At 59.0% G+C, this 56526-nt stretch carries 51 protein-coding genes, 1 tRNA gene and 2 pseudogenes (2 of these 54 cut by a window edge); 30 read left to right on the forward strand and 24 right to left on the reverse strand.

Annotated features, from left to right (window positions below):
- The 8 genes from ACPPVP_RS18850 to ACPPVP_RS18885 all read left to right on the forward strand — a co-directional run.
- Positions 1–115: the end of an amidohydrolase family protein gene (locus tag ACPPVP_RS18850; RefSeq protein ID WP_426536911.1), read on the forward strand. Its footprint begins 755 nt before the window's first position; the window shows 115 of its 870 coding nt (coding positions 756–870); the start codon falls outside the window, past its left edge; its stop codon occupies positions 113–115.
- A gap of 13 nt (positions 116–128) precedes the next feature.
- Positions 129–1127, forward strand: a complete 999-nt coding sequence (locus tag ACPPVP_RS18855) for a Bug family tripartite tricarboxylate transporter substrate binding protein (protein WP_426536913.1) — start codon at positions 129–131, stop codon at positions 1125–1127.
- Between the two features lie 55 nt (positions 1128–1182).
- Positions 1183–1908 (forward strand): PIG-L deacetylase family protein, encoded by a 726-nt coding sequence (locus ACPPVP_RS18860; protein ID WP_214487132.1) that lies wholly within the window; start codon positions 1183–1185, stop codon positions 1906–1908.
- Complete coding sequence (locus tag ACPPVP_RS18865; protein WP_426536916.1) at positions 1905–2597, forward strand: 4-carboxy-4-hydroxy-2-oxoadipate aldolase/oxaloacetate decarboxylase; 693 nt, start codon at positions 1905–1907, stop codon at positions 2595–2597. The genes ACPPVP_RS18860 and ACPPVP_RS18865 overlap by 4 nt, the downstream gene beginning before the upstream one ends.
- Positions 2598–2604: 7 nt before the next feature.
- A complete protein-coding gene (locus ACPPVP_RS18870) occupies positions 2605–3450 on the forward strand; it encodes a hypothetical protein (RefSeq protein WP_426536918.1) in 846 nt (281 codons plus the stop codon).
- 147 nt (positions 3451–3597) lie between these two features.
- Positions 3598–4548: a catechol 2,3-dioxygenase gene (locus tag ACPPVP_RS18875; protein WP_426536920.1), complete on the forward strand. Its 951-nt coding sequence runs from the start codon at positions 3598–3600 to the stop codon at positions 4546–4548.
- A 236-nt stretch (positions 4549–4784) separates the two neighbouring features.
- A complete protein-coding gene (locus tag ACPPVP_RS18880; protein WP_426536922.1) occupies positions 4785–6119 on the forward strand; it encodes a serine hydrolase domain-containing protein in 1335 nt (444 codons plus the stop codon).
- Positions 6120–6449: 330 nt separating this feature from the next.
- Positions 6450–7658, forward strand: coding sequence for a cytochrome P450 (locus ACPPVP_RS18885; RefSeq protein ID WP_426536924.1), 1209 nt, complete (start codon positions 6450–6452; stop codon positions 7656–7658).
- 35 nt (positions 7659–7693) lie between these two features.
- On the opposite strand, the gene ACPPVP_RS18890 is transcribed toward ACPPVP_RS18885, so the two are convergent.
- The 3 genes from ACPPVP_RS18890 to ACPPVP_RS18900 form a co-directional block, all read right to left on the reverse strand.
- Positions 7694–7767 (reverse strand) — tRNA-Gln (locus ACPPVP_RS18890).
- A gap of 131 nt (positions 7768–7898) precedes the next feature.
- Positions 7899–9080 (reverse strand): hypothetical protein, encoded by a 1182-nt coding sequence (locus tag ACPPVP_RS18895; protein WP_426536926.1) that lies wholly within the window; start codon positions 9078–9080, stop codon positions 7899–7901.
- Positions 9067–9351 (reverse strand): hypothetical protein, encoded by a 285-nt coding sequence (locus tag ACPPVP_RS18900; protein WP_426536928.1) that lies wholly within the window; start codon positions 9349–9351, stop codon positions 9067–9069. Before ACPPVP_RS18900 ends, ACPPVP_RS18895 begins: the two co-directional genes overlap by 14 nt.
- A gap of 1077 nt (positions 9352–10428) precedes the next feature.
- Between ACPPVP_RS18900 and ACPPVP_RS18905 the strand changes: the two genes are divergently transcribed.
- The 5 genes from ACPPVP_RS18905 (at position 10429) to ACPPVP_RS18925 (ending at position 15277) form a co-directional block, all read left to right on the forward strand.
- Positions 10429–10683 (forward strand): hypothetical protein, encoded by a 255-nt coding sequence (locus ACPPVP_RS18905; protein ID WP_426536930.1) that lies wholly within the window; start codon positions 10429–10431, stop codon positions 10681–10683.
- Positions 10684–10799: 116 nt separating this feature from the next.
- On the forward strand, positions 10800–11114 hold the full coding sequence (locus tag ACPPVP_RS18910; protein ID WP_426537933.1) for a DUF3363 domain-containing protein: 315 nt from the start codon (positions 10800–10802) through the stop codon (positions 11112–11114).
- The gene (locus ACPPVP_RS18915; RefSeq protein ID WP_426537935.1) at positions 11005–11331 is read left to right on the forward strand and encodes a DUF3363 domain-containing protein; all 327 of its coding nucleotides are present in this window, start codon (positions 11005–11007) and stop codon (positions 11329–11331) included. The genes ACPPVP_RS18910 and ACPPVP_RS18915 overlap by 110 nt, the downstream gene beginning before the upstream one ends.
- A 32-nt stretch (positions 11332–11363) precedes the next feature.
- Complete coding sequence (locus tag ACPPVP_RS18920) at positions 11364–11507, forward strand: DUF3363 domain-containing protein (RefSeq protein ID WP_426536932.1); 144 nt, start codon at positions 11364–11366, stop codon at positions 11505–11507.
- Positions 11508–11929: 422 nt separating this feature from the next.
- A complete protein-coding gene (locus tag ACPPVP_RS18925) occupies positions 11930–15277 on the forward strand; it encodes a peptidoglycan-binding protein (RefSeq protein ID WP_426536934.1) in 3348 nt (1115 codons plus the stop codon).
- Between the two features lie 2561 nt (positions 15278–17838).
- On the opposite strand, the gene ACPPVP_RS18930 is transcribed toward ACPPVP_RS18925, so the two are convergent.
- A complete protein-coding gene (locus tag ACPPVP_RS18930; protein WP_426536936.1) occupies positions 17839–18048 on the reverse strand; it encodes a hypothetical protein in 210 nt (69 codons plus the stop codon).
- A gap of 347 nt (positions 18049–18395) precedes the next feature.
- Between ACPPVP_RS18930 and ACPPVP_RS18935 the strand changes: the two genes are divergently transcribed.
- On the forward strand, positions 18396–19868 hold the full coding sequence (locus ACPPVP_RS18935; RefSeq protein WP_426536938.1) for a hypothetical protein: 1473 nt from the start codon (positions 18396–18398) through the stop codon (positions 19866–19868).
- A 104-nt stretch (positions 19869–19972) separates the two neighbouring features.
- On the opposite strand, the gene ACPPVP_RS18940 is transcribed toward ACPPVP_RS18935, so the two are convergent.
- The 4 genes from ACPPVP_RS18940 to ACPPVP_RS18955 all read right to left on the reverse strand — a co-directional run bounded on the left by ACPPVP_RS18940 (position 19973) and on the right by ACPPVP_RS18955 (position 26165).
- Entirely contained in the window at positions 19973–21076 is a 1104-nt protein-coding gene (locus ACPPVP_RS18940) for a hypothetical protein (RefSeq protein ID WP_426536940.1), read from the reverse strand.
- A gap of 318 nt (positions 21077–21394) precedes the next feature.
- On the reverse strand, positions 21395–22333 hold the full coding sequence (locus ACPPVP_RS18945; protein WP_426536942.1) for an esterase/lipase family protein: 939 nt from the start codon (positions 22331–22333) through the stop codon (positions 21395–21397).
- Positions 22334–22809: 476 nt separating this feature from the next.
- Complete coding sequence (locus ACPPVP_RS18950; protein ID WP_426527868.1) at positions 22810–24156, reverse strand: IS5 family transposase; 1347 nt, start codon at positions 24154–24156, stop codon at positions 22810–22812.
- Between the two features lie 599 nt (positions 24157–24755).
- A complete protein-coding gene (locus ACPPVP_RS18955; protein ID WP_426537937.1) occupies positions 24756–26165 on the reverse strand; it encodes a hypothetical protein in 1410 nt (469 codons plus the stop codon).
- Between the two features lie 313 nt (positions 26166–26478).
- Here ACPPVP_RS18955 and ACPPVP_RS18960 point away from each other — a divergent pair, with 313 nt between their 5' ends.
- The 4 genes from ACPPVP_RS18960 to ACPPVP_RS18975 all read left to right on the forward strand — a co-directional run bounded on the left by ACPPVP_RS18960 (position 26479) and on the right by ACPPVP_RS18975 (position 30018).
- Positions 26479–27315, forward strand: coding sequence for a formate/nitrite transporter family protein (locus ACPPVP_RS18960; protein WP_426537939.1), 837 nt, complete (start codon positions 26479–26481; stop codon positions 27313–27315).
- A 160-nt stretch (positions 27316–27475) separates the two neighbouring features.
- Complete coding sequence (locus ACPPVP_RS18965; protein WP_426536944.1) at positions 27476–27976, forward strand: PDZ domain-containing protein; 501 nt, start codon at positions 27476–27478, stop codon at positions 27974–27976.
- Positions 27977–28006: 30 nt separating this feature from the next.
- Entirely contained in the window at positions 28007–28480 is a 474-nt protein-coding gene (locus ACPPVP_RS18970) for a MarR family winged helix-turn-helix transcriptional regulator (RefSeq protein ID WP_426536946.1), read from the forward strand.
- A gap of 227 nt (positions 28481–28707) precedes the next feature.
- Positions 28708–30018, forward strand: coding sequence for a CmpA/NrtA family ABC transporter substrate-binding protein (locus tag ACPPVP_RS18975; protein ID WP_426536948.1), 1311 nt, complete (start codon positions 28708–28710; stop codon positions 30016–30018).
- A 20-nt stretch (positions 30019–30038) separates the two neighbouring features.
- Here ACPPVP_RS18975 and ACPPVP_RS18980 read toward each other — a convergent pair whose 3' ends face one another.
- From ACPPVP_RS18980 to ACPPVP_RS19005, 6 genes are all read right to left on the reverse strand, one after another.
- The gene (locus ACPPVP_RS18980; protein ID WP_426536950.1) at positions 30039–30356 is read right to left on the reverse strand and encodes a hypothetical protein; all 318 of its coding nucleotides are present in this window, start codon (positions 30354–30356) and stop codon (positions 30039–30041) included.
- A gap of 207 nt (positions 30357–30563) precedes the next feature.
- Positions 30564–30788: a hypothetical protein gene (locus ACPPVP_RS18985; protein ID WP_426536952.1), complete on the reverse strand. Its 225-nt coding sequence runs from the start codon at positions 30786–30788 to the stop codon at positions 30564–30566.
- Complete coding sequence (locus tag ACPPVP_RS18990; RefSeq protein WP_426536954.1) at positions 30785–32110, reverse strand: TRAP transporter large permease; 1326 nt, start codon at positions 32108–32110, stop codon at positions 30785–30787. Before ACPPVP_RS18990 ends, ACPPVP_RS18985 begins: the two co-directional genes overlap by 4 nt.
- Entirely contained in the window at positions 32107–32682 is a 576-nt protein-coding gene (locus ACPPVP_RS18995) for a TRAP transporter small permease (protein ID WP_426536956.1), read from the reverse strand. Before ACPPVP_RS18995 ends, ACPPVP_RS18990 begins: the two co-directional genes overlap by 4 nt.
- 70 nt (positions 32683–32752) lie before the next feature.
- A complete protein-coding gene (dctP, locus tag ACPPVP_RS19000) occupies positions 32753–33748 on the reverse strand; it encodes a TRAP transporter substrate-binding protein DctP (protein ID WP_426536958.1) in 996 nt (331 codons plus the stop codon).
- 1591 nt (positions 33749–35339) lie between these two features.
- The gene (locus ACPPVP_RS19005; protein WP_426536960.1) at positions 35340–36077 is read right to left on the reverse strand and encodes a metallophosphoesterase; all 738 of its coding nucleotides are present in this window, start codon (positions 36075–36077) and stop codon (positions 35340–35342) included.
- Positions 36078–36745: 668 nt separating this feature from the next.
- On the opposite strand from ACPPVP_RS19005, the gene ACPPVP_RS19010 reads away from it, so the two are divergent.
- Positions 36746–36928: a hypothetical protein gene (locus ACPPVP_RS19010; protein ID WP_426536962.1), complete on the forward strand. Its 183-nt coding sequence runs from the start codon at positions 36746–36748 to the stop codon at positions 36926–36928.
- A 338-nt stretch (positions 36929–37266) separates the two neighbouring features.
- Here ACPPVP_RS19010 and ACPPVP_RS19015 read toward each other — a convergent pair whose 3' ends face one another.
- Complete coding sequence (locus tag ACPPVP_RS19015; RefSeq protein ID WP_426536964.1) at positions 37267–37530, reverse strand: hypothetical protein; 264 nt, start codon at positions 37528–37530, stop codon at positions 37267–37269.
- A 439-nt stretch (positions 37531–37969) separates the two neighbouring features.
- Here ACPPVP_RS19015 and rocD point away from each other — a divergent pair, with 439 nt between their 5' ends.
- Positions 37970–39184, forward strand: a complete 1215-nt coding sequence (rocD, locus tag ACPPVP_RS19020) for an ornithine--oxo-acid transaminase (protein WP_426536966.1) — start codon at positions 37970–37972, stop codon at positions 39182–39184.
- A gap of 1112 nt (positions 39185–40296) precedes the next feature.
- Here the strand turns inward: rocD and ACPPVP_RS19025 are convergent.
- Positions 40297–41736, reverse strand: coding sequence for an IS1182 family transposase (locus ACPPVP_RS19025; RefSeq protein WP_426536968.1), 1440 nt, complete (start codon positions 41734–41736; stop codon positions 40297–40299).
- A gap of 268 nt (positions 41737–42004) precedes the next feature.
- Between ACPPVP_RS19025 and ACPPVP_RS19030 the strand changes: the two genes are divergently transcribed.
- Positions 42005–42292: a hypothetical protein gene (locus tag ACPPVP_RS19030; protein ID WP_426536969.1), complete on the forward strand. Its 288-nt coding sequence runs from the start codon at positions 42005–42007 to the stop codon at positions 42290–42292.
- Positions 42293–42476: 184 nt separating this feature from the next.
- Here the strand turns inward: ACPPVP_RS19030 and ACPPVP_RS19035 are convergent, their stop codons facing one another.
- Positions 42477–44249 carry an adenylate/guanylate cyclase domain-containing protein gene (locus tag ACPPVP_RS19035; protein ID WP_426536971.1) on the reverse strand — a complete coding sequence of 591 codons (1773 nt, stop codon included), beginning with the start codon at positions 44247–44249 and terminating at the stop codon, positions 42477–42479.
- A 245-nt stretch (positions 44250–44494) separates the two neighbouring features.
- Between ACPPVP_RS19035 and ACPPVP_RS19040 the strand changes: the two genes are divergently transcribed.
- Complete coding sequence (locus ACPPVP_RS19040) at positions 44495–44929, forward strand: hypothetical protein (protein ID WP_426536973.1); 435 nt, start codon at positions 44495–44497, stop codon at positions 44927–44929.
- 255 nt (positions 44930–45184) lie between these two features.
- Here the strand turns inward: ACPPVP_RS19040 and ACPPVP_RS19045 are convergent.
- Positions 45185–45391 (reverse strand): annotated as a pseudogene (locus ACPPVP_RS19045) (DUF5939 domain-containing protein); the annotation flags it as partial.
- A gap of 302 nt (positions 45392–45693) precedes the next feature.
- Here ACPPVP_RS19045 and ACPPVP_RS19050 point away from each other — a divergent pair.
- Both ACPPVP_RS19050 and ACPPVP_RS19055 read left to right on the forward strand, forming a co-directional pair.
- The gene (locus ACPPVP_RS19050; protein ID WP_426536975.1) at positions 45694–46119 is read left to right on the forward strand and encodes a GNAT family N-acetyltransferase; all 426 of its coding nucleotides are present in this window, start codon (positions 45694–45696) and stop codon (positions 46117–46119) included.
- A gap of 144 nt (positions 46120–46263) precedes the next feature.
- A complete protein-coding gene (locus tag ACPPVP_RS19055) occupies positions 46264–46968 on the forward strand; it encodes a DUF1223 domain-containing protein (RefSeq protein WP_426536977.1) in 705 nt (234 codons plus the stop codon).
- A gap of 143 nt (positions 46969–47111) precedes the next feature.
- On the opposite strand, the gene ACPPVP_RS19060 is transcribed toward ACPPVP_RS19055, so the two are convergent.
- From ACPPVP_RS19060 to ACPPVP_RS19070, 3 genes are read right to left on the reverse strand one after another with little or no spacing between them, the layout of a single operon-like run.
- The gene (locus ACPPVP_RS19060) at positions 47112–47579 is read right to left on the reverse strand and encodes a GNAT family N-acetyltransferase (RefSeq protein ID WP_426536979.1); all 468 of its coding nucleotides are present in this window, start codon (positions 47577–47579) and stop codon (positions 47112–47114) included.
- Positions 47580–47583: 4 nt separating this feature from the next.
- The gene (locus tag ACPPVP_RS19065) at positions 47584–49002 is read right to left on the reverse strand and encodes an ATP-binding protein (RefSeq protein WP_426536981.1); all 1419 of its coding nucleotides are present in this window, start codon (positions 49000–49002) and stop codon (positions 47584–47586) included.
- Complete coding sequence (locus ACPPVP_RS19070) at positions 48999–49664, reverse strand: response regulator (RefSeq protein ID WP_426536983.1); 666 nt, start codon at positions 49662–49664, stop codon at positions 48999–49001. Before ACPPVP_RS19070 ends, ACPPVP_RS19065 begins: the two co-directional genes overlap by 4 nt.
- 104 nt (positions 49665–49768) lie before the next feature.
- Here ACPPVP_RS19070 and dsbD point away from each other — a divergent pair, with 104 nt between their 5' ends.
- The 5 genes from dsbD to ACPPVP_RS19095 all read left to right on the forward strand — a co-directional run bounded on the left by dsbD (position 49769) and on the right by ACPPVP_RS19095 (position 54299).
- A complete protein-coding gene (gene dsbD, locus ACPPVP_RS19075) occupies positions 49769–51583 on the forward strand; it encodes a protein-disulfide reductase DsbD (protein ID WP_426536985.1) in 1815 nt (604 codons plus the stop codon).
- Between the two features lie 24 nt (positions 51584–51607).
- Positions 51608–52243: a DsbA family protein gene (locus tag ACPPVP_RS19080; RefSeq protein WP_426536987.1), complete on the forward strand. Its 636-nt coding sequence runs from the start codon at positions 51608–51610 to the stop codon at positions 52241–52243.
- Between the two features lie 32 nt (positions 52244–52275).
- On the forward strand, positions 52276–52950 hold the full coding sequence (locus tag ACPPVP_RS19085; RefSeq protein WP_426536989.1) for a L,D-transpeptidase: 675 nt from the start codon (positions 52276–52278) through the stop codon (positions 52948–52950).
- A gap of 64 nt (positions 52951–53014) precedes the next feature.
- Complete coding sequence (locus tag ACPPVP_RS19090; protein ID WP_426536991.1) at positions 53015–53536, forward strand: DoxX family protein; 522 nt, start codon at positions 53015–53017, stop codon at positions 53534–53536.
- 127 nt (positions 53537–53663) lie between these two features.
- Positions 53664–54299 carry an NrsF family protein gene (locus ACPPVP_RS19095; protein ID WP_426536993.1) on the forward strand — a complete coding sequence of 212 codons (636 nt, stop codon included), beginning with the start codon at positions 53664–53666 and terminating at the stop codon, positions 54297–54299.
- An 83-nt stretch (positions 54300–54382) separates the two neighbouring features.
- Here ACPPVP_RS19095 and ACPPVP_RS19100 read toward each other — a convergent pair whose 3' ends face one another.
- Together ACPPVP_RS19100 and ACPPVP_RS19105 are read right to left on the reverse strand one after the other, a co-directional pair.
- Positions 54383–54625 carry a pentapeptide MXKDX repeat protein gene (locus ACPPVP_RS19100; protein ID WP_426536995.1) on the reverse strand — a complete coding sequence of 81 codons (243 nt, stop codon included), beginning with the start codon at positions 54623–54625 and terminating at the stop codon, positions 54383–54385.
- Positions 54626–54877: 252 nt separating this feature from the next.
- Positions 54878–55333: pseudogene (locus tag ACPPVP_RS19105) on the reverse strand (transposase); the annotation flags it as partial.
- A gap of 635 nt (positions 55334–55968) precedes the next feature.
- Between ACPPVP_RS19105 and ACPPVP_RS19110 the strand changes: the two are divergent.
- Complete coding sequence (locus tag ACPPVP_RS19110; protein WP_426536997.1) at positions 55969–56229, forward strand: hypothetical protein; 261 nt, start codon at positions 55969–55971, stop codon at positions 56227–56229.
- Between the two features lie 139 nt (positions 56230–56368).
- Here the strand turns inward: ACPPVP_RS19110 and ACPPVP_RS19115 are convergent, their stop codons facing one another.
- Positions 56369–56526 carry the 3' portion of a hypothetical protein gene (locus ACPPVP_RS19115; RefSeq protein ID WP_426536999.1) on the reverse strand. The gene runs 64 nt beyond the window's last position, so only the last 158 of its 222 coding nucleotides appear in the window; its start codon lies off the right edge, out of view; it ends in the stop codon at positions 56369–56371.

A 56526-nucleotide genomic window follows, 5' to 3' on the forward strand; every position in this document is an offset into this window, starting at 1 on the left:
GAAGGTGATGCCCAATGACGGCGATCTGGTCGATTTGATTCCGCTGTTTGCGCCGGAGCCCGAACTGCAGCAGAAGATACTGGTCGACAATCCGGCGCGGCTGTTCGAGTTTTGAAGGAGCGCGTGCGATGGCGGACAAGCGATACACAATGAGTCGGCGCGGCGCGTCGCTCGCCGGGATGGCCGCGCTGGCGGCGGCATTGTTGCGGCCGCAGATCGCCGACGCGCAAAGCTATCCGACCCGGCCGGTGCGGCTGATCCTGCCGTTCGGCGCGGGCGGGGTTGCCGACGTCACGGCACGGCTCGTTACCGAAAAACTCGGCGAAAAGCTCGGCCAGCGCTTCGTCATCGAGAACATGGCCGGCGCCGGCGGCATCAACGCCGCGCGCGCCGTGCTGTCCGCGCCTGCGGACGGCTATACGCTGGCGCTGTTTTCCAACGGCACCGCTATCTCGGTATCGCTATTCAAAAGCCTCGGCTTCAATCCGGTGACCGACTTCGTTCCGGTTTCGAGCATGGGCTATTTCGATTTCATCTTCGTCACCCAGGCCGGCGCGCGATATCCGACGCTGGCTGAATTCATCAAGTCAGCGAAGGAAAAGCCCGGCGCGCTCAATGTCGGCACCATCAATGTCGGGTCGACGCAGAATCTCTCGGCGCAATTGTTCAAATCGACTGCCGGTGTCGACGTCGCCATCGTGCCGTTCCGCAGTTCGCCCGATGTGCTGATCGCGCTGTTGCGCGGCGATATCCAGATGGCGATCGAGAATTACACCGCGGTGCAGTCCCATGTTGCCGACAAGGCAGCTATTGCGGTGGCGTCTTCGGGCACGGTCCGCACCACATTCCTGCCCGAGGTGCCGACGGTGAAGGAAGCCGGCGGTGGCGATTTCGAGGCGCGGTCCTGGAACGCGATATTTGCGCCCAAGGGCACGCCGCCGGAGGCGATCAGGACGCTGAACGCCGCGCTGCGCGAGGTGCTCGACATGCCGGATTTAAAGAAGCGCGCGCTCGATCTCGGCATCGAGGCCAAGGCCAGTTCGCCCGAGGAAATCCTCGACCGGCTGAAGGCTGATATCGATAAATGGGCAGCGGTGATCGAGCGGGCGGGAATTACCAAACAATAGTCACGCGGCCGGTGCGGCCCACCACGTGCAACAAGCCAAGAAGGAAATCCCGATCATGAGCAATGCTGGCAAAACGGGCCTGGTGGTCACCGCGCATCCCGGCGATTTCGTTTGGCGCGCGGGCGGCGCGATCGCGCTGCATGTGAAGAAAGGTTATCGCGTCAAGATCGCCTGCCTGTCCTTTGGCGAGCGCGGGGAAAGCCAGTTTGCCTGGAAGGAAGCGGGCGCGACGATGGAGAAGGTCAAAGCTGGCCGGCGCGACGAGGCGCAGCGGGCCGCGGAAATGCTCGGTGCGGAGATCGAATTCTTCGACGCCGGCGACTATCCGCTGCGGCTGACGGAGGCGCATTTCGACCGCATGGTCGACATCTACCGCGAGCTCAATCCGTCCTTCGTGCTGACGCATGCGCTGGAAGACCCCTATAATTTCGATCATCCGAACGCCGCGCACTTTGCGCAGGAAACCCGCGTCGTCGCACAGGCGATGGGCCACAAGCCCGGCGCCAAATACACCTATTCCGCGCCGCCGGTGTTTCTGTTCGAGCCGCACCAGCCCGAGATGTGCAATTTCAAGCCGCAGGTGATCCTCAACATCGACGAGGTCTGGGAGATCAAGCGTAAGACGTTTGAAATTCTCGCCGCGCAAAAACACCTGTGGGCCTATTATGAGCGGGTGGCGCTGCAGCGCGGCGTGCAGGGCGGCCGCAATACCGGCAAGCCCATGACCTATGGCGAGGCCTATCAGCGACTGTTCCCGATGGCGATGGAGGAACTGGCATGAAGACCGTCGTCGTCCGCAACATCAAGCGCACTGATGCCGACCTGGTGAAACGGCTTGGGACGCTCGGCGTCGCCACCGCGCACGAGGCCTATGGCCGCTTCGGGCTGATGAAGCCCTATCTGCGCCCGGTCTGGAGCGGAGCCGAGACATCAGGCACCGCCCTGACCGTGCTGGCACAGCCCGGCGACAACTGGATGATCCATGTCGCGGTCGAGCAGTGCCAGCCCGGCGACATCCTGGTGGTCGGATGCACGACGGATAATACCGACGGCATGTTCGGCGATCTGCTAGCGACCTCGCTGATGGCGCGTGGCGTCAAGGGGCTGGTCATCGACGCCGGCGTTCGCGACGCCAAAGCGCTGCGTGAAATGGGCTTTCCGGTGTGGTCGAAGGCGATCTCGGCCAAGGGCACGGTGAAGGCGACGCTGGGTGCGGTCAACGTGCCCGTGGTCTGCGCCGGCATCAATGTGGTGCCTGGCGACGCCGTCGTCGCCGACGATGACGGCGTTGTAGTGATCGGGCGCAAGGACGCGGCCGACGTCGTCGCCAAGGGCGAGAAACGCGTCGCCGACGAAGACGGTAAGCGCAAGCAGTTGGCGGCCGGCGTGCTCGGCCTCGACATATACAAGATGCGCGAGCCGCTGGCGAAGGCGGGTCTCGTTTATGTCGACCAGTTGGAGGAAGACTGAGGTGGCGATGCGCCTCAAGACCTTGCTCGGCGACCATCCTGGCACGGCCGCGCTCAAGAATAGGTCCGTTAGGTCGGATCTGGTCGAGTTCGATTTCGTGCCGTATTCGCCGACCAACAAGGGCTTCAAGCCCATGGTACGCGAAGCGGCGTTCGACGTTTCGGAGATGGCGATCGTCACCTATCTGATGGCGAAGTCGTTCGAGAAGCCGATGGTGCTGCTGCCGGATGTCGTGCTGGCGCGGTTCCAGCATGGCCATGCGCTTTACAATGCGAAGGCGGGAAAGCTCGCGCCGCGCGACCTCAACGGCAAGCGCGTCGGCATCCGCTCCTTCACCACCACGACCGGCGCATGGCTGCGCGGCATTCTCGCCAATGATTACGGCGTCGATCTCGACTCGATCGACTGGGTGACGTTCGAGGACGCCCATGTCGCCGAATTCGTCGATACGACCAAGCGGGCAGGCGCGGGCAAGCAAATTGTCCAGATGCTGATCGACGGAGAGCTCGATGCGGTGCTGGGCGAGAAATCGGACCATCCGGATTTGAGGCCGCTGTTTGCCGACGTCGCCGCGGAGGAGAAGGTCTGGTTCGAGAAACACGGGGTGGTGCCGATCAACCACATGGTGGTGGTGAGCCGGACGTTGTCCGATCAGCATCCGGAAGTGGTGCGGGAGGTTCATCGGATGCTCGCCGAATCTGCCGCCACGTCATCCGCTGCACCGCGTTTTGACCGAGGCGAGATGCAGCGTTCGCTGGAGCTGATTACCGATTACTCCGCGCAGCAAAAGCTCATTCCGCGCGCGTTAGCGGTGGATGAACTATTCGACGACGTGACGCGGGCGCTTTGGTAGCCATCCGCACTGCCGTCATCGCCCGCGAAGGCGGGCGATCCAGTATTCCAGAGGCGTTCGTGCTCGACCGAGAAGCCGCGGCGTACTGGATACCCCGCCTTCGCGGGGTATGACGATCCGAGAATTTTAGCGATCAGGAGCAACACTATGACCCCCGAGCCGATCTTCGATCTCGCCCATCTCGGCCATATGGAAATGCTGACCCCAAAGCCAGACGAGAGCCTGAAATTCTTCGTCGACGTCATGGGCATGACGGTCAGCGGCCAGGAGGGCGAGTCGGTCTATCTGCGCGGCTGGGACGATTACGAGCGTTATTCGCTCAAGCTGACGGCCTCGAAAACCTCGGGCATGGAGCACATGGCGCTACGGGCGCGCAGCCCGCAGGCGCTGGAGCGCCGCGTCGCCGCGCTGAAGGGCTCGGGCTTCGACATCGGCTGGGTTGACGGCGACATGGGGCAGGGGCCGGCGTTCCGCTGCCGCGACCCCGATGGCCATATCGTCGAACTCTATTACGAGACCGAATGGTATCAACCGCCGCCCGAACTCAAGCCGGCGCTGAAGAACCAGGCGCAGCGGTTTCCGGCGCGCGGCGTCAATGTCCGCCGGCTCGACCACCTCAATTGTCTTGCGGTGGACATCAAGGCCAACCGTCTCTTCTTCGAGAATTATCTCGGCCTGCGCACCACCGAGCAGATCGTGCTCAACGACGGCACGGAAGCGGCGATGTGGATGACGATGTCAAACAAGAGCTACGATTTTGCCTATACCCGCGATCATTACGGCAAGGCCGGCCGCTTCCATCACGTCACCTACGCGCTCGACAGCCGCGAGGAGATTCTTCGCGCTGCCGACATCTTCCTTGAAAACGGCGTCCACATCGAAACCGGCCCGCACAAGCACGCGATCCAGCAGACATTCTTCCTTTATGTCTGGGAGCCTGGCGGCAACCGCGTCGAAGTCGCCAACGCCGGCGCCCGCCTGATCCTCGCGCCCGACTGGAAGCCGATCGTCTGGACCGAGGAGGAGCGCAAGAAGGGCCAGGCCTGGGGGTTGAAGACGATCGAGTCGTTTCATACCCACGGGACGCCGCCGGTGTGAGCGGCGGGGCCTGATCGGGCTGGAGCGCGCAATCCCTGCACCATCGCGATGCTCAGCTGCGTAGGGCGGGTTCTCTTTAACCCGCCGCTCCATGCGAGATGGCGGCTTAAGGAGAACCCGCCCTACGCGGGCTTGTCCGACATCCGGAAGCATATCCCAAAGCGACGATGTCCGATAAGGTCGCTGCCGGATCGAGCAAACTCGGTCCTCGCAAAAAACGGTCAGGGAGGAACGTCATGTCTAGGTGGAAAATATTAGCCGCGACGATGGCATTGGCTACGACGGTGGTCGTCACGACAGTGTCGCTACCGGTCTTTGCACGCGAACTTCAGCCTCTCGCCACGGCAGCCCCTGAACAGGTGGGCATGTCAGCCGAGCGCCTTGGGCGCATTGCCACGGTGCTGAAGAAGGAGATCGCCGACGGCAAGTTGCCAGGAGCAGTCGTCATGGTCGCCCGCAAGGGGAAGATCGTCTATTCGGACGCCATCGGCTTCCAGGACAAGGGCGCGAATACGCCGATGAAGCCTGACTCGATCTTCCGCATTTACTCCATGACCAAGCCGCTTGTCTCGGTGGCGGCCATGATGCTGGTCGAGGACGGCGTCATCCAGCTCACCGATCCCATCTCCAAATTCCTGCCGGCTTTCAAAGACATGCAAGTCAGCGTGGCGGCCCCCGGGCCCGACGGCAAGGCCACCTACACCAACGTACCGGCGGCAAAGCCGATCACCGTGCAGGACCTCTTGCGGCATAGCGCGGGTCTCGCCTATGCGGAGATCACCAAGAACGAGCCGGTGAAGGCGGCCTATGTCGAGGCCAAGTTCTCCCAGCCGGGCGTGCACGAATACGACTCCCGCGGCATGACGCCGGCCGAGCAGGTCGAGCGCATCGCCAAGGCACCGTTGATTCACCAGCCCGGCACGATGTGGGAATACAGCATGGCTGTCGATATTCTCGGCCGTGTCGTCGAGGCTGCGTCGGGCAAGCGGCTTGCCGTCTTTCTGGATGAGCGGATGTTCACGCCGCTCAAGATGGTGGACACGGGTTTTTGGCTTCCTGCGTCAAAGATGCCGCGCCTCGCGCAACCATTCCCGGTCGACCCGGCGTCGGGCCAGAAGGTAAGCGTACTCGATGTCTCTGCGGAGCCGGGGAACGATTCCGGCGGCGCCGGAGGCCTTTCAACCGCCAATGATTATTTGCGGTTCGGACAGATGTTGTTGAATGGCGGCGAACTCGACGGAGCCCGGGTGATGAGCCGCTCCACCATCAAGTTGATGACCTCAGACCATCTCGGCACGCGCGTCGCGGCACCCTTGCAGCCGGGTGAGCTTCTGTTGGGTACGCCGGGCTATACATTCGGCCTTGGCTTTGCAGTACGCCAGAGTGATGGGATTGCCGGCGTGCCCGGCTCCGCGGGCGAGTTCATGTGGGCTGGTTACGCCGGCACTTACTTCTGGATAGATCCCAAGGAAGAGATCGTCGGTGTCTACATGACACAGGCGCCGAGCCCGATACGCGCGTATTACCGCAAGATGTTCAAGTCGCTCGTCTATCAGGCACTCGTGGACTGAAGTCGTCACACCCTGCCTGCCGTCGCAAAAAGCGAGGTAGCGGCTTCGCTGCCTCGCTTCTCAATCAGTCAATGAGACCGGGGACTACTGGTCGCCAAAAGGCGCTCTGTTTCTCGCGATACAAAAATGTCGCTAGCGGCACAAACAAGCGAAGACGATCGCGTCGTTTTACACCCATGGCAGGGCGCCGGTGTGAGGAAGACGTCGGCGGTTGTCATTCTGCCTGCACGGCTGCGACAGAAGGAACTGCGACCGGTGATAGCAACCTTGCACCGCTGGCGCCGCGCACCATCTTGATGCGACGGCGTGAACGGCGTTGCGAGGTGGTCGATGGTGCAGCATGTGGATTTCACCAGCGAGGCGTTTTTTCGTGATCCGCAGGCCGGCGTCGCGCAACTGCGCGCGATCGGCCCTGCCGTCGCGACGAAATTCCCGATCGTCGGCCGCGTCTGGGTCACCACGACCTACGAGGCGGCGGCGCGGGTGTTGAAGGACGGCACGCTGTTCACGCTGCGCAAGGAAGGTGGCGCGCTGGTCGGGCTGCCCTGGTGGATGCCGAAAGTGATCGGAACGGTCGCCAACAACATGTTGACGATGGACGAGCCGGACCACACACGCCTGCGCAACATCGTCGATGAGGCGTTCCGACGCCGCGCCGTGCTCGACATGGAGCCGCACATCCGTGCCATCGCCGATCGCCTTGCCGATGAATTGTTCGGCGATGGCAGCCCGGCCGATCTGGTGCAGCGGTATGCGCGGATACTGCCGCTATCTGTCATTTGCGAATTGCTCGGCCTGCCACCGGCCGACCGGCCGAAATTCATCGCATGGGCTAATTCCCTGACGCACCTCACCAATGCATTCAGCTTTCTGCGGCTGATCGGCGGGCTGTTCAGGATGCGCCGCTATCTGCAGGGGCGTCTGCAGGTGGCCCGCGAACAAGGTGGCGAAGGATTGATCGCCGAACTGGTGCGGGTCGAGAAGGAAGGCGGCCGCATCACGCCAGACGAGATGGTCTCGATGGTGTTTCTGCTGCTTGGCGCCGGTTCCGAGACCACGACGCATCTGATCAGCGGATCGGTGTTTGAATTGCTGAAGGATACGGCCCGCCGCGACTGGCTCGCAGCGGACTGGAGCCGCGCCGGGCTGGCGGTCGAGGAATTTTTGCGCTTCGTCTCGCCGGTGCAATTCTCCAAGCCACGTTATGTGCGCCATGACGTCGATCTTGACGGCGTAAAATTGAAGAAGGGCGACCGGGTGATGGCGATGATCGTCGCCGCCAATCTGGATGCGCAGGCGAACGAATGTCCTGAACGCCTCGATCTGGAGCGGCGGCCGAACCGGCATCTCGCGTTCGGGACGGGCATCCATTTCTGCCTCGGCCACCAGCTCGCGCGCATCGAGGCGATCTGCGCGCTGCAGGCGCTGTTCACGCGCTGGCCCAGGCTTCAACTCGCGGTCGCGCCTTCGCAGGTTCGATGGCGGAGGCGGCCGGGTATTCGCATGATCGCGGAGCTGCCCGTGGTGGCGGGTATTTGACAGGGGCGGCGGGTGAGGGAAGGCGGCGAGAAAGCTGGCTGGGGAACTAGGATTCGAACCTAGACAAACAGAGTCAGAGTCTGTTGTGCTACCGTTACACCATTCCCCACCTAAGACGCTGATTTCGCACAACTTTCTTGGGAAGTTTTGCAATCAGGGCCAGGAGTTTTGCAAACCCGGCGATTTGCAGGGCCCATATAGCCGGGCCTGCGTTCGCGGTCTAGTCTTCCTTTGTTGGGCTCAGTCCTCCTTGTTCACAAGACGAAGCCGCTTTTGGCCGTCGGCGCCAACCTTCATCTGATCGCGGAACCGCATGTAATGCTCGACGTTCTGGCGGGACATGCCGATATCGTTGGCGATCTGGTCGACCTCATAGCCTTCCTCGGAGCGGGCGAGGATTCCGGTCCCGCGCAGCCCATGGATGGTCGGATGGTCGGCGTCATCAGGATCGATGTCCCAATCGTATTTCTTGACCTGGGCGCCAACCCATTCTTTCCAGCGGCGGCAGATGACGCGGCCTTCGGGGGTATCGGAGAGCCATCGCCCCCAGCGCGCGCGAAGACCGTCGGCCGTGTATTGCGCGCCCTTGGGAGAGTAGAGATACAGGTCCTCGCGGAAACGATCGATCGGCTTCAGCCAGCGGGAGTTCGTGAACGTCACCGGCGTTTCCGCCCAGCGGTCGAGTTCGAGCGCGTCGGCAGTGGCAAGCGGAATGTGGAAGGCGCGCCGGCGCTTGCGGGTTTTCTTTGGCCGGCACCATAGGCCGTTGCGATCGCGATGCTCCGGACCCATGCGGATCAGATCGCTTCCGCGCTGGCAGGTCATAACCCCGAGCCGCGTCATGCGGACCAGGTCTGGCCACGCGTGCGCGCGAACGAGATCGATCACCCAGGACGGCCACGGCACATGCCCGCGATCGGGGATGTCGAAGTCCTTCACCTTGTCGAAGGGATTGATTTTAGCGAGGTCGAGGGGGATGGCCCAATCCCAGATCGTGCGCCCGACCGACAGCATCTGGTTTGCCATCACCGGCGTTTCCTTCATGGCATCGCGCGCAGTTTGAGCTGCGAGCGGCGTCAGGTCTTTGACGCCCACCATGCCCCAGGTATCATGCGACTCGAAGCGACGCATGGTCACTTCGTAATTCGATCGGGTGCCTTCCGATAGTCGCGTGAACTCGTCGCTGCGGCGGTAGCGCGCAATGAGATCGCCGATGGAGCCCGGCGGATATGTTGTCGGTTCCGATGTTTTACGACGCTCGACTTCGGCCCAAAATGCCACCGGCTGAGTGTCGGCGTTCGGTAGTTTGATGCGCTCTCCCTCGCGATCGGTGCCGCGTCCGGGATTCCAATAATAGTACGTGTAGACCTTGCCGTTCGGCTTGCGAACGCTGGTCTTCTCAACGCCCTCAGGCAGCGTCACGCCGGATTCCCTTTTTCTTGCCAAAGTTCGCTGCCCCCAATACGGCCGCATCGGTGTCCGCCGCCTTCTTACTGGACAGCTTACGGTCTACGTCTTCCCAGCGCCAGCGGGGGGTGCCCGAAGGGAACGTGTCGCACGGTGAGGGCAGGCGACCCTCCTTCACCCATTGATCCCAAGTGTCCGTCGAAATTAGCAATTCGGCCGCTCCGGTTTCCCGGTCGACATAGGCCGGCGTCCTATCGCCCCGAAGCAAGTTGTCCTTCTTGCGCATTGTCATTCGAGCTTACCGGAGGGTTGGCCACCTTTCGGCGGCCTTGGCATGATTGTCATCTTGTCGCGCACCAGCACCGCGCAGGGCTGGCCTTTGCGGCCCATCCTGTCCAGCGATAGATGTAAGGGAAAACTGCGGAGTCGTAGGTGTCTCTCGCATCCTTGTAGACGCAAATTTGGCGAGGAGTTGTCCCTAGCGATCGCGCTCAGGTCACCTGCGACCGGACGAGGTACATGCACTTGCGTTTTCGCTAATCGAGAAGATGTCGGACGTGTTGATCATCCCGAGCATCATGCTCAGGTGACGCCTAGAGTGGAACGGCGGCTATAAACTCATCGTACGATTGGGTGCCACGGCGAACAAAAAGGAGAGAAGCTGCCCGCGGTTTTTGATTGTCGGATTTTTTCGGCGTAAGGGGCGATGCACGCAGCCCGCTCTAACAATGAAGGCGCTTTCCCGATACTTGGGGCAAGAGCCCACCGCGACCGCAACAGGGCTCTGGACGGCTGTCGATTTCGTTGTTGGTTCGGAAAAAAGCACTCGAACCTGCAACCAGACCGCTATGCGGTTCTGCGCGCTCTGTGTGTCTCGATGGTGCAAGGGGGATCGCTATCGACGGCGTCCAGCAAACCCGTCAGGCTCATAACCTGAAGGTCATAGGTTCAAATCCTATCCCCGCAACCAAGTTTTAAGCCCTTGAGAACGCGTCGTTTTCGAGGGCTTTTTGCTGCGCTGAACACGGTTGGAAATTTCGCTCGTGGAAGCGTCGTGGAAGCGGCAGGAGGAAAGTCGCGGCGTAAAATCGACGAGGGTGGCCGGGGCGCGATGACTCAATTGTGATCGCAGATCGATGGCGAACGCCACAAGTAGAGGCAGATCACGGCCCGCGTAGCCGTCGACGAACTTTGCTGCGCCGGCTGCGCTGTCTCACCGGGAAGCTGCGAAAGCGATCCGCGCAGCGCGCCGTTGGCAAAATGATATCTAACGTATGCTCACTTCAGTGGAACGTCGCCAAGTCAACACGGCGCTCGATTTCCGTCAGACTAGAGCGAGCGCAGGAAGAAACGGGGTTCACACATGGCGGGATGGATGGTGACGGTCTCGATCACCAAGGATGACGATGAAATCGGCCACGAAATGTATGCCGTTGCAATCAGCGATCCGGAGCAGGCCATCCAGTCGGCCTTGAAGGCGGCCGAAGGCGAGGCGGCGGTCGTGAATTGCGCGATTGACGAAAAGTCGATCAAAACGCTCGGACTGAACTGGGGCGAGGTACTGAAGATATTGAACGACAAATCCGATCCGCTCACCAGCAGCGCACGGCGTCACTAGGGCGCGAACTCATTCATGGAGTTCAAAGACCCGACCCGGATCGAGGAGGTCGGGCGAGACATGATCGTCGAAGCGGCCCCAGTATCGTCTCCGGTCCAAGACCTGCCGATCGCAATATCGCCAGCAATGTTGAGGAGCGCACCGGCACCTACCGGCCGAGCCGGCACCTGGAGCGTATCCGCGACAGCTTTGAGCGGCAGGGCAAGGACCCCGAAGCTTTCGTGCGCTCACACGTCCGCCGCCTGGAAGCACTGCGGCGGGCGGGCTTTGTCGAGCGAATTGACGCCGATCATTGGAAGGTCCCAAAAGATATCGTCGAGCTTGGGCAGGCCTACGACCTCAGCCAGAGTCGGCGACGGGCTGAGAATACGGCCGCTCTCGGCCATCGGTCTCGACCGGCAGATTGTCAGCGATGGTGCGACTTGGCTTGACCGGCAGATTATTGCCGAGGACCGCTCGGAAATCAGGGACAGCGGCTTTGGCAGAGAGGTCAACAAAGCCATCAGCCGTCGGGCTCGGCGACTTGTCGAGATGGGCATTGCGACCGCTAAGGATGGCAACGTTCGCGTCCCCGTGGACACGGTGGCGACTCTTGAGCGACGGGAGGTTGAGCGCGTGGCCATCAGATGGCGAGAGAGCGCGGCCTAACCTACGCCAGCCTCGTCAGCGGGCGGTTTGCAATGATCGACAACGGGCTCGGCGTTCAGCTCGTGCCCTGGCTACCGCTCCTTGAGAAGCGCATCGGCCAGCATATCGGCGGACTTATGCGCGACGACGGTGGCATCGAGTGGACCTTTGGAAGAAACCGGGGGCTGAGCCTGTAATGCAGCCCTGATGAAGGCGCGCCTGCTACCCTCGTTTGGGCCGGACCGCCGCCGCCCTGTCAAGGCGGGCGCGTGTCGCGCTCCCGCTTCGCGGCTGGCGGCCTTGACAGGCCGGCGGCGGCCCCGGCGCTGGGCTCGTCGTGCAGGCAAGGAGGGAGCATCGCGCTTCACATCCCGCACGATCCCGGCATTGGGTCAGACCCGGTCGGATCAGGCAGGCGCTTGAAGCAGCCGGCGCGGCCCGGGTAAGGGCTGAAACAAACCCTGCTATTCGTGGCGATCAACAGAGGATGCGGCAGGCTGGGCGAGCCTTTAGAATCAGCGCGATCAATTGGCCAAGAATATAGGGAAGCTAGACGTCTGGCGTTAGCGCTTAAGTTGCGATACTCTGTGGCCGCTCGTCACAGGTCTACGGATTGCCGATGCCGTTTACTTTCCAGTCTTTGGAGGATGGTTACAACCGCAACTGGGCTAATCTGCAAATCCGACCACGCATTGTTGCTCAGGCGAAAAAGACAGCTGCGCGATTGCTGAACGGCAAGGATACCTATCAGCAGATCGAGGCAAAGACAGGCGTACCCTGGTATTTCATCGGGCTCTGCCACTTCCGGGAATCGGACTTCGACTTCAACACCTATCTGGGCAACGGTCAGCCGCTTGATCGGGTCACGACCGAGGTCCCCAGGGGCCGGGGTCCCTTCCCCAGTTTTGTCAACGGCGCCGTCGATGCGCTCAGGATTCAAGGTCTTGTCGGCGCCAGCGACTGGAGCATCGCCCGGATACTATTCCGGTTGGAGGGCCTCAACGGATTCGGCTATCAAAGCCACGGAGTTAATTCGCCCTACCTCTACGGGGGATCGACACTCTATGGTCCGCCCGAGGCCAAGGGCGGAAGATACAATGGCGTGTTCGATCCGGGCGTGGTCGATACTCAACTCGGCACGGCCGTCATCCTCAAAGCGCTGACGGGTCTCGATTCGTCGATCAAGTTTGACGCACCTCCGGCCCTTGGCTTCAGCGAGCCGGATGATGAGCGGGCAAAAGACGTCCTCGTCGTCCAGCGGGCGCTCAACGCGCTTGGCGCCAGCCCTGCGTTGGCTGAAGACGGCGTCATGGGTCCCAAGACCATGACGGCAGTTGCGCTATTCCAACAGCAAAACAACTTGACGCCGGCGAACGGCCTCCTCGGCGCCGCGACGATCGCGGCCATCCTCAAGATGGCTGCGCCGGCGCCGCTGCAACAACAGCCACAGCCGCCGCAACAGCAGCAACCACAACTCCCGGTGCCAGCGGATGTGGCCGGCGTTCTTCAGCGAATCGAAAACGTGCTGACCCAGATCCAGTCGGGCAACTCAAATCTACGATCGACCGATCCGGCCATGCTGCTGCAGAGATTACTAGCGCTTAACGTTGGCCAAACGCCTGCTCAGCTGCCTGCCCCGGCCAACGACCAGTTGAGCCAGGTGATGAAGGTGCTCAATGTCCTTCTCAGCCGGGACCGCACGCCTGCGCTCGGGCAGGTCAATGGCGCGCTTGGCGACACCATCGGCAATCTCCTCAACGGGAAGAAGTCGGCGCTCGGGATCGGCGGCAGCCTTCTGACCGCCTTGCTCATGAACGTGCCGACCGATGCAGGCGCCGTCGCGCAAGGCGGCGCATTGATCAAGATGCTGGCGCCGATCGTCGGTGCGGTGCCCGGACTGGGCCAGGTCGCGCTGCCGCTTTTCCTTGCTATGGGCGCTTGGGGCGTTCTGGGCAAACTCGAGAAATGGGCGCAGCCATGGTTGCAGTTCGCGCCACAGCCGCAAGTGCCAGCCGAGGTAATCCGGGCTCTCCTTCGGATCGAAGACCTGCGTACGCAGATTCAGTCGGGCGCTCCGCCCAACGTCGGCCAAAATCCGGGATCTGCCCCACCCACGTCAAACGATCAGTTGGGGCAGGTCATCAAGCTGCTCAGTGTCATTCTCGGCCAGACCGCCACGCCAGCGCCATCTGCTTTGGCAAGGATTGGCGATTGGGCGGTTCGCAGCGTCGCTGCCGCTGGAAGAGTGCTGAGTCGATGGCGTGGATACAGCAAGACTGAAGACCGCCGTGTCGATCTGGCCCTGCTTAAGATGGACGGGAGCTCGGCGGCAGTAACCGAAGAGGAAGCGCTGCTGGCACAAGCCCACTACTGCGTTCGCGTTCACATCGGCGAGCGCCTACCCGAGAGCCTTCTGCCCGAACCGCCGCCGCCGATTGCACCATTGCTTACCGAATCCCAATCCGGCCATGAGCTTGAGGTCGCCATCTTCGGCAAGGACTTTGCCGTCGTTGGCCCCACCACCAGGCCGCTTTTTCTGCCCAGCGAAGGGGCGTCGAAGCAAATCTACTTCGAAATCGCCGCCCCCGAGCAACCAGGGCCGGCGCAATTTCGCGTCGGAATCTATCATCAAAATCACCTGGTCCAGTCGTTTGTGTTCGGTGGCGTCGTCGCCGGCTCAAGCGAGCAGGCAGACCGCCCGCGAGCCCGCTTCCTGCTTGAGTTCAGCCGAACAGCAAACTTCAAGAACCTGACTGCGCTCGCTCCGCGCGGCTTGTCGATCGGTCTCAACGCCAACGGCAGCGCAACTCACGGCCTGTTCGTCAAAGCGATCGGCGGTACCGCCGAGTTCTCCTTGCCGCAACAGCTGCTCCAGGACCAGGTGACCAAGTTTCGGGACCTGCTGCAGCAGGCCACCTTCATCAGCCCAGGCCAGGCCAGATTTTCGACCTACCCAGACCCTAGTGATGGGATCTCGCCAGATTTCCACAAATATGCTGCGCAATTCGCCGACTATGGACACGAGCTGCACCGCGCGTTGCTGGGGCGCCCGGATCTTCTTCTATCGCTCCGCAAACTCGCAGATTCGGAAGGAGAAACGATTCAGGTCGTCCGCTTCGATCCCAATTTCGTTCTGCCATGGGCGGCAATCTACGACTTCACACTTCCCACTCCCATCGAAGGCGCGCCCGTTCCCGAAGTCTGCCGGGGAGTAAAGGTAGATGCGGATGGTAAAGAGGTCGCTTGCGGCCACAGGCGCGGAGATAAAGTCTACTGCATCAACGGCTTTTGGGGCGTGCGTCACGTCGTCGAGGAGTTGATCGGGTCCGGCAGCGGCGTCGATGCCGTGGCCGAAATCGTGCGGACAAGCAGCGACGGCGCTGTGCGCGTGGCCGTGGACGCGCCCGAGCCCCATACAGACGAGATGGGACAGATATTCGAAAAGGAAATGGGCAAGAGCTATGCTCCTGTGACGTCCGGCGATGTGCTGCTCGACCTTCTTTGGAAGGACGCAGAGCGTCCGGCGTTGCTTGTGGTGCTCGGACATCTCGAAACCAAGCCGATCCGTGACCAGCCCATTGGTCCGCGGATTGTGCTGCCCAAGGGCGGCTGGCTGCTTCCCGGCGAAATCACCGATCGCGTGCTTGAGAAGACTTGGGACCAGCCCCGGACACTGGTCCTGCTGATGGGATGTCAGACGGCACTCGTGGATCTCGGCAGCCTCGTCGGATTCGGGACGGCGTTCAACAGTGCGCGTGCCGCCGGCATCGCCGGCACCGAGGTTGTTGCCTTCTCCCGACTGCTGACACGCTTTGCCCAGGACATCACCCTCTCGCTTTGGAAGAAGGAAAAGCTCGGGGCCGCCATCAGCGCTTTCCGGCGAAGGCTGCTGGTGGCGGGCAACCCGCTCGCATTCGTGTTTCAGGCTCTCGGCGGGGCCGATATTCATCTCAAAATTGGGAAATGAAGATGCGATCGCTGCTGTTTGTCTTGCTGCTCCTGGCCAGCCCCGCCTTTGCGGAAGGCACAGTACAGGATTCCGACGGGCTCCCGGTGGCCGGCGCGACCATCAACCTGAAGCCGACCCATACGGGCTACGAGGCGGAGATCGTGCTTCCGGCCGAAAAATATACCGACGCGACGCTGAGTTCGTCTGATCCCATCATCAAGCCCGTGCTCTCCAAGCGCTTTGAAATGCAGGAGGCGACGCCGCCGGTCCCGGCGTCGCAGGTCGACGCCGACAAGCCGTCGACGCCTGCTGGTCAGGCCCAGCCCAAAGCACCGACATCCTTTGCAAAACTCGTCACCGTTGTACTGACTAACGGTGCGATTCCGCAGGGCCAATACCGGTTCACCCTGAAACTGGCGGGCGCTGCTCCGGTCAGTCGCGATCTCGTGCTCGCGGTGCCGGCCTCGCGCCTTGACCCGCTCGACACCCTCGTCGTCGTCAGCGAGTGGGCCAAGCCAAGCGCGTTCGGCGAAGCACTGACCGCCAATCAGCCGCAGATTTGGGAGACGAGCCAAAAAGGTTGGCTCACCCATCTGAAGCTGGACCAGAAAGGTCAGACCGATGCCGGCGCCGATCCCGCCGGACGGATCAAGCCGAAGAGCGCCAATCTCGCCGATGTCGGCCTCGGCCAAAACGGGCTCATTTTGCTCGGGCGCGACTACGCGCTGGATGGCTCGTTTCCGCTCGGCACCGCCAAGGGCAAGCTCGTCCTCAGCGCCGACCAGCTCGCCGACCCCGTCACCTTCAATTTTGAAGTCCGCTCCCGCATCTGGGTCGTATGGCTCTTTGTGCCGATGCTCATAGGCCTTGCGCTGGGCTATGGCGCGCGGACCGGCCTTGCCAATTTTCTCGCGGTTAGCCAGGAGAAAGACAGGTGCTACGATCTGCTGGCTTTGATCGACCAAACACTGGCCCAGGACAAGGATCCCACCTTCCAGACGGCCGCAAAAGCCGCGCGAGCTGACGCGCTGGCGGCAGTGCGCAAAAAGAAGGTGGATGAGATCAAGCAAGCAACCGATACCGCGCAAACCAAGTTCCAGGATGCGCGGAACGCACTAGCGAAGAGTCGATCCGACCTCAGGCAGACCATCGCCGGATTTAGCGCGGTCGTGCGAGCGAGCTACCATCTGCCACAGGCGATCAAGAACTCGCTGGAAAACGCACGCAGCAACATCGACGCCAAACTGAATAGCGACGCTGCGTTCAACAACGTCACGGCCGCGCAAGCGGACTTCGACTCGGTGCGGTCGGCTGTCAAACAGACGACCGTTGACGAAGGGGGTAAATGGGTCAAAGCGGCAGGCGACTTGAGCGGCGTCATCGATCTCATCGGACCTGCCTTCGGGCTTGCGGGGACAGATGAACTGCGCGCAAAGCTCAAGGCGATCGTCGATCCTGTTCGCGATGCTCTCAAGAAGCTTAACGACGATACCACCTCAGACACCAAGCCCCTGAAGGATGCGTTCGACGCGCTCCACAGCAATATCTACGCATTACAGCAATTCCGGGACTCCGTTTCGAGCGCCGTCACGCAGCAGATAGTCCATCTCGAGCAAATTCTGAGCGGCAAGCCACTGCCGAAACGGCCGGACTGGGATAATTGGATCGTATCCGCGAAGGCGTTTGCTGCGGCCCTGCAAGGTCTCGCTGCGGAAGGTCCGGACGTTGCGGCGCTCTCGGCTGCGGGGGTGCCGCTTGCGGAAGGGCTGCGTGCGGCGTTGCAGGCGCAAGTGTCCGATGATGCCGCACGGACGCAGATCGAGACGTTGCTTAAGGAAAACAAGGTCATCGACGCCGTGACCAAGGTTGCGGAGCTCGTTCGCCCGCGCGGCGCGGTCGGTGAAGGCGAGGTAAAGGGTCCGGTGCCCCAGATGGACTCGGGACAAGTCGTCGCGGAAGCGACGACACCGACGATCCAGGCGCCCAACGCAGTCCCCGCTGCGCCCATGGTGTCTGTCGCCTATCCCGCCGCCGTCGAGCCGGATGCTTCTGCGATCCAGCTCATTCGGGCGAGAAACCGGGGTATCACTGAAACGGCGGGTTTCCTGCAAACAGCTTTGTTCGGCGTCGTGATCGTGGGCGCGGGATATTTTCTGTTCGCCGACAAATGGATCGGCACGCCTGCGGATTTCGCAGCCGTATTGTTTTGGGCTTTCGGAACCGACATTGGGGCGGACGCAGCAGCGACGGCGGCCAAGGCCTACAAGAAACCAGCCTAACGGGCGGCATGTTGGCTGCAGCGCTGTCTACGCCAGCTACGCAGGAGTGGGAACCCATGGCCGAAGCGGGGCGCGTTGCGCTCCGTGGCCTGAAATATCCTAGGACAGATCCGTCGGTAATGCGGCCATTCTCTCATGCGGCGCACGCAAAATGGACCGCCAACGCGTCCGAGTTTGCCTCGCTCCATCCGTGTCAGGTCATTTTGAGGGAATGTGAGTGTTAGGCGCCTGCGTGAAACTCAAGTGGTTGCTGGTCGCCCTAAAGCCTGGTTGCCAGCGTTAACCGGCTTTGTCGGCCGGCTAATCGACCCCGCGATCCGCTAGGATAACTGGTTTGTTTCTAGCCAGTTCGGCGTGCCATTCGTGTTCTTCGGCGCGGGCGTGGTCGAGGGTCCAGCGCGGGTTGAACGTATCGGCGTGAGATCGCACATAGTCGGCCATGTGGCGCGCCCGATCGCCTTCATTGTTGTAGGTGACGCCGGAGTAGTTGATCGCTGCCCACTCGAGCATGCGTGTCAATCGGCGTTCAAATATTGCAAGCCGAATGACACGTTGGCGCGCTTCCTCCGGACGCATCAAGACAAAATGGCCGCCCTCTGCTCGTCCACTGTGGCTAAAGTCTGCGAGAGGTGGTTAAGCGCCTACCCAGCAATGCATGCGGGTTCCCCATTCCCTCTCCGGGCGCAGTTCGCCGAACTAGCCTTGGCCATTGCTCGTGCCGCTCGTCTGCCCGCATGATGGTCAGCACCCGCGTTGTCACCAATGGATTGGCAGGATCTCCAATCCCAAGCATGGCTCAAATACTCGGGGAAGGTGTAAAGTATCTAGCTGCGACCACGGCCTTTAGGAGCGCGCGCTTGACGATTTTGCTCTACATCATGCTTGCGCTGATCGCACAGGCTTCATTCATTTTATTGGCGATTCTCGGCTTGCATTTACTGCATTGGGCGCGACTCAGAAAACGCGGTCCGATTGAAGATGGAGCCGTCGGCTCTTCGGGTGCTGAAGTAGTAGTCACATTTGTACACGGAACTTTCACGCCGGGCGGTGGCGCACTGTCAACCAACTCAGCGCTTGCACATGCGCTCCGCCAGAAGCTCGCCGGGAAGCGAATGGAAATTAGGACAATACAATGGACAGGGTGGAACACACTCACCTCGCGACGGCACGGAGCTTCCATCCTGATCAAACATATTCGCAGGATCAGACGAGGGCAGCCTTACGCGAAGCACTTTATTGTGGCTCATAGCCACGGGGGTAACGTTGCTCTGGATGCGGTTCAGTCTGGCATGACTAGCCGTGCTATTTCTGGGATGGTCAGCATATCAACCCCCTATCTAGTATTTTTGCCTGTCATGTCCTTCAAACAGCTGAGTTATGCGATTGAATTAGCAATGAAGATACTTCTCTTCATAGCCTGGCTTATGCTCTTCGGTTTTATACACGGCAACCTACCCGGCGATACTGAGGCGGGCTTGAGCTGGCGGGACGGTCTCGATTTCTTCCTTGCATTTTTTACATTGGTTATCGTGTCTTTTCCAATTGCTCTTGCCGGAGATCGACTACAGCGCACGGCGCGGCGGTTGAATAGATTTCTTGCAAATGACGCAACTACGACAAGTGCATTGATTGTTCGGACCCCGAGCGATGAGGCAACGCTGCTGCTGACGACGCTGATGGCCATCGCGCGAATTCAGATGTCAATTTTCCTTCTTGCAGTCCGTTTCTCTCGGGTGGCAAGGGTGTCTGTGAAAACTCGCTTGCTTCGTTTGCCGGCGTGGGTTCGTGAAGGCGTCGTCACTCATGCTTTGACCGGCCCATTAGGTGCGTGGCTGCTTCGCACTTGGACGACGGTGTTGGTAATTTCAATGTTAGCAACTCATTTCATTGTGTGGTCTGCCGTATTCGACGTTGTTCAATATTATCCACGCTGGTTCGTGTGGTCGTTCTTGCCAATTGCGATCGTCATGGCGATAACCGGAACGTTATTGATTCTCGATTTTTCTCCAGTATTTTTCTTGCTCTTTATCGGATTGTGTTTGCTGCCTGTGGTGTTTTTTTTCGCTGCAATGCTTGCGCCATTGGCGATACTCGTAAGCATTATTTGCGCAGCCGCGATAGGACCTGGCCTGACGCTCGGATCTTTTTTGAGTCTTCCGTCCATTGAGGGTACGCCTTTGGGAAACGTTGAAGTCGTGAATATAATTCCTGGGCATCGTGCGGTTAGCGGCAGCACATCGCCCAGTGTCCTTCGGTTACTTCATTCGTCGGCGCTTGAAGACAGAAATGCAATCAAGGCAATTTGCGATTGGATAGCCGTTCGCGTTTGAGTTGGCGTGATCTGGTAGTGGTATGAACGAGGTAGACCTGCGACCGGCCGAGGTGGCGGAGCCGCGGGTGCCGGCGCATATGCGACGCCGCGAGTGACTAGGCGCTAGTGTTCCTCCGTCGCCCTTTGGGATACGCTACTCCCGTGTCGCCGAGCTACTGTCGGGTCCCCGGGCACGGCGGCGATGTCACTTTGTGCCGCTTCGCGCGCTTGTGCCAGCAGGGCATGAGCGCTTCTCGTGTCGCGATGCTCTGCACTAAACATCTCAGCGAAGTCATGTCTTACGAGAAATACGGCAGCAGCATCGATGTCACCGAGTTCCGCCAATTTAGTGCAATAATGAACTAGTCGCGATGTAAGGACTTCTCTTAGGCCTGCTTCCTGAACTGTGGGGACTGGTGCCTCACCATAGGCCTCAGGCGGCTCCGGCTCCGGCTCCGCCATCCCGGATTCCCTAAGTACCCTGTCGACCTTGGTGATTTCTGCTCGCAGAACCTGCTTTGCGGCACCGTTGCGTCCTTCAGAAATGAGCTGATCTGCTTCTGCGGAGATCTCTTCCTCACGCCGTAGCGAGGGCTGCGGCTCAAAGCCAACTAATACTTGCACACTGCGGTCTGTGGCGAGATCGAGCCGCTGTAGTTCGGGCTGCGATGGTCGCAAGGCCAACCACTCCTCCTCGGTTCCATCGGCGAGCCGTCCTGGTTCGCTGGCTGGTTCAACCCACTCACCCATCCTGCTGGTCCACATTGCAATTCTTTCACGCACCCGCAAAAGGTGGTGCGACCAGCTTGCGTGACGAACAATCTTATCGGAAATGTTCGAATTGTGCCGGACGCGGTCCAGTATCTCCGTGATCCAGCGAAAATAATCCAGTGCAATGAGTCCATTCCTGACGCCCGCTGCAGGTATCCCGGCAACTGTACCGTTGCCCAAAGCCTGACTAAAATGCCGCGGCGAAAGAAGAAATGAGAGATCTACGTTAGGCCACTGCGGGTCAATGCTGCTGGTTTCCCAAACAAAGTCATGGAACGACGGATCCATCTGAACAGCGCTCGTAAGATGCAGATAGGATGCGAATGCACAGAACACCGTCTTGTCCAAATCAGGTATTCGGAGTTGTCCTAGTTTAAGGCGAGATATCAAGTCCCGCATCAGAGTAAGATCAGGGGTCCCTTCGGCAGATGCTAGTGACGCTTCAAATTGTTCCAAGGCTTTTCTAAACGGGGCCAGATGTGGCCAATAGTTGAGATCGACATACCCGCTGGCAGTCGCAAGTTCTATGAGGCCTGCAAATATATAGAACCGAATATGCTCAAGTTGATCACGTGCGCGTGGGCAATGAAATCCTGAACGTCCAAATCCGAATACTCGCCGACCGGATCGCTCCGCAGATATCGATCGACAATGCTTGATGTAGTCCTGTCGGCACTGGGAAGATCACCGGCTACGCATTCTGCAATGCGTTCAAGTGCGACAGCTGTGAACCAGCCATCAGCGGTGGTCGCTTGCCGCGACCTGCGACGAGAATTATTGGGCGAGGAGGGCATGCAATGCCTCGATCGGCTCGCAATAGCTTTCGTTCGGCTTGCAGATACTTCGATGGTTTTTATTCATAATTGGCTTAAAGGGCGGGTCTTGATCGAAGCCGTTCTGGCTAACTACGCGATCGTTTTGGGCGTGATAGACTAGCGCTCGAAGGTGATTGATCGGTGCGTGGCGCTTTGTGCGCGCCTCTCGCAGCTCTCGGCAATCGTTTGCGAGTTTTACAAGGAATGGACTCCCGACTTCAAGATCACGGAGCGACTGAAAACAAACTGAGGCCAACGATCCGATCAGTTCTGCACAAGGAAAGTTAAGGTTGAATCCGGAAGCAATTAGACGAGGTATGGATGATCCAGCATGTGCGGGGGCAAAGAATAGAAGTGTGAATTTTCGCATTTCAACATCAGTGAACCCATCTGATGCTTGGCCAAGATCCATAATTGCTCGCCGGGAAATCACGGCACCCATCGAATGGGCGACGATGAAGATCCTCCTGTAACGCATTTCTTTCGCACGCTTTGGCGCGCTGTTAGGAAGAGATGGGTTAATGATACGGCTAACTGGATCGTGCGTGACATCAATCAGAAAACTGAGAAGCTGCGCCGCGCAAAAGGGAACTTGAGGCGTTAGGCTCGGGTAATGCAGGAAAAAAAGGTCTGCTCGGGAGGCACCGGACGACATCGCAGCTACTTGGGGGAAATTCTCCCAAGTTCTGCCAGCGTCACCGCCAAAACCGTGTATGAATAGGATCGCGTCATGAGGTTGTTTTTGACGAGACAACACTACTTGGCTTCTTGGCATCCATTGTTCGTCTGTCACCCATCTCAATGTGGTCTGAGGATAATGCTGAATGACGTGATGCAGTGAAGAGGGCGCCACTTGGGGCACCGAAGTGGATCGTCTTCTCGATGTCTGATGAGCCATTGCTGCCTCCCGTCCGCAAGAAGAAGCGCAGAACAGTAGCAACTTTGGCGTTAAGAATTGAAACAATCAACCCCCTCCGGCCGCGGTTTGGAGCGTGCGCCTCCCGTGGAGCCGGTGGAGGCCGCCTTACGCTGATAGAGGTGGGCGCGAAGAAATAGTGAAATGATGGAGTAGTTACCCCGCGGTGCTTGCCGGTCTCACCAGACGACCACCATAGAGATTACGAAGGAGGACATGGATGCCTTCCTGGCGGGTATAGTGATCAAGGATACTGCAGCGAACGATCCGATTTTCAGGAAGGTGCCACTATTATTCCTGGAGGGGACGTCCGTTATCGTTTGCCCACTTCTGTGCAAACGAAAAAGACGGTTTTTGCCCCAGGACGGGATGCCTATCAAAAACGCAGATTTCTTCGAATTTTAGCACAAACGCTAGCACAAAATATTTAGGTGGTGATTTGTATAAATAGTCGTCCGTTAAGAAGCTGATTTAAGCGCGGGCTGGAGGCTGACGACCGCGATTAGGGCTGTGAAGATGAGGCACCAAAGGGTCTTCAGCCAGGCGAGGATACGTCGGAAATTGTGGCCCACGGCTGAGAGGATGACGTTTGCGGCATCGCCGGCGCGGCCTTTGAGGTAGCAGCGGCCGAGGTGACCTTCGGCCTTCAGGTGTCCGATGATGGGCTCGATGGCGGAGCGGCGGCGCAACTCGCGCTTGATGACACCAAAGACGCCGCGCTTCTGGCCGGAGATGAAGACGCGACGGGGATTTTGCGCGTTGTGGCCGCGGTATCCCTTGTCAACATAGGCGCGCTCGATCGGACAGCCGGTGAGTGTTTCGGTGCGATCAATGATGTCCCGCAAGGTGTGACCGTCGTAGGGGTTATCGGGCAGTGCCCTGGCGTGCAGCACGAACAGGCCACCGGGAGCCCGGCGGTTGTTGGTGACGATGGAGGCCTTCACTCCGAACTCGTAAGGCGCCGCGGCCTTGCCTTTGCCGATGCACTCCACCTCAGGGGCATGGAAGGAATAAAGCTTCCAGCCGCGCTGGCGCTGCTGCTGCGAGCGGATCTGCGTGGCCCGGCCAAGCGGGAGGGCGAACGTCTCCTCCAGTGCTGGCTGGCCCTCGATCTTGCGGCGGATGTCGCGGATGATCCGGCCCAGCCTGGAGCGCAGGATACGCAACTGCCGCTGATGCCGCCTGAACTGTTTGGCATGGGCGTAGCGGCCCGCCATCATCGCTGCGGCCTTGGCGACGCGACAATAGGTTTGCCGCAGCCGCACCCCGTGCCTGGTCGCGAGGCGGTTGAGCCCCTTGATGGCCGCATGCAGCAGCTTGGCATCGGTCGGAAAGGTGATGGCCTTCGGCTGCACCGTGGTATCGACCGTGACCCGCTTGAGGTCTTTGCCGCGTAACGCGCCGGTCTCGTGCGCCACCCGAAGGCTCTCGGCCAACAACAGCTCCAGTCTGTCGCCAAGCCGCTTGCGCCAATGGCTCAGGTCCGAGCGCTCGTGCGGGAATGCGTGCTGGAAGAACTCTTCGCCGGTGAAGAACTGGAAATACGGGTCGTGGACCCAGCGCTCACACACCCCCTCATCGGACAGCCCGTAGATGTGCTTGAGCAACAACAGCCCGATCATGAAGCGGGTCTCAATCCCCGGCCGGCCGTTCTCGCTGTAGAGCGGCGCGATCTCGCCGTCGATCCAGTCCCAATCGATGTTGCCGGCAAGCAGAACCAGCTCGTGCTTCAGATTAATGATCTGGTCCAACCGCGCCCGGAACAGATCGTTGGATCCCGTCGACTTGTGCTTCTTCGGCCGCATCGGTCCCTCCGATACGACAGGGAATCATGCTTCGCTCTTCGAGGGAATCCAAAATCGAATTTGCAAGGTTCCGGTGCCCAAAGCACCAAAACCTTGCAATCTCAAATCAACCTTCAAACCAGATCATGATTCCAGATCAGCCGCTTAGCCGTTGTTCACGGACGACTAAATAAAATCAACTACTTGCGACATGTTCCATCGGTCTCATAACCTGAAGGTCATAGGTTCTAATCCTATCCCCGCAACCAAGATTTCTAAATGAGATCAACGAATTAGCCGCCTCTTGCAGGCTTTTTCATTTCTTACCAGTCCTTTCCAAGCGGTTTCTTCCAACGTCGCCCAGATCGGTACAAAGTCAAAGGTAAAGAGCCGTCCGGCGATATCTGGCTATCGCGGCGAGCGACCTCGCCGACCAGCTAGAATTGCCAGCATGTTGACGACGGATAACGTGCCTTCCGAACAAAGTGCCGCTCAAGTTATAAAGTGAAAATAAGTTCCCAACCTGCACCCCCAGTCGACGTGCGCTTATGAAGTACAGGATCGGGCGCTGATCCAACTTTCCGCTTCCGTAGTTCAACGGCATCAGGGTTGAGTTCTTGTCACGGCATAAGCAAATCATCTGTATCGTCTGGTGCGACAAACTGCCTTGCGGCAAAAATTAGTACGACGAAAGTCGCGACCCACGCCAAGCGGGCTCCGTAGCGGTCATGCGGGCCGGAGATGACGCCGCAGATGAAAGCGTTGCCGAGCAAGGCGAAGGTGATGGCCCCTGCGAGCAGAGTGAGATCATCGAGCGGGCGCCGCCAAAGACCCCGTCCGAACAGCAACACGACCAGCAGCATCGATGCCAGTGCTACCGGAATGTGTACGTAGTTTACCGCCGTGAAGTCGAGCCGCCAGCGCTGCTGGTTTGCGGCGCGCATCGGTCCGACCTGTGTCGGGATGTAGCGTTCGATGATCCCGTAGGTGTGGCCAATCCACTCATTGATGCCTTCGCCGGTACCGACATGGACTAGTTGTTGCGCGGTAGCGGCCAGTGCAGCGTCAGCCTGCTTTGCCGGGTATTCGATGAGCGAATGCAGCACGATGAAGCTCATCTCGTCGTTCAGACCCTTGAAGCGGCCGAGTGTGTTGAACATGCTATTGCCCCACAGAAACTGGTCCGCTGTCGCCGGTAACTGATCGAGATAAGGACAGAGGTTCAGCTTCTGCCGCGGACAATGTTCGCGCAGATAATGCGCGACGATGCCGTCTTGCAGCATTCGCCCAAACGCAACGCCATAACCGCCAGGTGTCCACGCTACCTGTCCCGACAACGCGAAATTTGCCAATAGCAACATCGCCGCACCGGCGGTGATGGTAAGACTGCCTTGCGTTAGTCCCAGGGCAGTAATACGTCCGCGCAGAAATGGACGCGCGATCCATCCGACACAGCACAGTCCAAACAACACTCCCAGTGTGGCGCTGTGCGTAGCTGCCGCAAAGGCCGTAAGAGTGAACAGGAGACACTTTTCAATTGTCGAAGTCCTATTGCCTTGCACGACCAGGATGAAGAGCGACAGCACGGACAGGCCCGTGAAAATGTCGGTCAAAAGCATACTGGCAAGCCATGGCAGCGCGGTGGTTATGATCAGGACTAGGCTTATCACCAAAAGCCGCAGCGGTTGCGCTAAACCCATCGCGCCAAGCGTCAGTTGCAGGATCCAGAGCGTTGCCAGCGCTTGAATTCCGAGATTGATCCAGAAACTTGAATCCTCGCCGAAATGTAGGTAGATGCCGAACGCCGTGGACCGGCTGGGCACGAGATAGCCTTCATACCACCGTGCCAAATAGCCGCCGGTATCCCACTGGAGCAGCGGATAGCCGTTCCAAAGGGCGGGCGCGAGCAGCATCAAAGGGATAGCGATGGCGGCGATCCAAACCGACCTTGAGTCGGTGATGCGCCCCCGTAAGACTTGCGTGTTTATGACGTTCCCCCGTCCCGTTTGCCAGACCATGCCCCGAAACATCTGTGGAATCAAGGATGTGGCCTGCATGCCCGCGCTTAATCACCCAAAAGTCCCTTCGTTGGGGAGTAGCGTAGATAGGAAAAAATACATCGTAGTACGATAGAAGATACATCGCAGTGCGATACATCTATGCAGAACTGCTCAGATAGTAGGCGTTGCGCGCTCAAGTTCGGAAGAAATGGCTGAAATTGGCTTGTTCTGAAGCGGGTTGTCCGTGCCTACGTTGGCATATCGGTTGCATCCGTATTCACCCCAGAGCCGATGAGAAGTCTTGCGCGGCCGTAGATCGGCTGGGAAACCAACAGGAGGAAGAATGGCATATCTCGTGCCTTCAGAATTCGTCACCAAGATGGTGGATGCGGGCGAATCCAAAATCTTCATGTCTACGCGTGATACGGTAATCCGCGCTTACATGGCGGGTGCCATTCTCGCGTTGGCGGCCTGGTTTGCCGTCACGATCAACGTGAACACGGGCCAGCCGCTGGTTGGAGCGCTCCTTTTTCCCGTCGGATTTTCCATGCTGTATCTGCTTGGATTTGATCTGCTGACGGGCGTATTCGTCCTTGCGCCGCTCGCGTTGATCGACAGGCGGCCTGGGGTAACATTGGCCGGCGTATTAAGAAATTGGGGACTTGTCTTTGTGGGCAATTTCGCCGGCGCGCTGACGGTGGCCTTCATGATGGCGTTTGTGACGACATTCGGCTTCACGCAGGATCCCGACAAGGTCGGCACGGCGATCGGAAACGTCGGTGAGGCCCGAACGTTGGGCTACGCGGCACACGGGGCGGCCGGCATGGCAACATTGTTTTTCCGGGGCATGCTGTGCAACTGGATGGTCTCGACCGGGGTCGTCGGCGCCATGATCTCGACTTCTGTCCCAGGCAAGGTCATTGCGATGTGGATGCCGATCCTGGTGTTCTTCTATATGGTGTTCGAGCATTCCGTGGTGAACATGTTCCTGTTTCCATCGGGTTTGATGCTCCACGCGAAGTTTTCAATCATGGACTATTTTATCTGGAACGAGATTCCGACGGTTCTTGGCAACCTGGTCGGTGGCCTCGCGTTCACAGGGCTTACCCTGTACGCCACGCACGTCAGGACCGCGCCGAAGCGCGAAGTGGAGATGGTAACGCGACGTGCGGTTGCCTGATGATGTATCGGGAGGCCTCGCGGTGCAGCATTGTTCTCCAGGAATATGGATAATGCTCGAATCGCTCCTGGCGCGGTTCCGGTGGGTTGCGGATACAAAGATTAACTGGTGGATGCCGGTCACGTGAATCGGCGAAGCAATGCACAGCGGATCAGGTCGCATGAAGCGAACCAGGCAAGTGGTGCTGTTGTTGTTCGTAACCATTGTTGCGCTGTCGTGGCAAACGTCATTGCGTGCCCAAGCAGTTGCCCGAGTGGGAGTTGTCGTATCAGATTTGACCGAAGCTGAAGGCCAAGCTCTCGGCCTTCCAGATCGCGGAGTGTTCGTCGCCGAAGTCAGGAATGACACTTCGGCGGCCAGGGCAGGCATTCTTGCGAGGGATGTGATTTTCGAACTCGATGGAGGTCCAATCCACGGGCTCGATGATTTCATATGCCGAGTGTCGCGGAAGCAGCCTGGTGACTTCATTAGGTTCCAAATACTTCGAAGCCTAAAGCCCTTGGCGATCACTGTCAGCCTGGGGACTTGGCCTAAGGAGTCTTTGTCATCTCGGCGTTTGCCGGCGGGATGTGGTGTCGTGGATGAGCAGCTAGGCACGATATCGTTCAAGACGGTCGATCGCGCCAGGCTCTTGACTTTGATGACTCTGAAGTCAAGCTAGGCTTAGTGATTTCAAGGTTTGGCGAGCCATATGCTTCGATCGAAGCAAGACAGAAAACCCAAAAATTCTCCTGGCTCGCACAAAAGGAGAGTGGGTCGAAAGAGCGGAAGTGCAGTTAATTACGAGGCTCTAGCCGAATTTCGATTTCAACTCCGGCGGTTCCTTGCGTTCAGTAAAATCAATGCCCGAAAGAACAACTTAACGTCACAACAGTACCAAGCGCTGCTTACGATAAAGGGGTTGTCCGGGCCTCATCACTATATGTCGGTGGGTGAACTTGCAGATTTCCTGCTGGTTAAGCACCACACTGCGGTAGGTCTGATAGATCGGATGGCCAAGAGCGGGCTTCTGAAGCGCTTCCGGGATAGCAGCGACGGTAGACGGATTCAAGTGATGCTCACGCGCAAAGGCGAGCAGCAGTTGTCCAACGTCGCGGAGCTCAATTGGGCAGAGCTCCGCTCCCGCAAGCTTTCCCTGCCAAGAATACTCAAGTCGTTTTCCTAAGCATCGCCGTATCTGCGATCGCGCCAAGTATGGCAGCCAATGTCTCGTTGGCCGACGTGTTGGCCTGAATCTTGAATGGCTGTCCGCGACGCCATCGCCGCCGTCACCTTTAAATTCTGGGTCGAGACCTCGTCGCGCTCATCGTTTGCGCGGCGCCTGACTCTCATTCGAAAACCCGATCGCCAAAACGAGAATTAGGATCGCCATTCAAAGGAGCACTCTTAGCTATGACGAGATCAAGGGGAATTGCTGACCAGAGGATTACGCGGCGCCGGGCCCTGCGGACCGGGGCCGCCGCTGCTCTGTTCGCGGCCGTGAAATCGGGCTTTCCCGCAGGAGCTTTCGCAGAAGGTGTTGGACCCGAAACAAAGGCGGCCAAATTGGGCTTCATTGCCTTGACCGATGCTGCGCCGCTTTTTGTCGCCAAGGAAAAGGGGTTCTTCGCAAAGTATGGCATGCCCGACGTTGCCGTCGAAAAGCAGGCCTCGTGGGGTACGACGCGGGATAATCTCGTTCTCGGATCACAGGGCAACGGTATCGACGGCGCTCATATTCTGACGCCGATGCCGTATTTGATGACCGCTGGACTGGTGACCCAGAACAACGTACCCACACCCGTTCAAATTCTCGCCAGGCTTGATCTGAACTGCCAAGGCATCTCGGTGGCGAATGAATATGCCGACCTGAAAATCGGGCTCGACGCCGGGCCACTAAAGGCTGCCCTGAACAAGAAAAAAGCAGCCGGAAAATCAGTCAAGGCGGCAATGACGTTCCCTGGAGGAACGCACGACCTCTGGATCCGATATTGGATGGCGGCCGCCGGCATCGACCCCGACAAAGACATCGAGACCATTGTGGTGCCGCCGCCGCAAATGGTCGCCAACATGAAGGTGGGTACCATGGATTGCCTTTGTGTAGGCGAGCCATGGAATGAGCAATTGATCCATCAGCAAGCCGGCTACTCAGCGCTGACGACCGGCGAAATTTGGAAGGATCATCCCGAAAAGGTCCTCGGTATGCGCGCGGAGTGGGTCGAAAAGAATCCTCGGGCAGCCAAAGCCCTCCTGATGGCAGTCCTGGAAGCGCTGCAATGGTGTGACAAAAATGAGAACAAGGATGAACTGGCGGCTATCAGCGCCAAGCGCCAGTGGATGAACGTACCTGTTGCGGATATCGACGAGCGCATCAAGGGCAATTTTAATTATGGAAACGGACGCGTCGAAAAGAACAGTCCGCTGTTGATGAAGTTTTGGCGAGACTATGCTTCATACCCGTTCCAGAGTCATGATTTATGGTTTCTCACGGAAAATATCCGCTGGGGGAAGATCCCTCAAAACACGGACACGAAGGCGCTTATCGCAAAAGTCAACCGCGAGGATTTGTGGAGGGAGGCTGCAAGGGAATTGAATGTGCCCGCTTCCGACATGCCCGCGTCAACATCGCGCGGCAAGGAAACCTTCTTCGACGGCAAGATTTTCGATCCGGAGAATCCACATCTCTATTTGAAGTCTCTGTCGATCAAACGGATTGATGCCTGATATGCCCCTGTTGTACCGTATTAGCACGGACGTTCATCGTACTTGCGGGTGAGCTGAAGTTGATCGTTCCAGCTCAGCGTTGTTCCGTTGTGCGCGGCGATGCTTGAGATGGGATTTGAATTGAGCTGGCGCCTGGCGCAATTGCGACGCCTCGCCGTTGCCCCTGTCGATACCCGCGCCAGCCAGAAGCCATCGCGGCCGACCTCATAGGCGACCGCGATCCGCTTGATCGTGTGTTCAGCCTGCTCGGCTTCCTTCCACCAACGATGCAGAAGCTGCAACAGTCCATCCTGGTCGGCCGTGAGCTTCTTCAGAGGCTGGCGTTCGATTCCCGGCACGATCCGGCAACCAGCCAGCTCGACTGGCCAATCTCGATCGCCGCAATCAATGTGGAGTCTTGTTCGAGAGTAACTAGTGATCTGCTAAAGGCGTTTCGCTTTGGCATGGAGTGCTCCACCGGTTGGTTGCAGCGACGATGGTGCCATTGCTTCGCCGCGCCCATGGGAAGTCACAATTTCTTACACGCACAAACGTGCCAAAACCGCTCAACAGGCGAACGAGATCGACGAACCGGCCGGAGGCAAATGATTGAAGTCGAGCTCTATACTCTCGCGCTTAGCAAGTGGGCGGTTATGGGAAAGGCTAACTCGGTATTGCCCTTCGGCACCAATAACTCCGCACATTTCGCGCCGATCACGGCCGCGGTCGAGCAGTGCGCGACCGCGTTCGGCGATGGTCTGCAGCAACTCGCCGAAGAACGAAGTGTTCATTTAGGCCCTACAGCAACACCCATAAGGTGATCAGGCAGCCATGTGGCGATACTTGGGAAGATAGACATAATGATGATACCGACGATCATCATCATGACGTAGGGCACGGACCCCCACAGCACCGTCTTGGTGGGCACGTCCGGCGCTATGGCGTTGACCACGAACAGGTTCAGCCCGACCGGCGGGGTTATAAGCCCGATTTCCATATTGATGGTCACTATGACGCCGAACCAGACCGGGTCGAAACCGGCGGCCGTAATTATCGGCAGCAGGATCGGTGCGGTCATCAGGATGATGCCGGCGGGCGGAATGAAGCAGCCGCATACCAGCAGGAAGACGTTGATGAGTCCCATCAGCACCCAGCGATTGAGGTGCGCGTCGGCAATGGCCTGCGCCAGCGTCTGGGTGATGTAGAGCGAGGTCAGCATATAGCCGAATAACACGGCGGTCGCGATAATCATCAGGATCATCACTGACTCGCGCGTAGTCGAGCGCAGTATCTGCCACCAGGCCATCGGGCTCCACATCCGGTAGACTACGATTGCCAGGATGACGCACAGCGCGGCGCCGACGCCGGCCGCTTCCGACGGCGTCGCAATGCCGCCGTACAGCACGTACATCACCCCGATCACGATGAACAGAAAGGGCGCAACTTTCGGAATCGATTCAAACTTCTCGCGCCAGGTGAACCGGAATCCCGCCTCGTAGGCACGGAAGCCTTTGTACCAGATGTAGACCAGCGTCCACAGCATGAAGAGGCCAGTCAGCAACAAGCCCGGCAGCACCCCAGCCAAGAACAGACGACCGATGGAGGTCTCGGTCGCGATGCCGTAGAGGATGAAGGTGATCGACGGGGGGATCAGGATGCCGAGCGTGCCACCGGCGCAGATCGACCCGGTTGCCACTTCGTCCGGGTAACCACGCGCGCGCATCTCCGGTATGCCCATCTTGCCAATGGCGGCGCAGGTCGCCGGCGAGGAGCCGGTCAGCGCCGCGAACAGCGCGCAAGCTCCGATATTGGAAATCACCAGCCCGCCGGGTACCCGGTAAAGCCAGCGATCGAGCGCGATATAGAGATCCTTGCCGGCCGGCGACGAGCCGATCGCCGCCCCCATCATGATGAACATCGGAATGGAGACGAGCGTGAAATCATTCAAGCCCGAATAGAGCGTCTCCGCCGCAACCCGCAACGAATCGGTGCCCTGGAACAGCACCAGGAACGCAACGCCGACGGCGCCGAGCCCGAAAGCGACCGGCGCGCCGGTCAGTAGCACCAGCACCGTGGTGACGAGCACGAGAACGCCTTGGGCAGCCGGGCTCATATGCCGACTCCCGGAATGTTCACATCAGTCCCGCTCTCAGGCAAGCTTGCGTCGACCGAGCGCTCCTTGAGCTCGATGCCGAACGGCGGCTCGCGGCCGGTGAGCAGATTGAGCAGATCGACGACATACTGCAGCGTGAGAATCCCCAAGCCAACCGGCATGGCACCGTAGGGAACCCACAGCCGCGCTCGCCACATGGTGTCAGACACCCAGCGGCCCTCGTAGGCCTCATGCCAGAATTGAAAGGTGAGCACGGTCATTAACAGGCAAAAGCTCAGCGAGACCGTGATGGCGCAAATGGCGAGCCAGTAGCGCGCACGTTCGCCGACATAGATCGGCAATACATCCACGTTCACATGGCCCTTGGTCAGCAGCACGTAGGGCGCACCGATGAAGGTGGCCGCAATCAGGCTGTAGGTGACGAAATCGGTCTGCCAGATCGTGTTCTGGTTGAGAACATAGCGGATGAACACCATCTGACAGACAATGATTACCGCGACCGCCGTCAATGCCGCCGCGAAAATCCCGCAGGCCTGCGATATCAGCGTTACAAATCGATTGAGAATGTTCATCCGTTCCCCGCTCCTGTGAGCGCAACGAGATTGGCCGGCGAACTGCCGGCCGATCTTTATCGAAGGAGCGCTACTTGACCGCCAACGCCTCGTCGATCAGCTTCTTGCCGTCGGGCACTTCCTTGGCGAACTCGGCGTAAGAGCTTTTTTGTGCCACGTCGAGCCAAGCCTGGTACTCAGCCGCCGACAGGGTAATGACTTCGATCTTGTTATCCTGGAAGGTCTTGACCATCTTTTCGTCGAGACCCTTGCTCTCCTTCGCGAAATATTCTTCCGACTTCTTGCCGGCCTTGAGCAGCACGTCCTGTTGCTGCTTGTTGAGCTTGCCGAATGCCTTCTTCGACATCAGCACAGGCTCGTACATGAACCACAGCGCATTTTCGCCCGGAGCCGTGATGCACTTGACCTGCTCGTAGATGCGGAACGAGACGAAACTGCCGGTCGAGGTATCGGTAGCCTCCGCGACGCCCGTCTGCAGCGCATTATAGACTTCGTTCGACGGAATCGAAACGATCGAAGCGCCTGCGGCCTGCCACATCGCCGCGAACGTGGGGCCCGCGGAACGGATCTTCACGCCCTTGATGTCTTCCGGCTTGCGGATGCAGCCTTTCTTGGAGGCCACAGCGCCGGCGAGCCAGGCATCGGCGAGCACGATGACGCCGGCCTTCTCGATCTTGGCCTTGATGTCCTTCATGAACGGCGAGTTCGCCATTCGCGCGGCGCGGTCATGGCTGCGGACGAGGCCCGGCATCAGAGTGGCACCGAAGTCACGCACCTTGCCGCTGGCGTAATCAAGCGGGAATGACGAGATGTCGAGTTGGCCGTTGACCATGGCGTTCCACTGGTCGTTCGGCTTGAATAGCGAGGCGCCCGGATAGACTTGGATCTCGAGGCCGATATTGGCGGCCTTGGCTTCCTTGGCGATGATCTGCACCATCTCGTCACGCGGATCACCTTTGCCGCCCGGAAACTGGTGAGAGGCTTTTAGCGTCACTTGCGCTTGAGCCGGCGCCGACAGCAGGATGGCCGCCGCCGCGGCGAACAATACTATAGATACATTCCTCATCTTATGTTTCCTCCTCCAATACCGCTGCGTTTGGTCGACCGAAAAATAACGAGATCGCTCGCACCGTTTTGGGCCCCACGCTCCTATAACCGCATGCAACCGTTACGGGGCATGGGCAGCGTCGACCGATGATCGTATGACGGCCTGACCGTGGGATCAAACAGCGCTTCTCTAAAGGTCTTGAGATCAGCGTGCCTTCCTTGCGAAGAGCGTGCCGCGCAACTTGCCTTAATTGCCGATCACCTCGCACCGCACCATAAGATCGAGATTGAAGGTCAGGAAATAGTGGCAACGGCTCCCACGAGTGTGCAAGCATGCTGATTCACCGCAAAAAAGATGGCATGCAAGCGCCGCACAAGATTACGTCCAAGAGACGGGAAGGCTTCTTGGAGGTGTCTTTCCCTTGAGGGAGGACCATAAGGGTCAACAAAGCTCGACCCAACCGAAAAATTGCACAACAGGGCACTCTGGTGTCTTTGCATCCGGCGCGGGAGCTCCGCAATTTGCAAGACTACTGAACGAACTTGCAGACCGTGCCAGCGCACGCTCGCGGGATCAGGCAAGGTCATGTTGGGGAAGCGCTCGAACGCATGGGCAGCAGGATGACGCCAACGGTTCGCCGCGACAGGTGCGCGCCCGCGCAATGATGCGGGCTGTTGCCAAAGGCCTGTTGGGATAGGGCTCGCGCAGCCCGTGGTAGTTCTCGCCATATACAAGCACGAGCGGTACACCGAAGAGGTTCAGGCGACTCACCGTTGGTTGCGAGAGGCGCCTTCACGGTATTAGGTAAGGCAACCTGAGACGTGTACTTTCAGCAGCTCGATAGGTCGCAGACTTCCAATACCCTCAATGAGTTTTCTAAAACACAGTTAGAAAACTCAGTACTGCCAACGCAGTTATCGATCGCTTTGTTAGTTTGATCTGTCACACAGCCTGAGTAATTGTGGCCCTTGTCTTCCCCGAATTTCTGCCGAAATTTAGCAAGGCAGGATTTGCTCGCCCTTCCAGTCTGCGCGATCCACTTGTCACGATCGATAGGCTCCGCCTGAGCAAGAAGCGTCGACCTAAGCAACATCGCGATGACCAAAGCATATCGCACGTTCTTATCTCCGCCGGTAAAATCGGACACTACATGAAAACGCTGCACGGCACTCTCTGTATAGGCGCTCCCTAGACTGCTCCGGACTGCAGAGCGCCCATACGCGTAGCTTCTCGCGCTGGTGGCCAGAGTCCGTTGTGGGGTCATTCGCGTCGGCTGGCCGCGTACCGATGACTTCCGGTCTACCTACAAACAGACATCGTTACGTGCGTCGGGATGTCTCAAATGTGCCATTTTCGGACCCGGGCGCGCGCAATCAGGATGTCCGCTTTGCGCCTCCGTAAGCTGATATCGCCACATCGCTCGCCATTTTTGAAAAACCCAACCCCGATGGCTCGCTTGTTACAGCACTTCGATGGCGCCTTCGCTCACCACCTAGTCGATCGGTGCGGGCTACGCCTTATGGTAAACTATGTGTGCGCCCCAGACTAATACCGCGGCCAGCCTTCACGGTACCAATCGAAGGCACCGTGAGACTCGTTACGCCTGATTTTATGCCGCGGACTTGCTCGTGAGCCAGAGCTGCTGCCCATCGCGCAAGGTATGCAGAGTTATCTCTGGCGGGCAGTTTAAGCGCACGGGCAGAAGGCTCGTGCCAGCGCCCACCGAGGTATATCCGACCATGGCGCCATGTCGCCATGATCCGGCGCCCATGAATCTAGGTACTGCTGCCTCCAGCTTGATCGGAATTCCACCGGGTAGGCAAAGCTGACCTCCGTGGGTGTGTCCGCATAACATGAGATCGAATTTGGCGCTCATCGCTCGATCGTAAACTTCCGGCGTGTGCGCCAACAACATCGAAAAGGCATCTGAAGGAATTTTCGACGCGGCCTTCTCAATGTAGTCTGCCCGATAGAAATGCGGATCGTCAACGCCCGCCAGAAAAATGCGTTGCCCATCACGAACAATCGGTTCGCACTCGTTGAACAGCATGCAGAGTCCCATGGCTTCCATTGAAGGTACCATACGGATGCTGTCGTGGTTACCAAGCACCCCATAAACTGGCCCCTTCAATTGGGCCTGCAGTTCATCGATGATTTCTAGACTTTTCTCGAATGGACCATATGTCTTGCCGCGATAGTCGCCGGTTAAGACGCAAATGTCGTAGTGAAGGCCGCCGACCACGCTAACCAGATGCCGCATCGCGCCTACACTTATGTCGGCATGCAGATCGCTGATGTGAAGGATAGTGAAATTGTCAAATGCCCGGGGAAGATTGGCGAAAGCCACGCTATGTTTTTTGACAACGACGTGGTCAGCGTTTCGACGCGCACGGCCATAAAGTCCAGTCAGCTTCAGCGCAGTTCTGACAATCCACGGCGCTGCACCAGTTTTCAAGATTAAAGAAGATCAGTCCCTGTCCAAACAGCTGGGCCTCATGCTCGACTTCGATTTTCAGTCGCCGCTCAACGTGTTCTGAGCCAATTTGCTCGATCAGATCTTGCAGAGGTGTTCCGGTCGCAACGTTCGAAGTAGGATCCAAATTCTCGTCTCTCTAGTTGGAGGGCGTTCCAAACAAAAGCAGGAATAACATGATAGGTCCATTGTAGTCGGCCCCGGCCGGCGCGCCATTTCAGGCCACGGCTTGGATTGAGGCAGGCTTGTTGGAAGTGGTCGGTTAGCCGGCAAACTTTGCCGATGTCCGCTTTACCGACGATATTGTTGCAAAAGCTGGTGTTCCCGTAGCCCGACCCTCCCGGCCCGCTGTAGGGCCGTCCTGCGGCTTCGACGCTGCCGCCTTCCGTCGCCCGTCCTCGTCGCCTATCCCCGTCACGCTGACGCGCTCAATGCGCGCTCGTGGCCGTCGTCTGCGCGGACCTGCCGCCATTTGCGACCATTGGCCAGCTTGTCCTACCGAAGCTTTATGACTGCACTGGGGTTCTGATAGAGGAACTTCCATGAACATGGTGACCGGAATAGCGGCGCTACTGATCGGCCGTCTTCTGATCTGGAAAGGCCGTCCCGATCGAAGCGGCGTCCACCCGCGTTTTCTGCAATTTGAGGCCGCGCTTGGTCTCTTCCCGCCGGTCGTTTTAATTTTCCTTGCCTTTGGCACGGTACTATCGTTTCAGAGCTGTTAGGGAAGTAACCTCGTTCGTGCGAGTAGCGAAATGGCCGGACACTATTGGACTGCACCCCTATCGTGTTCGTCGCGATGACGCTGACACGGTCGCAGCGAAAAGCCCGGCACTGTGCCGGGCGATCGAAAGTATGGTCGCGTGATGAAAGTGGGAGGATCAAGGATCAGGTGCGGACCAGCGTCGGTTCGCTTTGTAACGCTGAAACCTGTTGTCCACAGGGGTGATGACGTGATGCCGCCCGCTATCGGTCGCCTGTCCGCGCCGGGACGATAAAAAAGCCGCCACCGGTACGAACCGGTTACGGCTTCGTTCTCGCTCGTGACCCTCGAAACAAGCCTTTACTGCCGCACCCCAACGCGATCGATGCCGCCATTTAAATTGCCACCGGCGTTATGACGGACCGCAGCGCGCGCCACCGGACGAGGCCTGAGCACGACGCCGGCCCTCGCCACGCAACCGGCAGGATAGCTGACGTACTGGCAGTACACGACCGCCTTGGCTGGCGCTGGATTGAGAGTGAGACCTGCAAGCCCCAACAGGACGCTAGCCGCAATCCCGGCAACTGTCGCTGACTTGATCGAAAGACGCTTCCTCGGATGCATGGCGGACCTCCCTCTTCGTGTTTGCGGAACTGAAAGGTGACGGGAGCCGCCACAGGTGCGGCTGAACATAGCGTGAGCGCAAAAGGATCGCTGACGTTGACCTAGATCAACGGAGGGTCTGCCTAGCGCCAAGCCCTGAGACCGAGCGTCCGCTCAGGGTCGATAGTGTTGGCTACCTCACTGCTGGATGTCCGGCCTCGTACGAGGTCGGCGCGTCGCGCGGCCATGCTGGCACATTCGGCGGGATTGCGCATCATCGGAACCGATGAGGTGTGTTTCTGTCCAGCCCGATAGGGAGTGGCAGTGCCGTTTAGCGTCACCCAATGTGTCCGCAAGCAAAATGCCTGTGGTAACTTGATGATAATCATCGGGCATTCGCAGGCTGGAAAATGGCGATAACCCACTGCCTTCCAGCTAGCTCCAACTGGAGTGACGAAACATGGATCCATCGGTCACTGATTTCATCGCGAGGGAAGCGCGCTTTGGCGCCCGGAACTACGAACCGCTCGGCGTCGTTCTGTCGCGCGGCGAGGGCGTCTTTGTTTGGGATACGCAGGGCCATCGCTACCTCGATTGCCTCTCCGCCTATTCCGCGCTGAATCAGGGTCACTGCCATCCGAAGATCTTGGCCGCGATGGTGGAGCAGGCGGGTCGGCTGACACTGACGTCGCGCGCCTTTCACAACGACCAACTGGCCCTCTTCTACGAAGAGATCGCGGCGCTGACCGGCTCCCACAAGGTGCTGCCGATGAACAGCGGCGCCGAAGCGGTGGAGAGTGCGATCAAGTCGGTGCGCAAATGGGGCTATGAGGTGAAGGGAGTGCCGGACGGGCAGGCCGAAATCATCGTCTGCGCCGATAATTTTCACGGCCGCACCCTCGGCATCATCGGCTTCAGCACCGACCCGGCGGCTCGTGACCATTTCGGACCGTTCGCGGCGGGCTTCAAGATCATCGCCTTCGGCGATGCCGCGGCGTTGAAGAAGGCAATCACACCCAACACGGTCGCCTTTTTGGTCGAACCGATCCAGGGAGAAGCGGGCGTCGTCATCCCACCGTCAGGTTATTTTACAGCAGTGCGCCAACTCTGCACTGCGCACGACGTGATGCTGATTCTGGACGAGATTCAGACCGGGCTCGGCCGCACCGGCAAGCTGCTCGCGGAACAGCACGAGGGCATCGAGGCGGATGTCACGCTGCTCGGCAAGGCGTTGTCCGGCGGCTTTTACCCAGTGTCAGCCGTGCTTTCGAACAACGCGGTGCTCGGCACTCTGAAACCTGGCCAGCACGGGTCGACTTTCGGCGGCAATCCGCTGGCCTGTGCGGTGGCTCGGGCCGCGCTGCGCGTGCTGGTCGAGGAAGGGATGATCGAGAACGCAGCCGCCCAGGGCGCCCGCTTTCTCGATGGCCTGAGCAGCATCCGCAGCAACACGATCCGGGAAGTGCGCGGACGCGGGCTGATGCTGGCCGTCGAGCTACACCCGGAAGCAGGCGGTGCACGTCGCTATTGTCAGGCCCTGCAGGCCCAAGGCATCCTCGCCAAGGACACACATGGTAACACGATTCGCATCGCCCCGCCGCTTGTTATCTCCAGCGATCAGGTCGACTGGGCGCTGGAACAGATCGCCGCCACTTTGAGGCAGGATTTCTCGTGACTACCAGTTGGCGCCGCCGACTCCCGTCGTTCTGTTAGTCCCAATACGATCATCGCAGATGCGATACTCACGTCGGCAAAATGGTCGGTAGTAGCGTTGAACGCCGAAGCTTATTTCGATTGCGGTAAAGTCTGCTCCAGGTCATTTCGCGTCGGTTTGGTCGCGTACCGACGACTTCCGCTCTACCCCTATAAACAGACATCGTTACCGTGCGTCGGCATGTCTCAAAAGGGCCAACAAGAGACATCGCGGGCTTGGGCTGATATGATAGAGGCCACCGACTAATGTGGCCTCAACGCAAGCCTCCATAGAGACCTAGAAGGAAGTACGCCAACAGAATCAGCATCGGCCAGCCGAGCCCGCGAGCATGCTTCATCATGTTACTTTGTCGGCAGAGCAGAAATAATCGACGCCAAGCCAAGCGCTATGAATACCAGAATGACCGGCGGATATAGGACCAGCGCCGCCTGAAATCTTAGAAACTTCCGGTGCGTTCCGTCCGCCCTAGGACGACCCACCAGGATCAATATTAGACCAACGGCGAGCAATGCAATTCCGGCCCAAAGGTTCATGACTTGCTCCGATTGAAGCGCCAGCACACCCCCGAAAGGTCCGCGCAGCCCAAGAGTCAGCGCGACCAACCAGTGGCTACGATTAAGATCAGGCCGACAGACAGGCCGGCTACTATTCCGAACGGAATGACATCTTCGAGCACTGGTGCCGTTGCCAGCGGATGCACCCTCCCGTCCTTGGGCCGCAAAGCCCGCAGAACTGCGACTGCCGCCACGATTAAGACCGCTCCGACAACCTTGATCATCTGCAATTCAGCCAGTTCTTGAGGTCCTCGATCTTCAATAACAGAAAAGGCTCAATGCTCCGGCGCGACCAATGGTCATTGGCCATTAGACTAAGATGCTGCCTTGTGTTCCGCTCTGCGAATTAGGCCACTCCCAAAATCAAACTAGGCCACTAGGGGTCGAAATAGCCATTACCCACTGAGCTATGGGAAAGGATCACGAAACGGGCCCCATTGGCTGTGAGTCCGGTCTGGGTCTTGGCCGTGTAAAAACACCCTTCGGGGGAGTCGGTCAGAAGCGAGGACCGGTTCGGTCTCAGGCCGCGATCGCCGCCATCAGCGGCTTGGTCCCGATGATGTTCATGACCCGTGTCAGATTATAGGCGAGGACCGAGAGTGCCATCTCGGCGGCGACTTTCGGAAGCGTTTTGGTCAGGAAGTGCGTCGCACCCATGCGGGCCTTGATCGTGCCGAACGGATGCTCGACCGTCTCCCGGCGCTGGCGCATGGCTTGCGGGTTTGTATCGAGGCGCTGCTGCACAGCGTCGAGCAGATGTTCATGCTCCCATCGGGTAATGCGCCGCTCTGGCCCTGTCGTGCATTGCGATTTGAGCGAGCAATTTGAGCAGGCGGTGGTCCAGTAGCGCCGCAGCATCTTGCCGTCCTCCTCGCTCGTAAAGCGATATGGCAGCCGCTCCCCAGCTGGACAGCGATAGGCGTCCTCCTCCGGCAGATAAGCAAAGTCCTGCTTACCGAAGCGCCCCTCCGATTTGGCACCCGACGTCTGCGGCTTGGGCAGAGTTACCGTGATGCCGGCCTCGTGACACGCGAGGATTTCCAGGCTGCTGAAGTAGCCGCGATCGGCAACGGCCTCGAGCGTCTCGGTCTCGAGAACAGCCTTGGCCTGCTTGGCCATATTGGCAAGTTGTGCCCGATCTGAGCCGCTGTTCGTCACCTCGTGCGCCACAATCAGATGATGCTCGGTATCGACGGCGACCTGCACGTTGTAGCCGACGACGCCGGAGCCGCGGCCGCTCGTTGCCATCGAACGACTGTCAGGATCGGTCAGGGAGATTTGCTGATCGGGCGAAGCAAGCATCTGCTTCTCGTAGACAGCAAGCTTGCCCATTTCCTCCTTCAGCTTTGTCAGCTTCTCGGTGAGCCTCGTCACCTTCGCGGCCAGCGCCTCGGTCGGCTCCTGTCGGTCGGCCGTGTCAAGTTGGCTCAGATAGCGCGCGACGCTCTCCTCCAGCTGAGCGCGCCGCCGCTCGACCTTCGCCCGGGTGAAGTTCCTGTCCCGGTTGTTCACGGCTTTGAACTTGCTGCCATCGATGGCGACGCTCGCCGTCGTGAGAAGACCCATCTGACGGCAGAGTTCGACGAAGCGCGCACACACCTTGCGCAGCGCCAGGCCATTGTCTTTGCGAAAGTCCGCGATGGTCTTGTGATCTGGAGCGAGCCGACCCAGCAGCCACATGACCTCGACGTTGCGTCCGGCTTCTCGTTCGAGCCGCCGGCTCGACTGTACCTGGTTCAGATAGCCATAGACGTACAGCTTGAGGAGAATCGAGGGATGGTACGACGGCCGGCCGGTTGCCTCGGGATCGACCCCGCCGAACCCAAGCTCGGACAGATCGAGGTCGTCGACGAGGACGTCGATGACGCGAACTGGATTGTCCTCGCCGATCCAGTCTTCCACGCATTCAGGAAACAGCGTGCTCTGCCCACGATCCGCACCCTCAATGAAGCGCTTCATCCGAGCCCCCCGCAAATCGTGCGGGAATCATATCGCGCGAATCACATCAAGCGCAGCGTTTTCACACAGCCAGGGTCAAAAGGCGAAGTCGCAGCCGGTCTGTGCCACTTCCGTTCTGCCCGCGAGAACGGACATCACCCATCGTTCTCGTCACGTCCGGAAAGGGCCACAAGCTGACATTTGCTGGTCTCCCGCAATCGTTTAGCAAGTAATTGTTTGCTACCAAACTATAGCTTTCCTTGGGCATCGACTGAGGCCGACAATAATCATGAACAGCGCCGCAATTTTGGACACTGCAGCTTTCCTGAGTGGCCCCTTAAATTTCCTGGCTATGATTTTAACATTGCTCATCCGTGTTTGTGTTCGCCCGTCCGTCCCAGTAGATGCATTCGTGGCAATCGTACTCAACTCTGCATTCATTGCTGCGGTTCTTGGTACTCAAAACCTTCGAGATTTGATGGGCATATACATCTTCTTTTTCGGTCTGGGTGGCTTAGGGCTGGGTTGGCTGATTGGAACATTTTTCAAGCGCTTGATCGGGTTTTTGGTTCGCTAAAGGACTGGCGCAGGCCCGCTTTGGGTCAATCGCGCCGGTTTGCCCCTCCACCGATGACTTCCGGTCTTCCCCCGGAAGCGGACACCGTCACGGCCGGTCGGCATGTCTCAAAAGGGCCAAAAGCAGAAATCGCGGTCGCGGCCTACTCGATCAAATCGCTGGTGCCGCAGGACGAGACGGCGCGTCACTCTGGAAGTCCCGCTTTGCGGAGGCCCTCGATATACAATTGAAGCCGCGATCCGCCGCCGCGCGTCACCCGTACAGAAATGCGAAAATCAGGGTCGAGTTCGAACAAACCGGCCACGGCCTCCTTTACCTCTGCTTCGCGTCCCAGATGAGCCAGGGCCGACGCAAGGCAGCGATAAGCGAAGGGATAAAGCGGGTTCTGGCGGACGGCCTTCTTGGCTGCCGAGATTGCCTCATCGAAACGACCAAGACCGATGAATGCAACGCCCATTCCGGCAAAAGTTGAAAAGAGCAACGGATCAAATGGGCTTAATCGAATGCCGCGCTCAAAGCTCCGGATTGCCTCTTCGGGCTGCCCCGCCATGAGGTAAATCATGCCTCGCTGTTCCCATATGCGGGATGAATTGGGGTTTAAGGCGACCGCACGGTCCACCATCTCCCTTGCTGTATCGTAATCGTCAGAGAAGGAGGCGGTTGCGTTGCCAAGCAGACTCAATGCCAAAGTGGCGTTCCCGTCGATACTGAGTGCCAAACGGAGAAGCCGCAATCCTTCTGCAATGTCCGACTTCGGATCGGCCGCCCATCCCCGACGTACACTCCGGAGGTGGCATTCCCCTGCAAGGGTTGCAGCAAAGCTGCTCCGGGGGTCGATCTCCAATGCGCGAGAGGCAAGCCGAAGGCTCTCGGCCGATCCGTCCCGGGTCCATGACTGGAGGTGTTGTGCTCGAAGACAAAGGTCGTAGGCGCTGAGGTCGTTCGGCCGACGCGCCGCCAAATCCTTTTCGGTTTGCAGCAATTTTGGCTGAATGGCAGAGACAACATTCACCGTCACCTCGTCCTGCAGCGCAAAGACATCGCTTAGGTCACCTTCAAATCGATCAGCCCAAAGGTGCGCGCCGCTCAGGGCATCAATCAATTGGCCCGTAATGCGAACTTTTTCGGCTGCCCTGCGCACACTGCCTTGAAGCACGTAGCGGACGCCGAGTTCGCGCCCGACTTGCTTGATATCGACGGCTTTGCCCTTGTAAGTAAAACTCGAACTGCGCGCGATCACGAATAGAGATTTGAACCGCGACAACGCTGTGGTGATTTCGTCCACCATGCCGTCAGCGAAGTAATCCTGATCGGGATCACCGCTCATGTTTTGGAACGGCAACACCGCGACGGAAGGCTTATCAGGAAGGGCAAGCGGTTCGGCCCTGTTGGGAAACGAATAGGTCGACACCTTTGGAGTGGAGAGACAGTTTATCCCAATACGCCAGACACGCATGGGTTCGGCGATATTCCTGAGAGCTTGTGCGCCCATATCTTGGAAGGCGAGGTCGACCTTGCCCCGAACCTGCCGGTGAACGTCGTCGGAAATACTGACACCACCCGGTTCTGCGATCCCTTCGAGACGCACCGCAATATTGACCCCGTCACCAAAGATGTCGTTGTCTTCGATAATAATATCTCCGACGTGGATGCCGATGCGAAATTCGATCCGTTTGCCCTGCGGCACATCGGTATTTTGTTCTGCCACGCTGCGTTGGATTTCGTCGGCACATCGCACGGCGTCGACCACGCTGGCGAACTCAACGAGAGCGCCGTCCCCAGTATTCTTGACGATACGTCCGCGATGATCAGTGATTTTGGGATCAAAAAGCGTCTTTCTAAGAGCTTTCAGTTGCGCCAGCGTGCCTTCTTCGTCGATCCCTATCAAGCGGCAAGAGCCCGCGACATCCGCCGCCAGAATAGCCGCCAGTCGCCGCTCGACGTGCTCGCTGCTCAAGATGCACCCCCGGGCCTCGGGAAGCTGAATAGCACAATTGTGGGCCGATGTCCGGCTATGCTCTTGTCCGAAATGGGTCAAACTGAGAAGTTCGGACGCGCAAGCGGGAAGTCGGCTTTAACTTCAAGAACGGACATCGTCAGTCCGGCCTGTCAGGTCCGAAAAGTGCCACAAACGGACTTCGATAGACCGGTCATCGCCTATATAGTGGTGTGGGGTAGCCTTGAGTACTGCCGGATCATCTCGTGAGAAAAGGTGTCATTGTTGTTTTCGTTGTCGTTGCCGTTTTCGGTGCAGCGAGTCTTGCCCTGCGCCGGCTAAACTTTCCAGACACATCATCATCCACTATCACCCAGCGACAGGTGCGCATTAAGGATGCTGTAGTTTTCCATAATCCTAGCCACGATTCCTCCAAATTTGTTGCTTTCGTCGAAGCAGTAACTGAAAAGAGAGGGGCAGCGCCTCTGCAAGAATGCCAGGAGGAATTGCTGCTGATCAATAGATCGTACAAAAGTTCGGTGCGAAAGGAATTCGGCGCGGGTGACAGCCAATCTGTAATAAGCTTCCTAGTTTTTGCGCCACGCGATATGTACCGGAAAGAAGCGAAGGTCCGTATGGTTTGCAAAACGACTGCATCCGATTGGTATCCGGTAGAGCTCCCAGAGCTAAAACATCAATGAACTAACGAACCAAGGGGTATGAAACCGCATTTGGGTTTGGTCTCGCAACCTCTCACGATTGGTCCAGACCTCATACCGCTTGTCCGCTAAGGGTCTTGGCTGTGTGAAAATGCGAAGACGCTCAATCGCAATAGGAGAACTTGTTCGTCCAAGACCGTTTTAGTCGCTCAACGCGCAAGCGGATTCAACTTAGAGATCGAATTGAAAAATATCATTCTTCGTCGCGTTTCGATTTTTGAGTTTTTACACAGCCAGGGTCGCATGCAGAAACAGGTCTATGCTTTCCGCCTCAGCCATGACGCGGTCGCGCGCGAACGCCAGAGGATTGACACGGTATAGGGATAGATCGTCGCCGCTCCTAATGAGCGCTTTGAATTTGGAGATCACGCGAGGGCTCCAAGATCGGGCCTGCTCGATCTCGGTCATTTTGCCTTCGAGGAGCCGTTCCTGAATGTTGATCATTGTGCGCCCCCGTCATCTTACCGCGGCATGGCCGGGAGGATGGCGGCCACTCTTCAAATGGGCAACTGACATTAAGATATGGCGCCTACTTCCTTCCTAAGCTGCAATTTCCCAGGTTGGCCGCCATATCTGGGCGCCAACTCCAACCATCGCGCGCACCTTGCCAAGATATCGTCCATGGAATCCAGGGCAGGATGTGCGGTGACAAATCTTCAATTGGCCGCGCGGCCGCCGGCGTGAGATCGGCATCCGCCAAACATTTGGTTATGATAAGACAACTCTCAATCAACCGAGTGCTCACGATGGCCGCCCTTATACAGCCCCAGCACGATCTTTCATCGATTGAAATCGATGCAATTGAAGAACGTCTCTACAACCACAACCGTCGTGCAATAAGTTGCAGTGACGGGCGAGGGTTGGGCTTTGTGATCCGCGATGAGGCAGGACGCATTATCGGCGTCGCCGCTGGGTACTCTTGGGCAGGCACCTCTGAACTCAAACAGATGTGGATCGACGAAGCGTATCGAGGACGCGGCTACGCGCGGGAACTATTAAATGCCTTCGTCGCTGAGGCTGCTGGTCGAGGCGTTCGGCGGATTTGGGTGGCAAGCTATGACTTCCAAGCGCCAGAAATGTATGAAAAGGCTGGGTTCGAGCGTATGGCTGAGTTTGCGGAGTGGCCTGAGGGACACTCCAATGTCGTTCTCTGCAAGACATTAATCGCATGATAAGAAAAGTCTTAGAGCAACGTTGACTGGCCAATTACGGCCCAAGGAGGAGGTAGCTAAATATCAACTAAACGTGTAGAGGCGCGTCAGTAACGAGGTCTGACGCAGAGCGAACCTGCCTGAGAACGATATGGGAGGTCCGAAATGCGATTGTGCCAGTTACTCTTTCTTGGTGCGCTCGCCGCACACTTTCCTGGAATTGCAGCGGCGGCGGAGCGTCCCGTCGTCGTTGAGCTCTTCACATCGCAAGGATGCTCGTCCTGTCCGCCCGCCAACGCATATCTGAATGAGCTGTCGAAGCGGCCCTCAGACGTCCTGGCGCTGGCCTTTCACGTTACCTATTGGGACTATCTCGGCTGGAAGGATCCATTCTCCCTGAAAATTGCGACGGATCGACAGGAGCGGTACGGCCGCCGTTTTGGCGACGGGTCGTATACGCCGGAGATCGTCGTGGATGGCTCGACGGGCATGGTGGGGTCCTATCGAGACGATGTCGATCGCGCCATCGTGAAGGCAAGGGCGAATGGGACGACCATCGCCGATGTGCACGTGGTGACGAAGGATGGGAAGGCCGCAATCGACGTAGGGGTTGGTCAGGGTACCGCGCGTGTGCTCCTTGTGGGCTTTGACCGCGAACACGTAACGCCAATTGGCCGCGGCGAAAACCGGGGCCGTACGATGGCCGAAGCGAATATCGTTCGGTCGTTCCGATCGGTTGCAGAGTGGAGCGGAGCGCCCATCCATCTCGACGAACAGCTTCCGGAAGGCGAACTCGTCGCGGTCATCCTCGAAGCGCCGGACGGGCGTATCGTCGGAGCCTCCAGGGCCATCGCGGCCGGTTCTTCCTGACGGAACGGCAAAGAAGAGACCGGCCGGATGTTCGCGAGTAAGTCAATCTGTGCGTGTCGACAATACGGCTGTCGAATGCGGTTATTGGCAATACGCTCAAGGATACTCTTGATCGGATCCCCCTCGATCAGAATGTCATTCAATTAGAGCGTCAGGTCGAGATCAAAAAGCACCCGGTCGCGTAACGGAATCCCATCGACGAGCGTTCCTTCCGGATAGCCCGTTGACGGCCCGAACGCATCACGCACAATTTTGTACATTCGGAAGCCCTGCCGTTGATAGAAACGCAAGTTGGCGATATCGGCAGCTGCGGTCGAGACGATCAACCGATGGCCGTTGCGTGCGCGGCAGTAAGCGATGGCGGCTCTGACCAGGTGCTGTCCGATACCCTCGCGCTGACGTTTCTCCGTAACTGCCATGCTCTTGAGCTCGAATACACTGGCATCCTCGGTCTCGAGAATCTGCAAATGGCCGACGAGTAGGTCAGCATCGTGGGCGACCAGCAGCTCGCCGCGCGTGATGTAAGCGGCGATCTGGGTCTGGGAATCGTCGGCCAGTGCAAAAAGAGGCAGCAGCGGGTTGCGATCGTCGTCGTAGTGGTCAATGTGCATGGGGTTACGCTGCCGAGAGATGCGGGCCGAACCGTTGGAAGTCGGAACGATTCGCATCCGTCAACGACGGTTGAATTTCACCGTCTTGTGCGATCCCCCAAACGATTTGCGCACGCAGGCCCCGCGCGTCCCTCCGGTTTTGCAGGACCAGCCGTGCGCCGCTGGCGCGAAGCGCGAGATCGACGATCGACAGTCCTAATCCACTTCCGAGCGGGCTCTTGTTGCGGCCGCGGAAGAAGCGGTTCGTTACCAGCGAGATCTCATCGTCCGGGATACCGGGACCGTCGTCATCGATATAGACAGCCAAAGTGTCGGAGCCTTTCTTCACCGACCATCGAATGATGCCTGGCTCAAGCATGTGGCGGACGGCGTTCTCATGCAAATTGCGGACGGCGACCAGAACCAGTTCCCTGTTCGCGGTGACCATCGTGCTTTTCAGCGCGGGATCCAGTTCGACTTCGGCCTTGCGGTCCGAGGCCGGCAACGCGTCGATGACTTCCTCAATCAGGTCGCCGATGTTGATGCTGGTTTGTTTGGCCTCGTGGATGGAATCGAGCTTTGCCATCGCCAGCAATTGGCGGACCATCCGGGTGGTGCGATCGACGGCAACCACGATCTGGCGCAGAGCGGCCTCGCGAACACCGCTGTCGTTCGCCACCATGGCGATCTGGGCTTGGGTGCGCAGGCCCGCCAGCGGCGTGCGAAGCTCGTGCGCCGCAAACGCCGTGAGCTCCCGCTCATGCCGCATGGCGTCGCGGACCTTGCGGAAGAGATGGTTGAGCGAGGCCACCATGGGCCGGATTTCAGCCGGGATTGTTCCGGTCTCGACCTGGCTCATGTCGTCGGCATTGCGGCGTGAAAGCTCCCGCGTCAGAGCCTGTAAAGGACGAAGGCCGCGGCTGAGGCTTGCCCAGATCAGCAGACCAAGCAACGGAATGGCAAGGAGCAGGGGGGCAAGCAAGCCCTTGATGATCTGTTCCGCCAGATGGGCCCGCAGTCCGAGGCGATCACCCACCGACACCTGGACGCCCTTGGCGGCATCTTCCGCCGTATAGACGCGCCAGGTTTCTCCCTTGATCAGTCGCTGCGAAAAGCCGGCACGCTTATCGCCCAGGCTTTCGTCCGGCGCACCGCTCGAGCGGGCCACCAGGCGGCCGTCGAGCGACCATATCTGGCAGGACAATTGCCGTTCATAACTCATTATTTCGGGCGCCTGTTCTGAATCTCCTTCCGTCTGCGCCGGGCCAACGCCGTTGCCCGAGGCGAGCGACAGCACCATGCGCGCAGCTTCCTGAAGCCGCGCGTCGAGCACGCTTTCGATTTCGCGCGTGGCGCCGACATAGATCCAGCAGGTGGCGACGAGCCAGATCAGGCTGGTGGCGGTAACGAGGATCAGGAACAGTCTGCCTTTCAGTGAATTCATGATGCGATGGGCCTCATGCGGTAGCCGATCCCGCGCAGGGTTTCGATCTTGGCTCGCCCGATTTTGCTGCGCAGCTTGTGCACGTGCACTTCGACGGTGTTGCTTTCGACCTCCTCTTGCCAGCCGTAGAGTTTTGCCTCCAGATCACTCTTTGATAGCACCATGCCTGGCCTGTCCATCAGCGCCGCAAGGACCGCGAATTCGCGCCGCGACAGGCCGATGCACTCTCCGTTGACGGCCACCGTCAGCCGCGCGGGATTGAGCGTCACGCCGTTGTAAGTGGCTTGCGGTGTCGCACGGCCGCTATTCCTCCGGCTGATGGCGCGCACGCGGGCGGCGAGTTCCTCGAGATCGAACGGCTTGCCGAGATAATCGTCCGCGCCGGCATCTAGGCCTCTGATGCGGTCAGCGACCTCGTCGAGCGCGGTCAACAACAGTACCGGTGTCCGGTCGCCGCGGGACCGCAGCGCGGTTAACAGATCGAGGCCCGATCCGTCCGGTAGCATCAAATCAAGCACCAACGCGTCGAACGCGTCGGCCGCAAGCGCGGCGTGACCGTCGGCGCAACTGGCGACGATATCGAGGGTTGCGCCGTACAATCCGAGCCCGACCTTGAGCCCGTCGGACAGCATTGGGTCATCCTCAACAACCAAAATTCGCATGGAAGCCGCTCCTCGTTGTGACTTCCGCGTCGGCCTCTAGCCTTAAGGCTGGCTTAAGGTCGCGCGGTCACATGGGCCGCCGGATCGCTCACAGAAGGTACCCCATGCCCTACGTTCGCATTCTCGGTTTTGTTACTTTGTTGCTGAGGCTTATGGCGGCTGCCGGTCCAGTTTTTGCCGCGACGCCGATACCGGCCGATCAGGCCTTCCAGCTCCGCGCCCAGCTCGACGAGGAGGAGGGGATCGAGCTGAGCTGGACGATCGCCCCGGGCTATTACCTCTACCGCGACAAGATCGTGGTCACGCTTGACGGTCAGCGAGTCAGGATCGCGACGGTGAAAGGCCAGCCCAAGGATGATCCGAATTTCGGCATGACCGAGGTCTATCACGCGGGTACCACGGCGACTGTTCCGGCGGAACTGTTGCCGGAGAAAGGACGCATCATCGTCACCTATCAGGGCTGCGGCGAGAACACGATCTGTTATCCGCCGATCGCAAAGACGGTTGATCTGGCGACATTGCTGATCGCAGAGGCGCCCGAAGATAACGAAGCCGTGAACCGGCCCGGAAACGGCAGCAGCGCAGCGGACATTTCGACATGGAGTCCGTCCCCGGCCGATGGAGCAGGCGCAGAGTCGGGCATGCTCGGGGGCAGCCTGTTGACTATAGTTCTGGCCTTTCTGGGTTTCGGCCTGCTGTTGTCGTTCACACCTTGCGTATTTCCGATGATCCCGATTCTTTCGGGCATGCTGGCGCGGTCGGGCAGCCGCCTTTCCTTGACGCGCAGCTTCGTTCTGTCTGCGTCCTACGTGGTGGCGATGGCCGCGGCCTACGGCACGCTCGGGATCTTCGTGGCCTGGTCGGGAGAAAACCTGCAGACCGTATTGCAGACACCACTCGCCGTCCTTGGCATGAGTGCGCTGTTCTTGGCGCTCGCGCTGTCGATGTTTGGGCTCTATGAATTGCGGTTGCCGCAATCCTGGACCGCGAGGCTCGCGACCAGTGCGGGTAATAGAGGTTCGATCGGCGGCGCCGCGTTGCTCGGTTTTGGCTCGGCTCTGATCGTCGGTCCTTGTGTAACGCCACCGCTGGCGGCAGCGCTGGTGTTTGTTGCACAGACCGGGGCGGTCGCTCGGGGCTCGCTGGCGTTGTTCGCGCTTGGCCTCGGCATGGGGCTGCCGTTGATCGCCTTCGGCGTGCTCGGCGTCCGGGTGCTGCCGCGTTCCGGCGCGTGGCTCGCGCGCGTAAAGCATATTTTCGGTTTCGTTTTTGTCGGGCTCGCGATCTGGATGGCTTCGCGGGTCCTGCCCGTCGCGCTCACGGCCACCGCATGGGGCGCTCTGTTCATCGCAATCGGGCTTTACTTCGACGTCCTCGCGCTGTTCGAGGAGCCGCGGTGGCGATCAGCCAGTCTCGCCAGGGCAGGTGCCGGCGTGCTGGCGCTGTTTTATGGATGCGTCCTGCTCATCGGTGCGGCGCTCTCCGAATACGGACCCTTGCAGCCACTGATCTCTATCGGCGTGGTCGCCTCTTCAGCGGATGCCGGCAGCACCGAAGGTTTCCAGGTGGTTTCCAACGAGGCCGACCTCGACAAGGCGATTGACCTCGGTCGCCGGCAGGGCCGCGGCATCATGGTCGACTTCTCTGCCGACTGGTGCACCGAGTGCCGGCTGATGGAGCGGAACATCTTCGCCAAGGATGTGGTGCGGCAGCAGCTTCGCGGCATGCTCCTGATTCGTGCCGACCTCACCCATTACGACCTATCGAGCAAAAACCTGATGCAACGTTTCGCGGTGGTCGGGCCGCCGACGGTGGTGTTCCTCAATCCCGACGGCAGCGAAATCAAGGATGCCCGCGTCGTCGGCGACGTCGGCGTTGAAAATTTCCTCAACAAGGTCGCCAAGGCCTGGCGCGCCTAAATCCACTTCATGGAGAGATGACAGATGACCTCTTCGATATCCCGGGCCGGCTTTTTGCGGCTGGCGGCCCTGTCGCTGTTTGTGGTCCCGGCGCAGACGCGCGCCGACGATAACGAAATCACGCGTGACATGATCCTGAACGATCCCGATGCGCCGACGGCCGGAAACCCCAATGGCGATCTCACCATCGTGGATTTCTTCGACTACAACTGTCCCTACTGCAAGAAGGCCGCCACGAGTCTGGAAAAGCTGGTCAAGGCTGACGGCAATATCCGCCTTGTCTACAAGGACTGGCCGATTCTGCACGAGACCTCGATCGTTGGCGCCCGGCTGGCGCTGGCGGCCAAATACCAGGACCAGTATTTGCCGGTCCACCACGCGTTGATGGACATTCCGGGCTACGGCATCTCGCAGGAACAGATGCTCGATGCCGTGCGAAAGACCGGCGTCGATCATACCCGGCTGGATGCCGATATTGCGGCGCATGCCGACGACATCCTGCGTCTGATCAAGCGCAATCTGAACATTGCCGAAGCGATCGGCCTGCAGGGCACGCCCGGATTTCTGGTCGGCGCCTACAAGGTGAACCAGGCGCTGAGCTATGAAGGGTTCGTGCGGGTCGTGGCCGATGCTCGCGCGCGGGCCAAAAAAGCCAAATAGACGACAGCGTCAATTCCCGGAAAACAGTAATCATGATCAGTTCGCCTTCTCAAGGGGCGCGGCGTCTGTTCGCCGTGTCGACACTCTTGCTCGGCCTTGCCGGTTGTTCGGTGACGGACGAGGGGCTCCGCACCGTCGAATTCTCAGGCCCGCAATCTCCGGCCATGATGCATTATGCCGCGCGCGCCTCCGAAAGATTTCCTGTCGACGCCGTCGATACCTCCCATATCGATACGCAATTCCTCAAGCAGATGGTCGACTATCGCGCGCCGTATCCGCCGGGAACGGTCGTGGTCGATCCGCACCGACGCTTTCTCTACCTGGTTCAGAAGGGAAGTAAGGCCATCCGTTACGGCGTCGGGGTCGGCCGCGAAGGCCTTGCATTTGCGGGTACGGGCACGGTGCAGGAAAAGCGGGAGTGGCCGCACTGGACACCGACGCCGGCCATGATCGCCCGCGAGCCGAAGCGATACGCGAAGTGGGCAAGGGGCATGGACGGGGGCGTCGGCAATCCGCTCGGCGCGCGGGCGCTCTATCTGTTCAAGGACGGCAAGGACACCCGCTACCGCATCCACGGCACCACCGAGCCCGACAGCATCGGCAAAGCGGTCTCCTCCGGCTGCATCCGCATGATGAACCAGGACGTCATCGATCTGTATGGCCGGGTGCCGCTGGGCGCCAAAGTCGTCGTACTCTGGCGCATTTAAGCTTGGCTTAAGCTGGCACGTCTTTGTGCTCGATATCATTCAACACTGGATTGGAAGACAGCTTATGCCTACGACAACACCGTTTTCCCGCAGGGCCGCCGACGCGTTCGCCAGTTGGGCGCCATTGCCGATCCGGCTTGCTGTCGGCTACGGCTTCGTGGCGCACGGCTATGCCAAGCTGTCGCGCGGACCTGAGACTTTCGCAGTGGTGCTGCACACGCTCGGGGTCCCCGATCCGCTGTTTGCCGCGTGGGCGGCAACCTTGACCGAGCTCATCGGCGGTGCGGCGGTCATGGCGGGCGTGCTGATTCCCTGGGTCAGCATCCCGATGGTGGTCGTTCTCCTCACCGCGCTGATCACCGTGCACCTTCCTTACGGGTTCTTTTCGGTCAAGATCGCGGAAGTCACCGAAACCGGAATCAAATTCGGGTCGGTAGGCTATGAAATCCTGCTGCTTTATCTCGCGGGTCTGGTCGCGTTGGTGCTTGGCGGGCCCGGCGAGGTGTCGCTGGAGCGCTGGCTCGAACGACGCCGGGATCGCGAGCAGGAGCAGCAGACGCTGCAATCACTCGCCCGCAAGCCTTAATCAACGTGAGGCGATCCTTCGGGCCCGCGTAACATCGGCGACGACTGCGACGAAGTAATATATGGGGATGTCATGGGTTAGTTTCGTTAGCGGCGCGATAGCGTGCCTGTTCTGTGGTATATCGGCGATGACGACGGACGATCTCATTCGGGCTATGGTTGCCGACGGATATGTCGGGCGAAAGCCCCGGGCGGTTCTCTTGATTGCATTGCTGTCCGCGACGGCCTTCGTTGCAATTCTTTTCTTCACGCGAATTGGATTTCGCGAGGATATCGATGCCGCGCTACGCACGGTGCGATTTCAGTTCAAGTTCGCCGTGATCGTGCCGCTCGCGCTCGTGGCCCTGGGCGCACTGTTCCGCAGCGCGGGACCGGTCTTCGCGCTGGACCCGTGGGCGAGATTATTGCCGCTTCCGCTGCTTCTGCTGTCCGCGGGCGTTGCCGCAGAATTGCTGTCAATCCCGCGATCGGATTGGATGGTCCGGCTGATAGGCTCTAACGCCGTGAACTGCATGACGCTCATTCCGCTGCTCGCCAGTGGTCCGCTGGTGATCTTCATCGCCGCGCTGAGGAGGGGCGCACCGGCGCATCCGGGATTGAGTGGCGCAATGGCGGGGCTTGGTGCGGGCAGCCTTGCTGCCGTGTTCTACGCTATGAACTGCTTTGACGACAGCCCGCTGTTCGTCATCACTTGGTATCCGCTGGCCCTCCTCGCGGTCGTATCTGTTGGCTATTTTGCAGGACTTTGCTCCCTGCGATGGTGACGTCAGGTCACGGCCTAGTCCGCCCCGGCAGCAGGCCCGAACACGGTGTCGGGCCCGCTGCCGGCGTAGAGATGCGGCGTCTGTTACTTCTTCATGCCGTCCTTCGACATGCTGTCTTTCGACATGGAGTCGTGCTTCTTCATTCCGTCCTTGGCCATCGCATCGTCCTTTTTCATGCCGTCCTTGGACATCGCGTCCTTCGACATGCTGTCCTTGGTCATCCCATCCTTGCCCATCTTGTCCTGCGCGAAGGCTGCGGGAGAGGTGAGGCCCACTGCGAGGGCGAGAGCTGAAATCGAGAGCAAGGCGCGCAAATTCTTCGTCATGTTGAGTACCCTTTGTTTGGCTTTGTCAGCGGCTAGGCCACCATTTCGATTACGTCGACCATTCGACGTTCGTTACCCATTGCGACCTGGCGGTCGTGTACACATCGTCGTGATTAGCCAGTCGTCTTTGCCGGCGTCATGGGCACCTCTCCTGTGTTTGATGTAAGTGTGAGCCGTCGCGTGAGCCCGGCGGTTGTTGGTGACGATGGAGGCCTTCACTCCGAACTCGTAAGGCGCCGCGGCCTTGCCTTTCTGCACCGTGGTATCGACCGTGACCCGCTTGAGGTCTTTGCCGCGTAACGCGCCGGTCTCGTGCGCCACCCGAAGGCTCTCGGCCAACAACAGCTCCAGTCTGTCGCCAAGCCGCTTGCGCCAATGGCTCAGGTCCGAGCGCTCGTGCGGGAATGCGTGCTGGAAGAACTCTTCGCCGGTGAAGAACTGGAAATACGGGTCGTGGACCCAGCGCTCACACACCCCCTCATCGGACAGCCCGTAGATGTGCTTGAGCAACAACAGCCCGATCATGAAGCGGGTCTCAATCCCCGGCCGGCCGTTCTCGCTGTAGAGCGGCGCGATCTCGCCGTCGATCCAGTCCCAATCGATGTTGCCGGCAAGCAGAACCAGCTCGTGCTTCAGATTAATGATCTGGTCCAACCGCGCCCGGAACAGATCGTTGGATCCCGTCGACTTGTGCTTCTTCGGCCGCATCGGTCCCTCCGATACGACAGGGAATCATGCTTCGCTCTTCGAGGGAATCCAAAATCGAATTTGCAAGGTTCCGGTGCCCAAAGCACCAAAACCTTGCAATCTCAAAACAACCTTCAAACCAGATCATGATTCCAGATCAGCCGCTTAGCCGTTGTTCACGGACGACTTAGTACGGCCAAGCTTGTGAGACCGATCGCCATCGCATGCTCCATCGCAGGTGGCCCGAGCGTTGAAGTGTAGCGCGAAGAGTCGCTCTTCCGGCGCTCAAAAAATATCCAGCGGCTTCCGAAATTTGTGCAAGCTATGCCTGCTAGTGACGGCGTGCTTCCCCTTTGGAAAGGTCATCTAGGAAGCGATCGAGAGCAGCGTTCCCGGCATACTCGGCCGCGGCTTGCGACTGGTAGCCGGTTGCGCCAACCCGAACGCCCATCGGTTTGCTTCGTCTGCGCAGTTCCCAGCTCCAGGGGTAAGGACGGATTCCCGTATCGATGGTCACAATGTAATAGTCAGGCGTCGTTGCCATGGATCAGAATGTACGCTTGCAAGATTCCCAGCGTCTTAAGGGTTAGCCTTTCGAACGATACGTTAGTTCATGTGGTCGCTATGACGTGAGGCAGTAGCGGGGGCACAAGAAATTGCTTGGCAACAGCCAAGGCACCCCGCTCATTCGTTTCCAACGCTATCTTCTGCGCGAGCATCACATCGCCGGGTACGAGGTTGCCCTCCGGTATAAAGCACCATCCCATTCGTGGACGGCCATCGCCATCGAGCTCAAGGACGTTTTGGCAAACACCGTGCTGGATACGATAAGACTTTCCACTATCGCACCCAATGACCTCGAAGTGATTGAAGCACTCAAGCTGCTGCCGCTGCTGCGGCGACAGCCATTCGCCTAGAAGAGTAATGCCGCGGACTGCCCGGCTTTCGAACCGCGCGCGGCGCCGGCTTTGCGCGGCTTGCACCGCGTGGATGAGATGCAGCGCCGCACGGCCAATCCAGCTCGCCGGGACCGTCAGCCAAACAACCATTGCTGTGTCAGCCGCCAACCAACCGAGGGTAAAACACCGTCTCTTCCGCATTTGGATCAAACGATCGCGCGAGGGAAACGTCACCACTCTCTTGCCGCGTGGCCGCTGTGAAGCCGTTGCCCGTCAGCGCCTTGAAGCGGCGTTCGGCCTCAGCCAGCGCTTTCA

Source organism: Bradyrhizobium sp. McL0615 (genome assembly GCF_049993905.1).
Lineage (GTDB): Bacteria > Pseudomonadota > Alphaproteobacteria > Rhizobiales > Xanthobacteraceae > Bradyrhizobium.

What these genes read in the sequence shown, in the direction of transcription:
- rocD (WP_426536966.1), top strand. Translation starts at nt 37,970, where the DNA reads ATGGATCCATCGGTCACTGATTTCATCGCGAGGGAAGCGCGCTTTGGC.
- ACPPVP_RS19010 (WP_426536962.1), top strand. Translation starts at nt 36,746, where the DNA reads ATGAACATGGTGACCGGAATAGCGGCGCTACTGATCGGCCGTCTTCTG.
- ACPPVP_RS18960 (WP_426537939.1), top strand. Translation starts at nt 26,479, where the DNA reads ATGGCATATCTCGTGCCTTCAGAATTCGTCACCAAGATGGTGGATGCG.
- ACPPVP_RS18920 (WP_426536932.1), top strand. Translation starts at nt 11,364, where the DNA reads ATGATCGACAACGGGCTCGGCGTTCAGCTCGTGCCCTGGCTACCGCTC.
- ACPPVP_RS19070 (WP_426536983.1), bottom strand. Translation starts at nt 49,664, where the DNA reads ATGCGAATTTTGGTTGTTGAGGATGACCCAATGCTGTCCGACGGGCTC.
- ACPPVP_RS18945 (WP_426536942.1), bottom strand. Translation starts at nt 22,333, where the DNA reads ATGGCTCATCAGACATCGAGAAGACGATCCACTTCGGTGCCCCAAGTG.
- ACPPVP_RS19095 (WP_426536993.1), top strand. Translation starts at nt 53,664, where the DNA reads ATGACGACGGACGATCTCATTCGGGCTATGGTTGCCGACGGATATGTC.
- ACPPVP_RS19060 (WP_426536979.1), bottom strand. Translation starts at nt 47,579, where the DNA reads ATGCACATTGACCACTACGACGACGATCGCAACCCGCTGCTGCCTCTT.
- ACPPVP_RS18975 (WP_426536948.1), top strand. Translation starts at nt 28,708, where the DNA reads ATGACGAGATCAAGGGGAATTGCTGACCAGAGGATTACGCGGCGCCGG.
- ACPPVP_RS19080 (WP_426536987.1), top strand. Translation starts at nt 51,608, where the DNA reads ATGACCTCTTCGATATCCCGGGCCGGCTTTTTGCGGCTGGCGGCCCTG.
- ACPPVP_RS19015 (WP_426536964.1), bottom strand. Translation starts at nt 37,530, where the DNA reads ATGCATCCGAGGAAGCGTCTTTCGATCAAGTCAGCGACAGTTGCCGGG.
- ACPPVP_RS18875 (WP_426536920.1), top strand. Translation starts at nt 3,598, where the DNA reads ATGACCCCCGAGCCGATCTTCGATCTCGCCCATCTCGGCCATATGGAA.
- ACPPVP_RS18995 (WP_426536956.1), bottom strand. Translation starts at nt 32,682, where the DNA reads ATGAACATTCTCAATCGATTTGTAACGCTGATATCGCAGGCCTGCGGG.
- ACPPVP_RS18905 (WP_426536930.1), top strand. Translation starts at nt 10,429, where the DNA reads ATGGCGGGATGGATGGTGACGGTCTCGATCACCAAGGATGACGATGAA.
- ACPPVP_RS18930 (WP_426536936.1), bottom strand. Translation starts at nt 18,048, where the DNA reads ATGCTCGAGTGGGCAGCGATCAACTACTCCGGCGTCACCTACAACAAT.
- ACPPVP_RS18925 (WP_426536934.1), top strand. Translation starts at nt 11,930, where the DNA reads ATGCCGTTTACTTTCCAGTCTTTGGAGGATGGTTACAACCGCAACTGG.
- ACPPVP_RS18870 (WP_426536918.1), top strand. Translation starts at nt 2,605, where the DNA reads ATGCGCCTCAAGACCTTGCTCGGCGACCATCCTGGCACGGCCGCGCTC.
- ACPPVP_RS18955 (WP_426537937.1), bottom strand. Translation starts at nt 26,165, where the DNA reads ATGTTTCGGGGCATGGTCTGGCAAACGGGACGGGGGAACGTCATAAAC.
- ACPPVP_RS18900 (WP_426536928.1), bottom strand. Translation starts at nt 9,351, where the DNA reads ATGCGCAAGAAGGACAACTTGCTTCGGGGCGATAGGACGCCGGCCTAT.
- ACPPVP_RS19085 (WP_426536989.1), top strand. Translation starts at nt 52,276, where the DNA reads ATGATCAGTTCGCCTTCTCAAGGGGCGCGGCGTCTGTTCGCCGTGTCG.
- ACPPVP_RS19030 (WP_426536969.1), top strand. Translation starts at nt 42,005, where the DNA reads ATGAACAGCGCCGCAATTTTGGACACTGCAGCTTTCCTGAGTGGCCCC.
- ACPPVP_RS19025 (WP_426536968.1), bottom strand. Translation starts at nt 41,736, where the DNA reads ATGAAGCGCTTCATTGAGGGTGCGGATCGTGGGCAGAGCACGCTGTTT.
- ACPPVP_RS19050 (WP_426536975.1), top strand. Translation starts at nt 45,694, where the DNA reads ATGGCCGCCCTTATACAGCCCCAGCACGATCTTTCATCGATTGAAATC.
- ACPPVP_RS19065 (WP_426536981.1), bottom strand. Translation starts at nt 49,002, where the DNA reads ATGAATTCACTGAAAGGCAGACTGTTCCTGATCCTCGTTACCGCCACC.
- ACPPVP_RS18990 (WP_426536954.1), bottom strand. Translation starts at nt 32,110, where the DNA reads ATGAGCCCGGCTGCCCAAGGCGTTCTCGTGCTCGTCACCACGGTGCTG.
- dsbD (WP_426536985.1), top strand. Translation starts at nt 49,769, where the DNA reads ATGCCCTACGTTCGCATTCTCGGTTTTGTTACTTTGTTGCTGAGGCTT.
- ACPPVP_RS18860 (WP_214487132.1), top strand. Translation starts at nt 1,183, where the DNA reads ATGAGCAATGCTGGCAAAACGGGCCTGGTGGTCACCGCGCATCCCGGC.
- ACPPVP_RS18880 (WP_426536922.1), top strand. Translation starts at nt 4,785, where the DNA reads ATGTCTAGGTGGAAAATATTAGCCGCGACGATGGCATTGGCTACGACG.
- ACPPVP_RS18970 (WP_426536946.1), top strand. Translation starts at nt 28,007, where the DNA reads ATGCTTCGATCGAAGCAAGACAGAAAACCCAAAAATTCTCCTGGCTCG.
- ACPPVP_RS18865 (WP_426536916.1), top strand. Translation starts at nt 1,905, where the DNA reads ATGAAGACCGTCGTCGTCCGCAACATCAAGCGCACTGATGCCGACCTG.
- ACPPVP_RS18965 (WP_426536944.1), top strand. Translation starts at nt 27,476, where the DNA reads ATGAAGCGAACCAGGCAAGTGGTGCTGTTGTTGTTCGTAACCATTGTT.
- dctP (WP_426536958.1), bottom strand. Translation starts at nt 33,748, where the DNA reads ATGAGGAATGTATCTATAGTATTGTTCGCCGCGGCGGCGGCCATCCTG.
- ACPPVP_RS18885 (WP_426536924.1), top strand. Translation starts at nt 6,450, where the DNA reads ATGGTGCAGCATGTGGATTTCACCAGCGAGGCGTTTTTTCGTGATCCG.
- ACPPVP_RS18950 (WP_426527868.1), bottom strand. Translation starts at nt 24,156, where the DNA reads ATGCGGCCGAAGAAGCACAAGTCGACGGGATCCAACGATCTGTTCCGG.
- ACPPVP_RS18985 (WP_426536952.1), bottom strand. Translation starts at nt 30,788, where the DNA reads ATGAACACTTCGTTCTTCGGCGAGTTGCTGCAGACCATCGCCGAACGC.
- ACPPVP_RS19100 (WP_426536995.1), bottom strand. Translation starts at nt 54,625, where the DNA reads ATGACGAAGAATTTGCGCGCCTTGCTCTCGATTTCAGCTCTCGCCCTC.
- ACPPVP_RS19090 (WP_426536991.1), top strand. Translation starts at nt 53,015, where the DNA reads ATGCCTACGACAACACCGTTTTCCCGCAGGGCCGCCGACGCGTTCGCC.
- ACPPVP_RS18855 (WP_426536913.1), top strand. Translation starts at nt 129, where the DNA reads ATGGCGGACAAGCGATACACAATGAGTCGGCGCGGCGCGTCGCTCGCC.
- ACPPVP_RS19055 (WP_426536977.1), top strand. Translation starts at nt 46,264, where the DNA reads ATGCGATTGTGCCAGTTACTCTTTCTTGGTGCGCTCGCCGCACACTTT.